Origin of the sequence: Virgibacillus ihumii, assembly GCF_902726655.1 — a bacterium.
Taxonomy (GTDB): domain Bacteria; phylum Bacillota; class Bacilli; order Bacillales; family Amphibacillaceae; genus Lentibacillus; species Lentibacillus ihumii.
Genome location: NZ_CACVAN010000001.1, coordinates 2,536,913 through 2,594,583, shown reverse-complemented (window position 1 = coordinate 2,594,583; position 57,671 = coordinate 2,536,913). Strand labels below are relative to the sequence as shown.

Genomic DNA, 57,671 nt, shown 5'->3' with positions numbered 1-57,671 from the left:
GTTAATCGACGGCGGGACTGCATTAATGCCGCTGGGGGAGTACCCGTTTAACAAGTGGTATGGCTGGGTGCAGGATAAATATGGGCTGACCTGGCAGTTGATGCTCAGAGATGACGGACAAGCCGAACAGAAGATTACGCCGAACCTGCTTTTTTCAAGCGATGCGTGCGGAAAGGCTGAGGAGGCTATCAGGTTTTACGCAGATGTTTTTGCGGATGCGGAAATTGGGTCAATCCACAAATATGAAGCGGATGAGGCACAGACATCAAAGGCAAAAGTGAAATATGCCGATTTCCAGCTTAGCGGTATGCATTTTACCGCAATGGATCATGGTATGGAGGGCGACTTCCATTTCAATGAGGCATTTTCGCTGATGGTAAACTGCAAAGACCAGGAAGAGATTGATTATTTCTGGGATAAGCTATCTGCCGTACCTGAAGCTGAACAATGCGGCTGGGTAAAGGATAAGTTTGGTGTTTCCTGGCAGATCGTACCGGACAATATGGAGGAAGTTTTATTTAAAGGACCAAAGGATGAAGCCCGTAGAGCCGCTGATGCAATGCTGAAGATGAAAAAAATGGATATACGTGCTTTGGAAATGGCCCGTGCAGGAAAGTAATAAATTGTAATTATTATCTGGAATAAGCAGGACTAACAGAAAGCATTGGTATTCGCCAATGCTTTCTGTTAGTCTTTCAAGTAAATAAAAATACGTTTGAACGATGAGGGGGAGTGTTTCACGTGAAAATGGAAGGTTATTTTTCAAGAAATATAAAGGATGCATTAAAGAACGATCCGCCGGGGGAATGGATGCCGGTGCTTCCGGATGATTGTATCCGGTTGAGTTCCGGATTCCCTGCACCGGAGCTTGTGCCTGCAGACGGGTTAAAGAATGCGGTTAACCGTTTGCTTGAGGAAGAGGAGGATTTGCCGCTCCATTATCTGGGAAGTCCCAGGTTTGCAAGATTGAAAGATTATATTCAGCAAAGGCTGCAGGAACGCGGGTTAAAGGACGGGGAGGTTCTGGTCACAGCCGGTGCATGTCAGGGAATTGATCTGCTTGCCCGAATTCTCATCGATGATCAGACATTGGTTGCTGTGGAGTCTCCGACATATATGGAGGCTTTGGAAGTCTTTCAAAACTATACAGAGCATTTTATGAGCATCCCCGTGGATGAATACGGACTGCAAACAGACCGGCTGGAGGAAGTGCTTGCAGACAGAAAAGAAAAGGGACTGCCGCTGCCAAAACTTTTATATACCATTCCGACTTTTCAAAACCCGACTGGAACGACAATGTCAACAGAGCGCCGGAAACATGTAGTGGAGCTCGCTGAAAAATTTGATTTCCTGGTTGTCGAGGACGATGCCTATGGCGAGTTATTTTTCGAGGAACAGGCTGTACCGTTAAAAGCAATGGATCATCATGACCGCGTACTGCATGTTGGTTCATTATCCAAGGTTGTTGCACCGGGAATGCGGATTGGCTGGGTAAATGCCGGTCCGGAAGTGATTACAGCTCTTGCCTGGTTTAAAAAGGATTTGGATCATCCGTTTATTCAGGCAACGATGGCGGCCTTTTTGGAAAATACGGATATGGTGCAGCGGCTCAGCCTATTACGGGAGACATACCGGGAAAAGCGTGACGTGATGATTTCCGAATTGGAGAAATCCATGCCGGAAAGGGCTTCCTGGTACATCCCGGAAGGCGGTTATTTTGTATGGATCAAAGTATCAGGTGCGGATACATCGGAATTGCTGCAGGCTGCACTGGATGAAGGGGTATCATTTATCCCCGGGCAGTATTTCTTCCTGAATCACGAAGATGGGAAGGAATTTCTCAGGCTTTCATTTAGTTATGCCAGTCGTGATGAAATAGTTGACGGGGTGCAAAAATTGGGAAACGCGCTCGCGAAATTGCATGGTTGATGGAACGGGGTGCGTTGGTTGCACCCCGCTGTTAAGTCTTTACGTAGGATAGATAAATCTCCTTCATAATTTCCAACTGCTTTAATGACTCCACATCCGATTCGAAAAAGCTTGCCGTGTTGGTTACGGTCAGCTTCCGTGTGAACAGTCCAAAGCTGTTGATGATGGAAACGATATTCTCTTTTGTATTGATATCGTCGCGGATGGAGCCGTCTTCCTTTCCCTCCTGAATAATCATCGTGAACAATTCCGAAATTTCCCCCCTGGCTGCGTAATATAAATCAATGTCTTCCAGCGGTTCCGCGGAATTGGCAGCATAGCTTTCAAACGAATCAATGAACTTCGCAGCATCTTTCGAAGGGTTCAGAAAGATATGAATCAGGTGGTTAAAAATCAGCTCCAATTTCCCAATCGCGGTTGTATCACGGTTCATCAAGATTTCAAATTGAGTGTACTCTTTTTCCATGATGGAAACAGCCGCTGCCACAATCAGTTTATCTTTTTTTGGAAAGTATCGGAATAACGTTGCGATTCCGATTTCCTCCTGATCCGCAATATCCTGCATTTGTACACGCTCCGGACCGGTTTGAATAAATAAATGTTCCGCGGTCTTGATGATGCTGTTGTAACGTTTATTTTTGTTTTGTTCCCGTAATCCCATTGGTTGTTCACCTTTCGTATCGTTGTTTGTATCCCATTATATCGGAAATCAAATCGTTTGTTATATGGTAAAGAGAGAGGTATGATTAAATTATGATAGTCAAACTATCATAATTTTACCGAATAAAAGAAATATAAGCAAGGGAGGAATAGAAATGGGCAGAATTGATGATAAAGTTGCGATTGTAACAGGTGGTGCACGGGGCATGGGAGAATCTCACGTGCGCACATTTGTACGGGAAGGAGCTAAAGTCGTTCTAACCGATTTGAATGAAGAAAGCGGCAAAGCACTGGCTGATGAATTAGGTGAAAACGTGGCATTTGTGAAACAGGATGTAACGAAGGCTGCAGACTGGGAAAATGTTGTGTCCGAGACGGAGAAGATTTTTGGACCAGTTAATATATTGGTTAACAATGCCGGAATTAGTATGAATAAAAGTCTATTTGATATGACCGAGGAAGATTACCGCAAAATTGTGGATATCAATCAAATTTCCGTATTCCATGGCATGAAGACTGTGGTGCCTTCGATGCAAAAATCCGGAAGCGGTTCAATTGTCAATATTTCATCGATGAACGGCCTGGTTGCAGGGGCGATTGGCTATACTGACACGAAATTTGCTGTACGGGGAATGACAAAAGCAGCTGCTGTTCAATTGGGAGGGCTTGGAATCCGTGTTAATTCTGTTCATCCGGGGGTCATCGAAACACCAATGGTGACAGAAGGTGATGCTGTTGATGAAATAAAAGAATTCGCTAAACAAATCCCGGTTAAACGAATGGCGCAATCTGAAGAAGTTTCCAATCTTGTATTATATCTTGCATCGGATGAATCGAGTTACTCAACCGGGTCCGAATTTGTAATTGATGGCGGATTAACGGCGATGTAAAAAATCAGAAGCGTTGTGATGCCTGCATTTTATTAGGCAAGCATCACAACGCTTTTATTTAGTAACGCAAAGAATGTCCATACTCATATAGCTCCGAATCGTAACAGGCAGCTCTCCCAGTGGACTCACCGGATAACCACCCTTCAATGTTAATCAAAAAAAGATGACGGCTATGCCAATTTACAATTGAAAAACGACACTTATGTCGTTATAATAGTAATAAGCAAAAAGACATCAGTGTCGTTTTAAGAAAGAGGAGATCGGAATGAGAAGCTTAGCGAAGAACAAAGGGTATATGACGTTGATGGGCGCGCAGGCGATCTCAAGTATTGGTGACTGGCTCAGTATTGTGGCAATCATAACACTTGTCGGGTTGAAGTGGAACGCCTCACCAATACAGGTTTCGGCTGTTATTCTTTGTTTGGCCGTTCCAATGGCTCTGCTCGGACCGGTTGCCGGAATTGTTGCAGATCGTTTCAGTCGGAAAACAATTATGATTATTTCTGATGTCGTTCGGGCAGGATTGATTCTTGTCCTTACCATCGCAAGTTCGCTCTGGATGGTTTATGCTACCCTGTTTACGATCGGAATATTTTCGGCTGTGTTCATTCCGGCTAAAAATGGTAAGTTGAAAGAAGTGGTCGGGGAAAATGATATGAAAGGTGCCATGTCGATCACCTCGATGATTGATTCCACAACAAAAATTCTCGGTCCGCTTATCAGCGGGGTTCTTGTTGCGGCTTTCGGTTCCCAGCAGGTATTTATAATTGATTCAGCTACATTTGTTGTTTCAGCCGTTCTGCTGCTTTTTTTACCCAATGCAGTAAATATTGAGCATACGGAGGAATCTGAACAGACACAGGAGTCATTCAAACAAGAGTTTGCCATGGGGCTTTCGTTCATTAAATCAAGTCGCTTTATGATAGTCGGGTTACTGATGATGGGGGTTAGTCTCCTGATCCTTCAATCAGCCGACACGCAGCTCATCGTCTTAATTAGGGAGTTAACCAATCCATCGCCCGATTTGTTCGGATATCTCGTTACAGGATCCGGGGCTGGCATGTTCCTTGCTGGCGTTATGCTGGCTAAAAAGACCGATTACCGGGCATATCCGCTTATGCTGATGGGTGTTTGTGGGATTGGACTGAGCTTTGGCATTATGGGAGCACTGACCTATTACGATCTTAGCTATTCGATTATCTGGGCACCGGCGCTCGGATTTACTGCCGGGTTTTCAGCCAGTTTGATTTTCGTGCCATTTCAGGCGACTGTTCAAGTCGATACACCTGTTAACATGACTGGCCGCGTATTTGGCGTAATCAACAGCGTTATGACAACTGCAACGATTATCGGACCGCTGCTTGGCGGCTGGATGGCGACCGTTCTTGGGGTTATCCCCACATTTATAATCACAGCTGGCATGCTGGTTCTTGTGTCATTGATTGGATATTTTACAAGGCGGAAAGTAGATCGGGGGAATTCACATGGCTCCACGCATGAGCGAAGAACATCTGCAGCAACGACGGGCTGATATTATGCATGCCGCAATTGATGTTTTTATCGAACAGGGCTATGCACATACCACGATGAAACATGTTATGGATGCAACCGGTCTCAGTCGTGGCGGGCTTTATCGGTATTTTTCCAATAAAGAAGACTTATTCGAAGCCATTATTGAAAAGCAGCTTAGTGATGCAGCAGCGAATACAGAGCAATTACTGCGAGCGACTGAATCACACTGGGAACTGCTGATGCAGTTGATGTTCGGAAAAAGCGGAAATCCTGACGCTGAAATGGATCCACTCGCCCCAAGCAAGCTGGAATTTTTTATCACAGGCAGAAATGATGGGCGGCGAAAAGCTTATGCCAAAAAAAGGTATGATTTAGGAGTCCGCATTTATAGGGATGTTATTAAGGCCGGTCAGGATGCCGGTGAATTCAGCAATCGTTATGAAAGTGACCTGCTCGCACGTTCTATCATCACGTTTATCGATGGTCTGGCGCTTGAAGACTCCATTCTGCCGGATGATGATGTGCAGCTGGAAAAGCAGTCCGGCCTGTTCGTTGACTATTTGAAAATGGCTTTGGATGTATAAATGGTGCCTGTTCATTCGTGGATGGAAGGCATCTTTCTTTTTTTGGATATTCACCTCATGCCTGTTAAGTGTTTTTGGGAATGTTTCCGATGTGTCCCTTATAGAATATAGTTAAAGGGGGATATTTCTATGAGTGACTGGCTTACAAGCCTAAAAACGGAAACACCGCAGGAAGGATTTGAGTTGGCCATCACCTTGGCAAGGAAGGGCGTGGAATATACCCAGCCATCAGCAGCTATCAGAAAAAAGCTGCGGCCAAAGTATGCACGGAATGCGGATAGTCTGACAATGGTTTCACAAGTAATTGCCATTCACTATCAAACGGTAGCAGCTGCTAATAACTATTGGAAGTGAGAGTGGTTGCAGGTGAAGTGATTCGAGGTAAATGGTTAAACAATTGCTTCGCCTGTGATGACACGGAATATTTTTGTTAAGGAAGGGGACGGATTTTCTGCTTTCAAAGGTGTGGAGGAAGAAGCCTTATCCGTCCCTATGTTAATGTTACATCCCCTTTTAATACCATTTGTCCGTCTTGAGAATCTACATTGGTTAAGCCCTTTTCTTAGCTATGGGAAGTGACTTTAATGAAATGGCTAATAAATGAGGAGACTAAAAGCTGGCTGAAATGAATTGTTAAAGCTATGGCGAATAACGTGCGAAGTCCCGCTGAAACGTGCGAACTTTCACCAAAACGTGCGAACCCATGCCCCAAACGTGCAAAGTCCGGCCGAAACGTGCGAACTCCCACCCAAAACGTGCAAACACCCGCCCCAATCGCACGAACCCCGAGCACTGCTTCAAACAAAAAAAGCGAACAGCCGTTACAGCCGTTCGCTTTTCAAACAAAAATATTTAAATCCCTTATGCTCAAACAGAAGCCTGATAAATCGACTCTACTGCGTCGGCAAGCTCCTTGTTAAATTCTTCATCAGTCTGATCCGCATTTAAATCCTGGCTCAGTGCTCTGGAGAAGCTGGCGATCAGGCCGTCGTTTTCCTTGAGCTTTGCGTTCGCTTCTTCGGTGGAGTAACCGCCGGAAAGTGCAACAACACGAACCACTTTCGGATGATCAATCAGATCTTTGTACATGTCTGTCTTTGTCGGGATGGATAGTTTCAACATGACAGGCTGATCATCACTAAGGTTATCCAAGTGTTTTTTAATTTCCGCTTTCAGCAGTTCCTCACTTTTTTCTTTTTCCGGACTGTTAATGTCCACTTCCGGTTCGATAATTGGAACAAGTCCTGCGTCAATGATCTTATGTCCAATTTCAAACTGCTGATCGACAACAGCTTTGATGCCTTCCGGGTTAGCTTCTTTGATGACGGAGCGCATTTTGGTACCGAAAATATTCCGCTCATTGGCACGCTTTAATGTGTCATCCAAATTATCAATCGGCTTCATCAGTTGAACGCCGTCTTTTTCTTCAGCAAGCCCTTTGTCCACTTTCAAAAATGGTACAACGCCTTTTACGTCTGCCAGATAATCACCGGTGTACTTGCCTTCAATTTCACGGTCCATTGTTTGTTCAAACAAAATCGCACCTAAAATTTTATCGGAATTAAAAGCAGGTGAGGTGATAATTCGAGTCCGCATTTCATGAACCAAATCGAACATTTCATCCTCGTTGGAATATGCACTTTCCGGAATGCCATACGCTGCCAGTGCTTTAGGTGTACTGCCGCCGCTTTGGTCCAGTGCCGCAATAAAACCTTTTCCGTTTTTGATTTTTTCAAATTGATGCTGATTCATCATTACCACTCCTATACGGTATTCTTAATATGCTTAAGCAACCACATATCTCTGATGTTGTGGATGATTTCCCTAACTTTTACTGCTGGCCTGAACAGTTTGTTTCTATTCCAGACAGTAAACATTTTAATCTATATATAATTATGATACAATATATAAGGTTATAATGGAAATAGAAAATATATATTCCAGCGTTGTGGCGGGTATTTTGCAACGTTATCAGGAATACTTGAATTATTCTCAAATCTTATACTGTAAAGAGGGTAAATTTAATATGGGTAGCAAACAATACAGCGCAGACGTTATCTTAGTCGGTGCCGGAATTATGAGTGCAACCTTGGCGACACTGCTGAAGGAATTGGCACCGGATATGAAGATTATCGTGTATGAGAAACTTAATGAAGCAGGCGAGGAAAGTTCAAACGAATGGAATAACGCGGGTACGGGCCATTCTGCATTGTGTGAACTCAACTATACGAAGGAAAAGCCAGATGGATCGATTGATACCAGCAAAGCAACAACAGTTAACGAACAGTTCCGGGTCACCAAGCAATTTTGGGCGCATCTTGTACAGCAGAAATTGCTCAAAAATCCCGGGAATTTTATTAAGCCTTTGCCGCATATGAGCATGGTACAAGGGGAAGACAGTGTAAACTTTTTAAAGAAACGTTTTGCGGCGTTGTCGGATAATCCGTTATTTGAAGGGATGGAGTTTTCCGAGGATCCGGAAACACTGATGGAGTGGTTTCCACTTATTATGCAGGACCGTACATCGGACGAACCGATTGCCGCAACAAAAATCGACTCCGGAACGGACGTTAATTTTGGTGCGTTAACACGCAAATTGTTTGAACACTTGGAGCAGACCGATGTGGAAGTTAATTACGGGCATACGGTTGATGACATTACCCAAATGGACGATGGCACATGGGAAGTAAAAGTGCACAGTGACGAAAAAATTGAACATCGCACCGCACGATTTGTTTTCATCGGTGCCGGTGGAGGAGTATTGCCGTTACTGCAAAAAACCGGTATCCCTGAGTCGAAACATCTTGGCGGTTTTCCGGTGAGCGGACTGTTTATGGTGTGCAACAATCCGGATGTGATTGAGCAGCATCATGCGAAAGTGTACAGCAAAGCCGCAGTCGGTGCTCCGCCGATGTCCGTACCGCATCTGGACACACGCTTTATCGAAAATAAAAAGTCGCTGCTGTTTGGACCGTTTGCTGGTTTTTCACCGAAATTCCTCAAAACCGGTTCAAATATGGATTTATTTGGCTCAGTCAAGCCGTATAACGTGTTGACGATGCTGGCATCAGGAGCGAAAAATATTCCATTGACGAAATACTTAGTCGAGCAGCTGATGTTATCAAAAGAACAACGCATGGAAGAATTGCGTGCATTTATCCCGAATGCCAAGAGCGCGGATTGGGACTTGGTCGTAGCAGGTCAGCGTGTTCAGGTTATTAAGGATACTGAGGGCGGCGGCAAAGGAACGCTTCAGTTCGGCACAGAGCTTATCAGTTCATCTGACGGCTCAATTGCAGCGCTGCTTGGCGCTTCACCAGGTGCTTCAACTGCAGTTCCGATTATGCTGGAAATACTGGCGAAATGTTTCCCGCAGCAGATGGAGGAATGGGAACCAAAAATTAAAGAAATGATTCCTTCATATGGTAAATCATTAAAAGATAATCCGGAGCTTCTTCAGAAAACCAACGCAATGACTGCAGAAGCACTGGGTTTAAACGAAAATACAGTTCAAAAAGCATAAATTGCCGGAAACGGCATTTTATGCTTTTTCTTTTCGGATGTGCAATGCAGTTATTTTGAGGAGCGGCTGCTTTCCGCTGAATACCGAATATCGGTTTTGCCGATTTTAGAAAGTGACTTTCCTTTGGTTCAATTGTGACTTCTAACACTTACTTTGTGAACTTCTAGTACTTCAATTGTGAACTTCTAACAGTTAAATCGGATATTCGAGCAGTTTCATGAAAACTTCTAGCACTTCACTTTTTTTCTTCAAAAAGAAAGCCCCAGCTAATGACTGGAGCTTTTCGTTTATAATGATGCCTTTATAATCTTCCTGTAATATTGCACCGACAGTATTCCGAAGATGGAGTACAGAATAGCATATAAAACCATCACGGCAATCATTGGCGTCCAAAGTTCCGTTCCAAACAGGAACCAGCCTGATTTTACCGCAAAATAACTGTGTACCAAGCCGACGACCAGCGGGATCCCAAAATTGAGAATCTGCTTGACCCTAATTCCTTTCAGCAAGTCGTCCTGCGTGAAACCGAGCTTTCGCAGAATTGTGTAATTCGGCTTTTCCTCTTCACTCTCGGTCATTTGCTTGAAGTACAGAATACAGCCGGATGTAATCAGAAATGCAAGTGCAAGAAATCCGACGATAAAAATGGTGAATCCCATATTTTGCTTTAAGGAATTGCTTATCTCCAATTGTGAGCTGTGGCCGTACTTTTCTCCAAACTTCTGTTGGAAAAGTTCGTTCGCTTTACTTATATCATGTTGAACATCGAACCCAAAATATGTGGAATACTCACTTTTTATCGATGGATCAATATCATCTTCCAATTTTTGATAGACAGTTTTATCGACGACTGCCGCCGGGAATCCGCCGCCTGCTATTATCGTCGGCAAAACCTGGATGTCTTTCATTCCTTTGTATTTTAGACGGATGGTGTTGTTTTGTCCGGATAAGGTCATCTTTCCATTATCTTTAAAAGACATAGCCTTCTTCAATAATCCGCTTGGATTAACGAATACCGTTTCATCCTTTGAAACATTGACTTCTTCAATCTTCTCATCGCTGACTACCGCCATGTGTGTTATACCGGGATTGAACGTTTGACTTTTCGGTACGGATTCAAGTATATCCGTAATATTTGCCGTGGCTTGGAAAAAGTCAACGTGGCTTATTTCATAATTAATCCCGTGATCATCCAGCATTTGCTGAAACTTCTCCGCATTCTCTTCATTCGCAATGCCAAAATCATTTGGTACCCGTTCCTCAGCTGTTTGTTCCACTGAATAATAGGAAATATAGCTTAATGATGCCAGTCCGATAGCCAGCGCCGATACAGTGGTAATGACCGTCAGCAGCAGGGCATTTGATTTCATCCGGAACATAATCGATGACAGGGACAATACTTCTTTTATCGATAAATAACCGTTTTTCTTTTTTCGGATCAGGTAAAAGATAAAGCTTACGGATCCTTTGTAAAAAAGATATGTTCCTAGGATGACCGAGCCAAGTATGGCAATCATGACAAAAAATAACCCCATCGTTCCTGCAAAACCACCGCTAAACAGTCTAGTGGACAGATAGTATCCAAATATAATCAGAACCAGACCCAATATGCCGATGGCCATTTGAAACCATGACAGCTTTTTAATATTTCCTTCTGATGCTGACTTGACCTGAAAGAGTGCCAGGATACTCTGCCGTTTGATAAATATAAAATTCATCAGCATGATCAGACAGTAAATGGCCGCGAAAACAATTAGTGTCTGGCTGAGCGCCGACCCGGAAAAATGCAGTTGGGCAACCCCCTGAATGCCGGTTAGCTGCATAATAACCATCAGAAACAGTTTGGAAGAAGCGAATCCCAGAAAAATTCCAATCAGCATCGAGCCAAAATACAGAACGAGATTTTCCACCGTCAGGATTTGAAAGATTTTTCCCTTCGTAAATCCGACTAATTGGAACAGCCCGATTTCTTTGCTCCGCCGTTTGATAAACAGGCTGTTTGCATACAGCAGAAAGACACCGACAATCGCAATCAGCAAAACAGAAGCGGCTCTCAGTCCGGCTGCACCTTTAATTGATCCTTTTGCAGTATCCATGGAAGGATCATACTGTAGTGTTACAAATGCAAAATAAAGCGCGACACTGAAAATTAGAGCAAATACATACAGATAGTACGTCTTGAGATTCTTGCGCAGATTGCGGTAGATGAGCTGACTAATTTTCATAGTTTATCCCACCAAGAACGCCTTGTGTTTTGATGATGTCTTTGAAAAAGGACTGCCGTGATTCATCACTTCTATTCAGCTGCGTATAAATTTGTCCGTCTTTAATAAAAATTGCTCGCGATGAATAGCTCGCTGCTGCAGGGTCGTGTGTAACCATAACGATTGTCGCGTTCCGTTTTTCATTTAACTCGCTTAATTTATCAAGAAGATTGGATGCGGATTTTGAATCCAGTGCGCCTGTTGGTTCATCCGCAAAAATAATGCTCGGATCATGAATGAAAGCCCGTGCTGCTGATGTGCGCTGCTTTTGTCCGCCTGAGATCTCATTCGGATACTTAGCCTGAACATCCAAAATACCAAGTTCAGCGGCGATAGCCTGAAACATTTTATCAGCAGCCTTTTTGGAAACTTTTTGGATCGATAAAGGCAGCAATATATTTTCTTTTACCGTTAATGTGTCCAGCAGATTATACTCTTGGAAAATGAATCCGAGGTGACGTTTCCGGAATTCGGCAAGCTGCTTGTTTTTCATGGCTGTCAGCTCGTTGCCGTTAATAACGATGGAACCCTGACTAACTTTGTCAATCGAAGAAAGCACATTCAGTAAGGTTGTTTTGCCTGATCCCGATGCCCCCATAATACTGACAAACTCACCTTTATTGACCTGTAAATCCAGGCCAGTTAATACTTCCTGCCGGTTAAATTTATTACCATAGCTTTTTGAAATTTTGCTTGCGTTCAGTACTGTCAAAATGAACACTCCCTGTTAATTGCTATCTTCATCATAAAACAGATTTAAGTCTGATTCCTTCGATTCCGCTAACAAAACAGGAAAACATGTGACATTATCGTCACATGTCTGTAATGCTGAGAAATTCATTCTTGTTTGGGAAGGTAAGTGTAAATGTTGTGCCTTTTCCCGGTTTAGACTGTACGTCAATATGAATGTGCATGACATCAGCAACTCTTTTGGTTAAGTATAATCCCATCCCTGTTGATGAACTGTTGTCGTGATCGATTGTAGAGGTGAACCCTTTGTCAAAAATCCGCGGCATGTCTTTGGCGTCAATGCCGCGGCCCTGGTCTTTGATTGCCAGCTTGACGAGATCATCCTCTATAAACGACTGAATCGTGATTTCCGATGCCTCACTGTATTTCAGTGCGTTAGTCAACAGCTGCCTGACAATAAAGCTGAGCCATTTAGCATCACTGGTAATGGAAGGAACGTCAATGGATATGTCAAAACCAATGCCTTTTTGGATACACCATGATTGCAAGTCTCTGATTTCACGATGGATCAGTGATTCCAGTTGGACGGTTTCCATGTACAGGTCATTATGTACAAACGGTATTCGCTTTTGATGGAGCTGCCGGTCCAGCAGCAGATGAATCCGGAGCCATTCATACATGAGCTGAGATTTTAACGTTGAGTCTTCTATTCGTTCCAGCTTCAGATGCATCGCGGTTAATGGCGTTTTTACATCATGAATCCAGGACATGAGGTCATCTTTCTCCTGTTCAACACTCTGGCGGTTTTCCGAAATATTCTTTGTGTATTGTTTTGTTTGAAGCGTCATACCTTCTTCAACGATTTTTTCAAATGGACTTTCAGCAGATTCTATGGTCGCCAGGTCATACGTTTTGTCCCAATTGTGAAGGCTTTGATAGAAGCTTGTTTCTTTTCGGTATCGAGTGATGAAAAAGATGGTAAACACAATCAGCGAAATAAACACGATATACAGGCTGGACCTGAACGGGATGGTCGGATCGATCGCTGCAATAAATAACGTAATTCCCTGAAGGATGATAATCAACAAAATCCAGCTGCGCCGTTCTTTCAGGTAGCTTGTAATCATGAAGATTCTCCCTCCAATGCAATATAGCCCTGCCCGACCTTCGTTTCGATATACTTGCCGAGGTGGAGTTCCCCGAGTTTTTTCCGCAGCCGGTTGACATTGACGGTTAATGTATTATCACTTACAAACCGTTCATCATCCCAAAGGTATTGTATTAATTTTTCCCTGCTGACAATTTGATTTTTATGTTCAATCAGGACTTTTAAAATAAACATCTCATTCTTGGTCAGCTCCACTTCACCCGCATCATTTGCAACGGTATTTTTCGCATAGTCAACGCTCGCGCCGCACCATGTTCTGAGTTCGATTGTATTTTCCGTATTGTAGTTATATACCCGGCGCAGGATGGCCTGCACCTTGGCAATTAGCACATCAAAATGGAATGGTTTTTGAATGAAGTCATCCGCTCCCATTTGCATGGACATGACCATATCTGTCGGGTGATCGCGTGATGACAGAAAAATGATCGGCACATTGGAATGGGCACGGATGAGCCGGCACCAATGGAAACCGTCAAATTTGGGCAATGTAATATCGATGATGACCAAGTCAGGTTTGACGGTGGTAAACTCCCTGATGACATTGCCAAAATCCTTAATCCCATGCACCTCAAAGGACCATTGAGATAACCTGTCACGGATCTCCTCAAAAAGCGTCCTGTCATCTTCAATCAGTAGAATTTTAGACATGTTATTTTCACCACACTGTCGGAATACTATTTGTGCCTTTCCGGGCAGATATCTTTATTTAATCAACGGTTGGGTCAGAACATCAACCGCTGGACGAGAACATCAACCGCTAGGCGAGAACATCAACTGTACCAGGGAAACATCAACCGCTGGGCGAGAACATCAACTGTACCAGGAAAACATCAACCGCTGGGCGAGAACATCAACCGTACCAGGGAAACATCAACCGCTGGACGAAAACATCAACCGTCAGATGTCCTGTTCCTGAAAAGAGCAATGTATTTTAACCGTTCACTGTGCTGTATATCCGCCGTCCAAAATTACAGCCTGGCCTGTGATGCCCTTTGCTTTTTCGCTGGCGATAAAGACGGCGTAATCGGCAATTTCCTGGACGTCCAGCAGCCGGTGCTGCGGGACGAGCGGATAAATTACTTCCTCCATGACTTTTTCAACCGGGATGTCCCGTGTATCGGCAATTTCCTGCAGCTGATTTCGGACAAGCGGTGTATCAACATAGCCCGGGCAGAGTGCATTGACTGTGATTCCGTCAGCAGCACCTTCCAATGCCGCTACTTTTGACAGTCCGATCAACCCGTGCTTGGCACTGTTGTAAGCAGCTTTTCCGGCAAAGCCGATGACACCGTTGATTGATGCCATGTTGATAATGCGGCCGTACCCTTGTTTTCGCATAATCGGAAATACTTTTTTGATTGCCATGAATGGTGCGGTAACCATTATTTTCTGCATGAGTTCGAATTTTTCAGTCGGGAAATTTTCGATAGCGGATACATGCTGTAACCCGGCATTATTAACCACAATATCAAGCCGTCCATAGGTTTCAACGGTTTTATCAATGGCTTTTGTCAATTGTTCTTCATTGGTAACATCACAGACAGTGGCGAGTGCTTCGTAGCCTTTTTCGGTCAGCTGGTTGGCAGCTTGTTGTGCCGCTTCATCTTTTAAATCGGAAATAACCACTGTTGCACCCTGTTTGGAAAATTCCTGGGCGATCTCCAGGCCGATTCCGCTGGCAGCACCTGTTATAAACGCAACTTTTTGCTGCAATTCCTGACTCATAAGTATCCCTCCAATTTGTATCATCAACTTCCTATTAGTTTATACCCTTTTGGGTGAAGATGAAATAATTATCTTATCGTTTCAATTCGTCAAATCGGCGGTAATAAAGCCATTGGCAAAAATCACCTTGCAGTAACCAAAACATCTTCCGGGCAAAAATCGTACTCCGGAGAAGCCGCTTTTTAATGTGCCCGATAATGGAATTGTTTTTCTTTCCGTCTGTTCATTCGGCTCACTAATGTTTCAAGTATTATCGCAATTACCGAACCAAAAACGAGACCATTACTCAGAATGGACACCAGTACCGGCGGCATTTCCGCAAATGCCTCAGAAGGAATAAACATCGTGCCAATTCCTGCAAATAAGGATATGCTGATTACCCGGAATAGGACGGTTTTGTTTTCAACTGTTTCAAATTGCCGGAAAGCCAAACTGATGATGCTGGCGAAAACCGGAAAAATGGCTGCATATCCGACAGCTTCAGGGAGTGATGCGACAAATGCTGTAAATGGCGGAAATAAGCTGATAACTACGATAATCAGTGAACCTATGATAAACGGCTTTTTGCTTGTAATGTTGGTCGTTTCAATAAACCCGGCGGAACCGGAAATAGGAACAGCTCCGATTGCTGAAAACAAGCCGCCCAATAATTGGTTGACCCCTGAGATCATTCCGGTCTGCTTTAAACGATTGGTTTCAACTGTAACATGCTGGCGTTCGAGAACTTGTTGAACCACCCTTACTGTAGCAAGCAGGTTTGCCAGCAGCAATAATGTAATAACAATAACCATGATGATCATGGTGGGATCAATTCTTGGTGATCCGAATGCAAAGATTTCTGGCAGTTTGAAATAGCTGTTGACCGTCGTGATAGGCTTGGCAAGGCCGAAAATGGAAAATAACAGCCATCCGAAAATAATACTGAACAGGACAGAGTAATGTCCGATTTTAGGAATTTTCATAATGCAATACGAAAGAATGACAATCACTATGGAAAGCAGCAAAACATTGGATTGAACCGTTTGCTGGCCGCCGGTAAGGCCAAACATTCCATGAAAAAAAGAACTGCTTAACTGTGCAACCAGCAGAATTAAGTAGATCCCGACAATCGTTGGTGTGAACAGCTTTGCCAGTTTTTCCACCAGCCCGAATATACTTAACAGAATAAAGATGACGCCGCTTAACAAAAAGGCATACTGTAAAACGCGCAATGTTTCTATATGTGATCCGTATAAAACGACACCCAATCCGGCGTATAAAGAGAAAACACCCCACCAAAGACCGGCGGGCCCTTCCTGCACCGGCATATGATGTCCGAAAAGGGCTTGCAAAATGCCGGCAAGTCCGAGTACGAATAAAGTCCGCTGTACAAATTCGATTGTTGCAATGTCATGAAGTCCGTAGCTGGAGGCGATGGCAATCGGAACTACAACACTGCTCATTAATATGAATAGTGCCCACTGCAGGGACGAAAAAATAATCTTCAACCTTACCTACACCCATTTCTGAATTTATGATTTTCCGGTTTAGCATGATGTGTTTAAGCCGCTGGTTGTTAGCGAAAATGTGTGAACAGCCGGCAATTTTTATCAGGACATTGTTGCAGGAAAACTATGTTTACTGATCAGCTTGTTCACATTCAAGCAACTGCCCGCTTTCCCGGCATCCGGATGGAAAGAAACAATGTGAATGCACAGAATACAAGATTGATTACGGCAACGATGTGGAAGTGCTGCACATCAATTTGATCATTAAAGAAAATACCGAGCAGTGCCGTCGATAAAATAGCTCCCAGGTACCGGCTTGTTTGAAATAATCCGGCAGCTGCCCCGGTCTTCTCCGGTTCCGCAAATCTGAATAGTGACGTCTGCATGCCAATATTGTTAAATCCATTGCTCATCCCAATTACGGACATCACGACCAGCAGACCGATCAATGGAGTTGTCTGATGGATAAGCAGAAGCAGTGCGGTTCCCAGAGTCAGTGCAATCGCGCCGGTGAGCACTGCTGGTTTTGACCCGCGATGATCAATCCACCTGCCGGCAAGCGGTGCAATAATGACTCCGAACCCAGCCATTGCCAGCATAATCAGTCCTGTGGTGCCTTCGCTGTAGCCCCGTACCTGCAACAGAAAGGTGGGCAGTCCGTAAAAATAGCAATAATAGACGATATTAATGCTGATAAATTGCAGATAGACAAGCATCACATTCGTATTGTTTTTTAAAGCATCCAAGTCAATAAACGGAAACCGCCGTCGTTTTTCATACAGATAGAATAATATGAAAGCAGCGGTAAATATCGGTATTGTCCAGTAGCGGATGTCATCTTTTAACGAAAGCAGGAATAGAATTAAAAATACGATGGACACGGAAAACAGGCTGATTCCGCCGAAATCAATCCGTCCAAGTGCTATTTTACCGCCGCTCTGTTTTGGCAAAATAAGCAGTGCCATCATAAAGGAAATTACAATAAACGGCAGGTTAATAAGAAAAATAGCTTCCCAGTCAAATCCTTCAATAAGAAATCCGCCGATTGTCGGCCCAAATGCTGCTGAAACGGATGAAAAAACTGCTAGAACAGATAATGCTTTTGCCTGGCCGGTAGTTATATAGTTTCGCACCATCGCCATCCCGCTCGGAAACAGGGAGGAGCTGCCTAAAGCCTGCAGTGCACGGCATCCGAGCAGCCACCCGAAATTTGCAATTAACGGTGCCAGCGCAGAGGACAAAGCGACAAGAAGTAACCCGGTCAGAAATAACTTTTTCTGACCGAACATGTCGCCAAGCTTTCCCATTACCGGCTGTCCGACTGCACTTACCAAATAGAAAATGGAGATCAGCCAGGTCGCGCTTGCAAAGGAAAGGTCCAGAATATGCTGCAATCGGGTCAGTGCTACCGAAATCATGGATGAATTCAACGGATTAAGCAATGTACCTAGCCCGATTGTCAGGACGAGCAGCCATGGTTTTTTTATTGTCGTGTTCATATGCAAAATCTCCTGGGTAAAATCACTTCTGTCTTCCATTGTACAGAAAATTTGGCGGGAATTCCTGTTTGAAATCTTGTAATCAGCCTGGTGATGGTTACACATGTTATACTGATAGAAATATAGAAATTCCGGGGTGGAAATATGGATTTGAATTCGATTCAGCAAAAATTGAAAAAACATTCCCCTTCCGTGTTGGGAAGTAAGGCTTTTTCAAAGTATGCGGTTTTGCTGCCGTTAATTCAAAAAACGGATGATATTCATGTTTTATTTGAGGTCCGGTCACATAAAATGCGCCGACAGCCGGGGGAAATCTGTTTTCCGGGAGGACGAATGGACCCGCAGGATAAAACGGATCAGGATACAGCTGTCAGAGAAACAACGGAAGAACTGGGCATCAGTGCGAAGCAAATTACCGATGTATTCCCACTTGATTTTCTGGTCTCCCCTTTTGGCATGATGATTTATCCGCACGCCGGACTGATTCATGATCCTGAATCGGTTCAGCCCAACCCTTCCGAAGTGGATGAAGTGTTTGAAGTTCCCCTGTCCTTTTTCCTGAACAATCCGCCGCAAGTGCATTACGTGCATGCCAGGATGGAACCGGAAACCGGTTTTCCGCATGAACTTCTTCCAGGCGGAAGGAACTACAATTGGCACCCCAGAAAAATAGATGAATTGTTTTATGTTTATGGAGATAAAGTTATTTGGGGACTCACAGCCAAGATATTGACCCATTTTGTGGAATTGATTGGTAAGGAACAGGGATAAAAAATTCTTCCCTGTTTTGTCTGAAGGAAACTTTCTTGAATCGGCATTTTGTGCCGGGCTTTTTCTTTTTTTGTTGTGTGGTTCTTCTACACCAGGCAGGTTAATTAATGAAAAGGAGCCGCACCTGATGTTGGGCGCAGCTCTTTGATGACACTACTGATTGCGATACAAATGGATCAGATCCTGGTTCTGTCCGCGTGCAAAAACGTCGGTGCGGTTCGGTCCCCACGATACCGCTGCTGGTGATGAGGTTAGCGTCCCACCGAGATTTTCCCAATTGGTCCAGCGGGATCCGTTCCAGGTTCGTTTGTATAATCTGTTGCCCGTTCCCCTGACAAAGACATCGAGATGATTGGCTCGGCGGGAGGATACAGCTGGACCGCTTGTTAATGTGCCGCCAAGGCTTTCCCAATCACTCCAGCTGCTGCCGTTCCACCATTTGTGGATTAAATCATTATTTTGACCTCTGGCAAACACATCGATCCGATTTGCATTCCATGAAACGGCTGCTGGTTCTGAGTTCAGGTTGCCTCCCAGATTGATCCAATCCCCCCAGCTGGATCCGTTCCATGATTTCATGTAAAGTCTGTTGCCTGTTCCTCTGACAAAGACATCCAGCCGGTTTGATCTGCGTGAAGAAACAGCGGGGCCGCTCGTTAACGTTCCGCCAAGGTTTTCCCAGTCACTCCAGTTACTGCCGCTCCACCATTTGTGGTAAAGGCTTTGATTGGTTCCCCGTGCAAATACATCGATGCGGTTTGGCCCCCATGACACCGCTGCAGGAGCAGAAGTAAGCGTTCCGCCGAGGTTTTCCCAGTTACTCCAGCTGTTGCCATTCCACCATTTGTGATACAAATTTTGGCCGGTTCCCCTGACAAAGACATCCAGGCGGTTCGGCTGCCACGATGCGACGGCAGGAGCGGATGTAAGTGTTCCGCCAAGACTTTCCCAGCCTATCCAGCCTTGGTCAGGCTGCCCGCCATTGCCACCACCGATGGCATTCAGTACTATTTCAATGATTCTGATGAGGACCCGATCCAACACATTTTCAGGATAAAAATTGAATAGAAACCCGATCCACGGCACCTGAGCGTGAAATTGATTGTAAATTTGATATGCTGGCAAGTTTGTATTTGCCTGATTTAGGGTGTAGCCGACAACAAGTGAGAATAAATAATCAGCAAGCCCCCGGTTCAGCCCGGCCTGCTCCATCTGCGTGTATAAGTTGCTGTGTTCGGTACGGATTGTTTGCATCATCTGCTGCAAACTTGGCCGCTGCCGCATATTCCTCATATGTTCCGGCGGTACAGCGTCACCATATGGCAGATTATGATACGGATAATGATACATAGTTTTACCTCCTTTTTGTACAGAATTATCGTATGCAAAATTGGGCTGATTAGGGAATTGTTATGACAGGAAATACTGATAAAAGTGAGGAAGTGAACTGATAAAAACGTAAAAGTGACCGATAGAAGTGAGGAAGTGACTGATAAAAATATGTAAAATGCACCGTAAAACTGCCGGTTAAACTGGTATCTATCACTGCATTTCAATTTAAAAATTTTTAAAATAGTTGTATCATAGAAAGTGTAAAAATTTTCTCAGAAATGGAGGGTTTACGATGAGCACAATGGATGAAGTTGTGGATGGCTGGCTGAAGCATCGGCTGGTTGTTCATGATTTGCTTGCATCGGTTGATGATCAGGGTATTGACTTTAAACCGTGGGAAGGCGCAAAACCGCTTGGTGAACTGGCTGTACATATTGCGACTTCGATGGATATGTTTGTGAAAACAGTTCTGAATGGCGAGTTCACGATGCCGCAAAAGGAGGACGATTTTAAAACAATTGGGGATGTTCGGGAAATCGTTCATAAGTATACGACTGCAACCACCAGAGATTTAAAATCACTCAGCAAATCACAGTTGACAGAGGAAGTGGAATTTAATAAAGACATTGCTCCGGGAAGTTTCTGGCTGTCCAATGCCATCGATCATGAAATTCATCATAAGGGTCAATTGTTCACATATGTACGAATGACCGGTGTTGAAAACGTACCATTTTTCATGAAACATCCATCTGAATTGAAAAAGTAAACATATATACAAATATAAGAGGCTGACACCACATTGCAGTGGGTCAGCCTCACATTTGTATTATTGATCACTATACGACTCCCTGTGCCGTCATCGCATCAGCCACTTTAAGGAAACCAGCAATGTTTGCACCGATTACCAGATTTCCGGCTGTGCCATATTCTTCAGCCGAGGACATGCTTTTCTGATAAATATCTCTCATAATTTCTTGCAGTTTGACATCCACTTCTTCAAAATCCCAGGAGCTTCTACCGCTGTTTTGGGCCATTTCCAAGGCAGAAACAGCTACACCGCCAGCATTGGCAGCTTTCCCGGGTGCAAACATAATGTCATTCTCGAGGAAGATATCAATTGCTTCCTCTGTCGATGGCATATTTGCTCCTTCGCCAACAGCAATGACTTTGTTCGCAATCAATTTACGTGCCGCTGCTTCATCCAGTTCATTTTGTGTCGCACATGGCAGAGCAATATCACAAGGTATTTCCCAAATCCCCGTACATTCATCATAGTAATGTGCGCTCGGATGCTCTGTTACATACTCACTGATCCGTTCATCACCGGTTTCTTTCAGTTTTTTAACTGTATCGAGTTTGATGCCTTCCGTATCAACGATGAAACCGTCGGAATCACTGCATGCTACAACCTTCGCACCCAGTTGCTGCGCTTTCTCAATGGCATAGATGGAAACATTTCCGGACCCGGATATAACCACCGTTTTACCGTTGAAATCCAGTTCTTTGTCCTGCAGCATTTCCTGCATAAAATAGACAACACCATAACCGGTTGCTTCGGTACGTGTCAGGCTTCCGCCGTATTCAAGCCCTTTTCCGGTTAAGACACCTGCTTCAAATCTGCCCTGCAGTTTTTTATACTGACCGAACATATAACCGATTTCCCTTGCGCCGACACCAATATCACCAGCAGGCACATCTGTATCAGGGCCAATATGCTTGGATAATTCGGTCATGAAACTTTGGGTGAATCGCATTACTTCGAGCTCAGATTTACCTTTAGGGTCAAAATCCGAACCGCCCTTTGCGCCTCCGATTGGCTGTCCGGTCAGTGAATTTTTAAAAATCTGTTCAAAGCCGAGAAATTTAACGATGCTGTTGTTGACTGAAGGGTGAAAACGGATGCCACCTTTATACGGACCGAGTGCATTGTTAAACTGCACGCGGAATCCACGGTTTACTTGGACATTTCCAAGGTCATCCACCCACGGTACACTAAATGAGATAAACCGTTCAGGTTCAACCATCCGTTCCAGTATGCCATAATCCATATATTTCGGATGCTTTTCAAAAACAGGTAAAAGTGAATCAATGATTTCCTTTACTGCTTGTAAAAACTCCGGTTCATGCGGATTTCGTTCTTGAACTTTTTCAAATACTTTGTCTGCGTAAACTTTTGCGGTACTCTTTTCTGTTGCTTGTTTTCCTTGTAATGCTTTCATACAGGTCCTCCTTAAATGAACATAATCTAAAAGTGGTTTATTGTTGCTAAGTAAGGGTAATATTTAATTGTCGGGTCAAAAAATAGTTTTTCCGTAAGCATGGTGATTAATAATACAGGGTAAGATATAATTATACACTAATATTTTAAAAACTTCAAAAAGTGTAAGTAACTTGCAGGTAAAAAGGTATGAAATCGTAAAGCAAATGTATAATTATCAATGTTAAAGCATCAGATATTTTCAATGCATAACAGGTGTTATTTTAAAATAGACTGATAGAGTGTATTTGAAAACTATACCAATTTTCCCTTAATTGCAATTACGGAGAAAATATAGGAAAATGAAAGCATACTTATTTGGGAGGAAGTGGGGAAATGCTCGTCAAAAATGACTATGTAAAGAAACAGGACGTTGTATTTGTGAAAGAGAGCGACAGAATGGATACCGTCCTTAAAACGCTTGAAGATTCGGGATATCGCTGTATTCCGGTATTGGATGACTCAGGAACAAAATTTGTTGGAAATATATACAAAGTACATCTATTAGAATATGAAAAAGAAAATGACTTGATGAAACCCGTTAAAGAACTTACAAAGGATCATGAAGGGTATGTCAAAGAGGATGATGCGTTTTTCCGGGTGTTCTCCGCCATTAAACCTCTGCCGTATCTTGCTTTGGTCAATGATAAGAAAGAATTCCGGGGGATCGTTACCAACGGCAATGTCATTCAGGTGCTGGAAAATGCATGGGGTGCCAATAATGGAAGCTATTCATTGACGATTGGCACCATCGAATATGCCGGAGCGCTGCGAAAGATGCTGAAGATTGTTAATAAATACTGTAATGTACAAAGTGTCATATCGTTGAATAACAATTCCTTATATGTACGTCGTGTTTGCATCGTGCTTCCCGAAGAAGTCAATGAGGAAATGATGCAAAAAATAAATCGGGATCTTGAAAAAAACAACTTTACTGTCACTGACGTGGAAAAGCTGAATTAATACTTGCTAACTATTCGATAGACCTGCCCCGGCGGCAGGTCTTTTTAGCAGTTAAGAAAGTATAAAATCCTTTCTTACTGCATAAGTGCAACTATGGCTGTCACCTAAAGGCTTGGTGACAACCAAGTTTTCTAATATTATGGGTGCTAATATCCTGAATTCCCGATAAAACTGTGGGCCCTGCTGATTAATTCAAAAAACGATAATTATTTTCGGGGTGCATACGGTATCGGTTGTAAAAGAATGCACGGTGCATCTTCGTTAGATTTTCACAAAATTATTACAAAATTTATATAGACTTTTTATATGAAAATGGTAAACTTTTAAGTGAATACTTAAATAGTGAGGGGATTCGTATGAAGGTCTGGATGAGAAAAATAGCTGTAATTTTTGTTGCGATAATGACGCTTGGCATTTATGTCCCGACTATTCACATGCATCCCGAAGCTGATGAGGAAAACAAGGCAGTCAGTACGCCTTCTGATGCGGATTCTATCAATGATAATATTGCCGTAGATGTTCCTGAGCCTGAGCAGGTTTTTCAGTTTGAGGAAACCTATATGAGTCAGATTACCGGCAAGGCCAGGGAACAAGCGATTTCGAAACTTGGCACGCGTATTGGAGATCAGATAGATGATGAATTTGAAAATGATATTTTACCAAAGATGGAAGAATCACTAAGTATGATTTTGGCAGAAGCTGGACAAGATAACCTTCCATACATAGGTATAACAGAGCACCCGTCAAGCGGTGTCGGGGAGAAGATTTTCAACGTTTATGATAACCGGACCGGTAAAGATATAGCCAGATTCCATGTGCGTCGGGACAACCGTCCGCTGGAGGGCTACTGGTTTAATTTTCATTATCATTTACGAAATGATAAATTTGAAACACATCACGAAATCGGTGAAATATACTGGGATAAAAATATCCCGCCGAAATGGATGTCTTAACAAGCAAAAGCCTGGCCGCAAACCAGGCTTTTAGTTTTCTAAAAGGAAGGTAACTGTATGTCGGAAGCGAACATTACGCGAATAGATATGGATGAAAAAGAACTGATACTGATTGGTACGGCACATGTATCAAAGCACAGTGCGGAACAGGTAAAGGACGTAATTGAACAGGAACAGCCCGACTCTGTCTGTATTGAGTTGGATGAACAGCGGTATCAGTCGATGATGGATGGTAACAAGTGGAAGGACATGGATATATTTAAGGTAATTAAGAAAAAAAAATCGACATTACTTTTAATGAACCTGGCTATTTCATCGTTTCAGAAGCGGATGGCGAAACAATTTGGAATCAACGCCGGTCAGGAAATGATGCAGGGAATTAAGTCTGCCAGGGATACAGGTGCCGAACTTGTTTTGGCCGACCGTAATATTCAGATTACCTTTTCTCGTATTTGGCGCAATATCGGCTTGAAGGGAAAAGGGATTCTGCTGATGCAGGTGATCGGCAGTATTTTCAGCAAGGAGACGATTACAGAGGAAGAACTGGAGAAAATGAAGGAACAGGATATGCTCAATTCCATGCTGCAGGAATTTACGGAGCATTTTCCGAAACTGAAAACGCCATTAATTGATGAACGTGACCAATATTTGGCTCAGAAAATAAAGGATGCGCCGGGCGATAAAGTGGTTGCGGTTCTTGGTGCGGCACACGTTCCGGGGATCAAGCAGGAAATAAACCGCGAGCAGGATCTGGACAGGCTGAATCAGGTTCCGCCTAAATCCAAAGTGCCTAAAATAATTGGCTGGATAATACCTGTTGTTATTATTGCGATGATTATTTTTACGTTTCAGGCAAATCCATCCGCCGGACTTCAGCAAACACTGTCGTGGGTATTGTGGAATGGATCATTGTCTGCGATTGGTGTGGCACTCGCGCTGGGACATCCACTGGCGATTTTGACCGCATTTGTTGCGGCACCAATCACATCACTGGATCCAATCACGGCAGCAGGCTGGTTTGCCGGGTTCGTACAGGCATATTTCCGTCGTCCGAATGTAGCAGATTTTGAAATGTTGTCAGAAGACGTTTACAGTGTCAAAGGATTTTGGAATAACAAAGTAACCCGAATACTGCTTGTTGTCGTCCTGGCTAACCTTGGAAGCTCCCTTGGTACCTTTATTGGCGGGGCCGATGTGGTACGGTTATTTTTCCAGAATCTCTAAGCAGCTGTCCGGTCCGGGCTGAAGGATACCGGATTTATTATGAAACCGGAGTGATGAAATGAAACTGATTGCAAAACAGCCGTACATCAAGGTGACGCGGGTGGTCAACAGTATCGAGCAGAAGGACGTTGAGGAAGAGCGTATGTTATATCTGTATGATGAGAAGCTGGTTACCGAGCATCGTCAGTTTCCGATTCAGAACGTATTGGACATCTCGTATCGAACAGTCGGCAGCAATGGCGGTCTTCTGTACTTGCATACGATAAAAGGTGTCTTTTCATATACCGTCAAAACCTCGCCGGAAGCGTTTATCCGGGCATTTAAGGGTACGTGACACAACTTGGTTATTGTCGAATAAAGCCGAATGCGATTCTGCATCCGGCTTTTCTTTTTTCTGATTGACCTTCAAAACAAGGGTGTTTTTATGTATCAGCGTTAAAAAGTTGTCAGCATGTTAAATGAATCACCTGCATAAGCTTTATTAACCGCATCCTAGTTGGAGGGAAGTTAATGGATATACTAAATAAAGTGAGGGGCCACAGAGAAGAAGAAAATCGTTTGAAATGGGAAGGCACCTTTGCGGAATACCTGGAGATTGTGAAGGAACGTCCGGAAGTTGCCCAGACGGCTCATTCGCGGGTTTATAATATGATCAAAAACTCTGGTATTACTGAAAGAGACGGTCAAAAAATGTACGATTTTTTCGGAGAAGGTATTTTTGGACTGGAAGAGTCGATTGAGCGGCTCGTGGAGGAATATTTTCATCCCGCTGCCAAGCGGCTTGATGTGCGAAAGCGGATTTTACTTTTAATGGGGCCTGTCAGTGGTGGGAAATCAACCATTGTCACGATGCTGAAGCGCGGACTCGAGACATATTCCAGAACAGATGAAGGGGCAGTTTATGCGATCAAGGGTTGCCCGATGCATGAGGACCCCCTTCATTTGATCCCAAAACATCTTCGGGAAGATTTTTATGAGGAATATGGTATTCGTATTGAAGGAAGCCTTTCTCCGTTAAATTCCATGAAGCTTGAAAAAGAATATGATGGTCGGATTGAAGATGTTAAAGTTGAGCGAATCTTGCTGTCAGAGGATAAACGGACCGGTATCGGAACATTCAGTCCGTCCGATCCGAAATCACAGGATATTGCTGATTTGACCGGCAGTATTGATTTTTCAACGATTGCGGAATATGGATCCGAGTCAGATCCCCGTGCATACCGCTTCGATGGTGAACTGAATAAAGCAAATCGCGGTATGATGGAGTTTCAGGAGATGCTCAAATGTGATGAGAAGTTTTTGTGGCATCTGTTATCCCTGACCCAGGAAGGAAACTTTAAAGCAGGCAGGTTTGCGCTTATTTCAGCTGATGAATTAATTGTGGCACATACGAACGAGGCAGAATACCGGTCATTCATTTCCAATAAAAAGAATGAAGCGCTTCATTCCCGGATTATCGTGATGCCGATTCCATATAACCTGCGGGTAACCCAGGAAGAGCGGATTTATAACAAAATGATCAATGAAAGCGATATGTCGCACGTCCATATCGCCCCGCATGCACTGCGGGTTGCTGCAATATTCTCTGTACTGACAAGGCTGGAGGATTCCAGTAAGCAGGGTGTTGATGTGGTTAAAAAGATGCGCCTGTATGACGGTGACAGTGTGGAAGGCTATGACCAGCTTGATGTGGATGAACTAAGAAGAGAGTTTCCGGAAGAGGGGATGAATGGAATTGACCCTCGTTACGTGATTAACCGGATTTCTTCCACCATTATTCGCAAGGAAGTTCCGTCGATTAATGCGCTCGATGTGCTCCGTTCCCTGAAAGATGGACTGGATCAGCATCCATCTATTTCCGATGAGGATCGGGAAGACTATATGAACTATATTGCTGTGGCCAGAAAAGAGTATGATGAAATCGCCAAGAAGGAAGTACAGAAGGCGTTTGTCTATTCATATGAAGAGTCAGCAAAAACGCTGATGGATAATTATTTGGATAATGTGGAGGCATTCTGCAATAAAACCAAGCTGCAGGACCCGCTAACAGGTGAAGAAATGAAGCCCGATGAAAAATTAATGCGTTCGATTGAGGAACAGATCGGTATCTCGGAGAATGCCAAAAAAGCATTCCGGGAAGAAATTCTTATTCGAATCTCTGCATATGCCCGCAAAGGTAAGCGTTTTGACTATAATTCACATGAACGGCTAAGGGAAGCGATTCAGAAAAAGTTATTTGCGGATCTGAAGGATGTTGTCAAAATAACAACTACCTCCCAGACGCCGGATGAATCACAACTGAAGAAAATAAATGAAGTGATTGCCAGGCTAATTGATGAATATGGCTATAATTCAACGTCCGCCAACGAACTGCTGCGCTATGTCGGCAGCCTGCTGAACCGCTAAGAATCTCTTCAAAAGCATCAAATAACAAGACTGATGAACCATCCGGTCTTGTTATTTTTTTACACAAGGGTATGCCTGACCATCCGTACAATCGTCAGGCGTTACCCGAATTTTGTCGAATTATAATCAATGTGCTTGTGCGTATATACACGTTTGGTGCCGGCTGCATATGCTATGTATTAAAACAATAGAGGAGGGGAAGACATGCGGGAAGAGAAAGAAAATTTTGTTGTCTCTAAGGAAGATTGGTCCCTCCATCGCAAAGGGTTTCAAGATCAGAAACGTCATATGGATAAAGTAAAGGAAGCCATTCGCGATAATTTGCCTGACTTGGTCAGTGAAGAAAATATTATTATGTCTAATGGACGGGAAATTATTAAAATTCCGATCCGTTCATTGGATGAGTACAAAATCCGCTATAATTACAATAAATCAAAACATGTCGGTCAGGGGGATGGGGACAGTGAAGTAGGCGATGTCATTGCACGTGACCCAAATGGTGATGAGCAGGGAAGCGGATCCGGGAATGGAAAAAAAGCAGGAGATCAGCCGGGCAGCGATTATTATGAGGCAGAGGTTTCGTTGGCTGAATTGGAGGACGTATTGTTCAGGCAAATGGAACTGCCGGATTTACGCGAAAAAGAACAGGATGAAATCACGACAGATGAGGTTGAGTTCAATGATGTCCGAAAAAAAGGGCTGATGGGCAACATTGACAAAAAACGCACGATCCTGACAGCGCTCAAACGGAACGCAACCGAGGGAGACCCTGGAATTACACCTATCCGTAATGATGATTTACGGTTCAAGACATGGAATGAAGTAGTCAAACCGGAGTCCAAGGCAGTGGTGCTGGCAATGATGGACACGAGTGCATCGATGGGGACGTTTGAAAAATATCTTGCCAGGAGTTTCTTCTTCTGGATGACAAAGTTTCTGCGAACGAAATATGAAATGGTGGACATCGCTTATATTGCACACCATACAGAAGCGAAAGTAGTTCCCGAAGAATCATTTTTTTCCAAAGGTGAAAGCGGCGGAACGATGTGTTCATCGGCGTATCGAAAGGCATTGGAACTAATCGACGAAAGCTATCATCCAGTCCGCTATAATATTTATCCTTTTCATTTTTCCGACGGCGAAAATATCACCTCCGACAATCCGCAGTGCATGACGCTTGTAAACGAACTGATGGATCTTTCCAATATGTTCGGATACGCGGAAGTGAATTCATACAATCGCCAATCAACCCTGATGCGTGCCTACAAAGATTTTGACAATCCGAAGTTTCACCATTTTATTCTTAAGGAAAAAGAGGATGTGTATCACGCGCTGAAACATTTTTTTCAGAAAAAAGAGGCAGCCAGCGTGTGATTTAGCCATATTTATTTCACCAATTCAATCTTATACACGCCGCGTGTGGTGCTGATCAAAAAGCGTGTTCCGTCAAATTCATACAGCGAATCGTCTTCAATCGGAATCTCATAGAGGGATGACGGGAGCACCTGGCTGGCACTGGCAGTATCGGTTTGGATATTGCCGGTGCCGTTTAATTGCAGGGCATGCATTGGTTCATAGTCGTCAAGTCTTCTGGTGTTTGCAGCATAGGAAATATGATCAAGAGCGACAATGGTTTCGTCCAAATCGTCCAGTTCCAGTTTGGAAATTTTAATGGTCTGTCCATTCCATTGAGTCAGCAATTCATTAAATTCTTCAATTGATAAAAACGGTTGCATCACAATCAATCCTCCTGGCGTTAGTGTTGCCGGGGAAGAGGCGGGTCATGCTGGTAAAAATTGAAAAGTTCCTGATAGAAAACAGAATGGCATCAATTTGTGATTGGTGGTCAAGTTTCAAGCTGTAAGAACATAAACTATACCATGTTCATCGGAAATTGCCGCGAACAACAGGGAGGGGTTATATTGGCAGATACAAAAGCGCTTGATCGGGCGATTGCTGAGATAACGGAAATTGCCTCAGGGTTTGGACTTGATTTTTACCCGATGCGATACGAAGTTTGTCCAGCCGATATTATATACACTTTCGGGGCGTATGGCATGCCAACAAGATTCAGTCATTGGAGTTTCGGGAAGCAGTTTCATAAAATGAAGCTGCATTATGATCTCGGTTTGAGTCAGATATATGAACTGGTTATCAATTCGAATCCGTGTTATGCATTTTTGCTTGATACAAACAGTCTCATCCAAAACAAACTGATCATAGCGCACGTACTGGCACATTGTGATTTTTTCAAAAATAACGTGAGATTTGGCAACACTCGGCGGGATATGGTGGAGAGCATGACAGCAACCGCTGAACGGATTGCTTATTACGAAATGACGTATGGAAAGGATGAAGTGGAACAATTTCTCGATGCTGTCCTGTCTGTACAGGAGCATATTGACCCTTCACTGGTCAAACCGGAAACTGGTAATGATGAAATGGATGATGATGTGGACGAAGAACCATCACCAGTCAAAACACCGTATGATGATTTATGGAACCTGGATAAGAAACCGGAGAAAAAGAAGAAAGTGAAACGGCTGGCTAATAAGAAGTTCCCACCACAGCCGGAAAAGGATCTGCTTTTATTTATCGAAGAGCACAGCCGGGATTTGGAGGATTGGCAGCGTGATATTTTAACGATGATGCGTGAGGAAATGCTTTATTTCTGGCCGCAGCTCGAAACGAAAATTATGAACGAAGGCTGGGCGTCCTACTGGCATCAGCATATCCTCAGGGAGATGGATTTGACTACAGATGAGGTTGTGGAATTCTCGGCCTTAAATGCAAGTGTTGTGCAACCATCCAGACAGCAGATCAATCCTTATTATCTTGGGGTGAAAATGTTTGAAAACATCGAGGAGCGGTACAACAATCCGACGGAGAGAATGCGGGAGCGGGGAGTCAAACCGGGCACCGGCCAGGAGAAAATTTTTGAAGCAAGGGAAATTGAGTCCGATATTTCATTTATCCGCAATTATTTAACGAAGGAAATGGTTCAGGAAGAGGATATGTACCTATTTGAGAAACAGGGAAGAGATTATCGGATTACCGATAAGGATTATGAAAATGTCCGCGATCAGCTGATTTCGATGCGGCTTAATGGTGGATTTCCGTATATTTATGTGGAAGATGGCGACTATTTGCGGAGCGGCGAACTGTACCTGAAGCATGGCTATGAAGGGATGGAACTTGATTTGCATTACCTGGAGCATGTGCTTCCGTATATTTATCAGCTTTGGGGAAGAAATGTTCATATGGAAACGGTTGTGGAAGACAAACAGATTGTATATACGTATAACGGCAGCAAGGTGACGAGAAGGTATATTTAGAAAAAATGAAGCAGCCCGAGTGAATTCAGGCTGCTTCATTTTTGGATCAAGTATGTTAGGGATCAAATTTTTAACAGTTTTTTTAAAAGCGAAGTAATAAACGTGCATAGTCCTGAAACGTGCGAACTCCGGCTAGAACGTGCGAAGTCCCGTCCAAACGTGCGAACCCCGGCTAAAACGTGCGAAGTCCTCGCCCAAGCGTGCAAACTCCCCATTAAAATGCCCGTAATCACCACAATATACAAATTCGCTCAAGAAACTGGTCAGGAGAAAATTTCGGCTGTAACCAACATCATATAAGAATGGAATAATTTCAGTAATTAATATAGAATTAATAGTAAAGACACTATCGGATCGATTATGAATCCAAGCCTAAACCTAATAAGGGAGGAAACCGACATGACAAAGGAAATGAAAATCGTCTATAAGGAATTGTCATCAGAACAACGTGAAGAATTACTGCAAACATTGAAAAACCGTTTCGAAAAAAACATGAATCGCCATGAAGGTGTTGACTGGGCAAATGTTCAGGCAAAACTGGAAGCAAATGATGAAAAACTGTGGTCCCTCCATCAAATGGAAGAAACCGGGGGAGAACCGGATGTTGTTGGTTATGATCAGGAGAAGGATGAATACATTTTTTATGATTGTTCAGCGGAAAGTCCCAAGGGCCGAAGAAAAGTTTGTTATGATCGTGCAGCCTTGGAGGCAAGAAAAAAGCATAAACCGGAAACCAGTGCGATTGATATGGCAACTGAGATGGGCATCGGAATGTTAACGGAAGAACAATATCGGGAGCTGCAGAAACTGGAAGCATTCGATAAGAAAACGTCAAGCTGGGTAAAAACACCATCAGATATAAGGGAACGCGGTGGTGCCCTTTTTTGTGACTTTCGTTTCGGTCACGTTTTCGTTTACCACAATGGAGCAGACTCCTACTATGGTGGTAGAGGATTCCGTGGCTCATTAAGGGTCTGATATCAGCTAAACTATGGACTTATCGTTCAGCGTTCTTTCACGATTGCGGCGTTTCTGTATTAAGCAGAAACGCTTTTTCTATTAACTTTAGTTTTGGTTCATTGTCCCGTATTCCATATTGTTGCATAAGATAGTACCGTAATCTGCTAAAGGGACGTGAAACCATATGGGATTATTCCTGAATAAAGCGGAACATCCGGAAGTCTTCAGTAGTAGGCAGCCAACCGAGGAGCCTAATCAGAGCTATTTTAAGCTGGACTATTTTGATGAACTGTTAATGGAACAGAAACGAGTGAATAAGACACTGTTTACTTCTTTTCATAACCTTGAAAAGTTGTATGAGCAGCAAAAACATTCGCAGGCTAATCAGTGGAAGGAGATCAACAACCAACTGCATTCATTGATGGAGCGCAGTTTTCAGCATGAGCAATTTGAAACTCAAACAATGGAGTGGTTAACCGTGTTGGACCGGAATAATGCGGAGATGCAGCGGCTGATGGAAAACGAAAATGTATTTAAGGAGGATATTACGGATCGCATAGACAGTCTTCAGCAATCCAATCAGGAGATCGTGAATAAGTTGAATCATTACGGAGCCTCCAATCAGGAATTAGTTGAGGAAATGGGCGAGTTGGTAAATCTTCATAAGCAAATGTCGGCGGAACTTTCCAATCAGGATGATCATCAGCATCAAGTGATGGATAAATTGGAAAATCAGGAGGCATTGATGGAGAAAACGTTGAGACAGATCAGCCAATTCCGTTCCATTCTGTTCGAGCGCACCAATCATATTGCGGAACGCATTGAAAACAGTTATAACCTGACATCTTCCTATGTATATAAACTGATGACCGGTTCTGACCAGCCGTTGACACTTTACCTGGATGAACGAAAAAAAGCTGAAAGTGAGAGCGAATAAACCAATGAAGCTGGGACAAAAGTGTTTTATTAAAAGAAAAGGTGGACACAACCGCTCCGGAAATATACTTCGCTTTCACTTTCGAGCATAAGTGCGACATCAGCTCAAGAAAATCACTTTCGCTGTGTCTACTTTACCGCGGGCGGCTGTTGAGCCCTCCTCGTGCTTACGCACTGCGGGGTCTCATCTAGGCCTGTCCTCCCGCTGGAGTCTACGCATATTTCCTCCGCTAAAGTAGTGTATCGTTAGTCTTTTCTTATACACATATTTGTTTTGTCCCACCCCTATTAGTGTTATAACATGTTTTATAATCATCCAATCATAATCGGAATCTGTAAAATGGTCTTATGCATGTCCCTGGTTGTTTTCGATACCATGTTTTTTCTCCGACTTGTTCACAATTGTTGTTCCGACAAGGTCCCCGGTAACGTTTAACCCGGTACAGCCCATGCCGACCAATACATCGATTGCGGTCAATAAACCGACTGCTTCCATTGGCAGACCCAGCTGCGCAAATACCGTTGCGATCATAATGATACCTGCTCCCGGAACACCTGCTGTGCCTACTGATGCCAGGGTACCGATAATAACTACTTGCAGCATGTCGGTAAAGCTGAGCGGGTCCCCGATAATATTGGCTGCAAATACTGCGGAAACAGCAATACGGATTGCCGCTCCGTCCATGTTGATTGTCGCCCCTAATGGCAGGCTGAAACCATACAGACTGTTTGACAGTTTCATGTTTTTGGCTGCTCGAAGCGTTATAGGCAGTGTCCCCGAACTGCTCTGTGTTACAAATGCTGTAATCATTGGTGTACGGGCTTCACGGAAAAAGCTTTTCAGATTTATTTTAGACAAAAGTAAAAACACAATATAAAATCCTATCTGAACAATTAGTGCTGCATATAAGACCAGCACCATGCTTCCGAGTTCAATCAGTGTACCAGCCCCCTGATTGCCGACAACTTCAGCAACGATGGCAAACACGCCAATTGGAATATAATGAATGATTACTTTCATGATATTCAACGTCGCTTCGTTTAAGCCGCTGACGACATTGTAAACACTTTCTCCAAGCTGTGCATGCTCCTTGGACGAGCGTAATGCCGAAATGGCCATACCGAATACAATGGCAGTGAAAATAATTCCAAGCAAGTTTAGTTCGCTGAATGCGTTAATAATATTTTCCGGGACTATATTTAAAAGTACACTTGTAACCCCCGGATTTTCCGGTGTTTTAAATTCTTCATCCGTATTAAGTGTCATCCCGGTTCCCGGGTCAAAAAGGCTGGCCACGGAAATTCCAACGATGATAGCTAAAGCTGAAGTCAGGAGATAGTAGGCAAAAACTTTCCCGCCCATTCGGCCGAGGCTGCTTAAGTTTGTTTGATTTATGCCGACAATTAATGTGAATAATACAAGCGGGACAATCAGAAACTTCAACAGTCTGATCAGCAAGTCCCCGAAAGGCGCCAATACAGCAGCATCTTTGCCGAAAATTAATCCGACAACTGCTCCGAGAATTAATGCTATTGTAATTTTTAATATTAGTGATGATTCAATATATCCACGCCAGAGTGCCTTCATCTAAATGTTTCCTCCCCTCTTTGGGATTTGTATTCCGATATAGATAATCGGAATTATGTATAACAAACATACAGCACCGTATTATCAACTGTCAAAAACAATGCAACTGGAAAACAGGACATAAAAAAATCTGCCCCAGCAATTGCTGAAGGCAGATTTTTTTATGTTACTTATAAATCAATACTTCACTTACCGTGTTATCTTTACTTTGGCCGATTACACGGAAATTCAGTCCGTATTCAGGAACATTACGTCCTGCATCAATTTGTCCGGAGTTGCTCCAGTCTGCACTGTCACTGAATACTGGTGTGCGTTTGGTGAAGTTATCTTTCAACGTTACACCAAGCAAGTCTGAATAATCCAGGAACATTTTATCTGTTTTATCTAGGGTAAATGCAGCGTCATGTATCTGATAGCTGCTGCCTGCCGCTGTTTTGTCGCTCCAATATAAAGTATGCTGATCTGCATCAACTACCCCAAGGAAACCGTCACCAGGGTGGATACCCGTCCAGTTGTTATCATAGGATTTGTCCACATACCAGACGACAAGACCCGGATCATAGCTCATTAGGCTGTTGCCGCGGCGGATGTGTGCCAGTCCTTCATCCACACCGTTGTGTGTTCTCCACTCAAGCAGGTAGTAGTGTTCTGTATAATACTTACCATCATGTTTCTCGAAACCGTTCAGTTCGAATTTCGGTTCACCTTCTGCACCGTCAGAGAATATTTCATTTCCATCAGCGGTAACCGTTACGTTATCAGCGAAGAATCCGTCCATGTTCGTAGCCCAGTCCGTCATGGAACGGAACTGAATTTTGATCTCCTGACCGGCATATTCACTGATATCAATGGATTCGTGAATCCAGCCGTTACTTGATCCGGTGTAGCCGGGCAGATTTTCTTTAATTGCCGGATAACCATTGGGATCAATGGTTGAACTGGTTCGGTCGGTGGAAAGTGACTCCCATGTTTCCCCGCCATCAGTGGAAACTTGAACCATTGCATAATCCCAATTTTGCTCAATGTTATACCATGCATCAAAATCAAGTGTCGCGTTAGTTGCATTCGTCAAGTCTACCGTTGTTACCATTTTATGGTCCGTTTCGTCACCTTTACCGCCATAGTATTCGTATTGTCCTTCAGCAGGAGTGTTTATGACGTTCAGCTTGTCCGGTAAATTAACACGAACGGCATCATTGTTTGCACCTTTTGTTACCGCTTGGTCAAGTAGAACAGAGACGCCGTCATCATCTACTTCGCTTGCATCAATGGTTGTCCCGCTTAACCAGTTGCCGCCATGCAATGTTTGCAGCATTTCTTTGGCATACGGGCTCATTCCCGGTGGTTCTGTTCCAGGGACCTTACCAGCCCAGCTGCCGCTTGACATCAATGACCAGTAGCCAACAGGTTCACCGGCACCGCTGTAGATGGTGTCATACTCGTCCGGCAGACCAAGGTCATGTCCATATTCATGGGTGAAGACACCTGCTGCACCATCTTCGGGTTCAATCGTGTAATCGTAGGCACCTAATTTTCCGCCGAAACGGTCACTATCGGATTCTGCGCCAGGAATGGCAGTCAGTGCTCCGAGATTCCAGCGGTGTGACCAGATAGCATCTCCGCCAAGTGCACCACCACCGGCTTCCTCACCGACACCGGCATGGATTACCATCAAATGGTCAATGATTCCATCCGGCTCATTTTTAACACCATCACCATCATAGTCATTGCGATCCCAAACATCATACTCGCTTAAATCAATGTCAGGGTCTTGTGCGGCTTTTACCAGTGCTTCATATACAAGCTGACGTGGACGAGCATCACTGCCATCCGGGGCAGGAACATTCTCACCATAGTATGCGGCCGGGTGATCAGCTGTGTACCAGCCTGCAACATGACCGTCAACTGTGTAGCTGCCGCCTGATTGTTTCTCATAATATTGTTTCATGGAAATCAGGTTTTTGCCATGTGGACCTTCATAGCCGTTTTCTCCAAAAATCATATCCTGGAAATGGCTGAGTGGATAATTTTCATACCACATATCAGTTTCTTCTTTCGTAATGGAACTGTGCTGATAATCAGGGTATTCGATTGCAAGAACCAATACTTTGTCTTTACGGACGTCCCCGTTATAATTTTCTTGTGTAACGGAAGAAACTTTATTTTTCTTGGCATGACCCAATTTATTACCTTTACCGTTTGTCAGTGGATTGTTATCCTTGTCAGGTGCTGACTTCATATTTGCGTCTAAACCTTCAGGAAGACTATCCTTTATTTCTTCACTATGTTTAACTTTACTTTTTAAGTATTTTTTCAGAGCATTTTGTGCTTCTTCATGTGTTGCATTTTTCTTAATCGTGCCGTTTTCTTTCAGCATTTCGATTAATTTTTCATCGTTTGCGATACCCACGTCCGTTGGAGACCCTTGTGCCGGCGTTACTTTAGATGATAGATGATTGCTAAGGTCTTGTGACGGGACAGTATCTGCACTCACCGTTCCAAGCCCCAGTGAAAGGACTGCAGCCGTGGAAATGAGTAAGCTTTTCTTCAAAACCATCAAACTCCCCCTCTTTTATTCCCAATTAATAATCTTCGGAATTCTTACTGTAAACCCCCTTTGCAATTCTATTAATCTCACAATATTAATAATATAGTTATGAATGAATATTGTAAATATTTTCAAAGGAATATGACAAAAATAGTGAAATAATACCTAGATGAGTTATAGGTCTATAGTCACTTCGAATAGCAGTTGTTGCATTATATTCCGATCTCAATTGGTCTTGCACACTTTTCTGATCGATAAATAATACATAAAACACAGACATAAAATCAGGTGTATGTGTAAAAATATGTGTATCTGATACACTGTAAATCGGGTGAAACCATGACACTTGTCATATAATCTCCTTGACGTTTATGTCTATAATTACTGATGAAATTTCTCTAAACTAAGCTTGAGATGATCTTTTAGTACGTTTTGGGAGGAAATTATGAGTAAACAAAAACAGGCGCAATTAAAAAAGAGTGTTGCTTCATTTGCAACTCCGGATATGAAAGCCAGTATAAAACAACTAGTGAATACATTATTGCCGTTCTTTTTGCTTTGGTTTCTCGCATATCAAAGTCTATCTGTTTCGATATGGCTGACACTTGCACTTGCCGTTGTGGCATCAGGTTTTGTCATTCGTATCTTTATTATTTTTCACGATTGCACACACCAGTCGTTTTTTAAAAATAAGAAAGCCAACAGGATTGTTGGAACAATAACGGGTATCATCACCCTTTTCGCTTTTGAAAAGTGGAAGCGGAGCCATGCCATTCACCATGCAACAAGCAGTAACCTGGACAAGCGTGGAACCGGTGATGTATGGGTGATGACTGTGGATGAATATGCTGAAGCTTCTTTTTGGGGCAGATTGGCGTACCGGCTGTACCGCAATCCGCTTATCATGTTTGGTTTGGGTCCGCTTTATCTTTTCCTGCTTTCGAATCGTTTTAATCGAAAGGGAGCAAAACCGAAAGAACGCTGGAATACCTATTTGATTAACGCATCGATTGCTGTTATTTATGCAGCACTGATTTGGGTAATTGGCTGGCAGGCTTTCCTGATTATTCAACTGCCGATTCTGTTTATCTCAGGCTCACTGGGTATCTGGTTATTTTATGTCCAGCATCAATTTGAAGACTCCTACTTTGAAAATGAAAGTGAATGGGACTTTGTCAAGGCTGCAGTTGACGGCAGTTCCTATTATAAGCTTCCAAAGGTAATGCAGTGGATGACCGGAAGCATCGGTTTTCATCATGTACACCATTTAAGTCCGAGAGTGCCCAACTATAAACTGGAGGAGGCACATGATTCAACGCCGCCATTACAGAAGGCGACAACCATCACGTTGGCTTCGAGTTTGAAGTCGATTCGGTTTCGTTTATACGATGAGGCAAGCAAATCGTTTGTCAGCTTCAAAGAAGTGAAACAAATTTTGCGTAAGCGAAAGACTGGAATATCAATGGGAACCGGAAGAACTACTGTCCAGGAAAAATAAATAATTTTGTGACCGGCCCTTCTGTATTGTGTAGAAGGGCCATTCGTTTGTTATACTTTAAAGAAGCGGAAAGGAGGCACCAATATGCAAAACTGGTATCATATTATTCCAAAGAACACCGGACTCAGTATTTATGCATGGATTATTTTCTGTGTCCTGCCATTTTATTTCGTGTTCCGGTCATCCTCAACATTTGCGATTATATTTGGTATTTTGATGATCGTGCTTTTTTTTACAGCGTATCGGGTCTCCTTTCTTTCGGAGGGGTGGACGGCATACATTTCGATAAGTATTGAAATGACCATCAGTGTTGTGATGACCGTGCTTCTCGGTTATGTGTACTTCGGTCTGTTTTTGGCTTTTTACATCGGAAATATACATAATAAGGCCGGGTTTATTTCCCTTTATGTCGTTCATCTGGCCACCACATTGGCTGCGGTCACTATCGGTTTTTTTACCCAGAACGATATCTTTATGTCCCAGCTGCCATTTATTATTATCAGTGTAATTGGCGTTATTCTTTTGCCGATAACGATCCGCAGCCGCAATAAGCGTGAGCGGCTGGAAAACCAGCTGAGAGATGCCAATCAACGGTTATCCCAATTAATGGTGCTGGAGGAGCGTCAGCGTATTGCCCGCGATTTGCACGATACGCTGGGTCAAAAGCTTTCCATGATCGGGCTGAAAAGTGACCTGGCAAATAAAGTGATGCATGCAAAACCTGAAAAGGCCAGAAGTGAAATTAATGACATTCACCACACTGCACGTACAGCATTAAAAGAAGTCCGTGAGCTAGTGTCTGATATGAAAGGGGCCAGACTGCAGGATGAAGTAATCCGTGTTCATCAAGTGTTGGACGCTGCACAGATGGATTTTCAACTGAACGGTGATCCGGAATTGAAAAATACGCCGCCATTGGTTGAAAATGTCCTGAGTATGTGTCTGAAAGAAGCTGTTACCAATGTGGTGAAACATAGTCAGGCATCCGTATGTAACGTTACGATAAAGCAATCTCGCGATGAGTTGATGATGACAATAGAGGATAATGGAATTGGTATTTCCGAAAAAGCGGGTTTATTCGGGGAAAACGGGCTGCAAGGGATGCGTGAGCGGTTGGAATTTATGAATGGGGATCTGGAAATAGCGGCAGGAAATGGTACACGAATTATTATACGGGTGCCTAATGTGATTCAACAGACGGAACAGGAGGAGCCCTCGTGATACGAATTGTAATAGCTGAAGATCAGCGCATGCTGTTGGGAGCGCTTGGCTCGCTGCTTGACCTGGAAGAGGATATGGAAGTGGTGGGAACAGCTGGAAACGGGGAGGAAGCGCTGACCCTTGTGAGACGCCATAAACCGGATGTTTGTATTATGGACATTGAAATGCCTCTTAAGTCCGGTCTTGAAGCAGCGGAAGAACTAATGGGTGATCCATGCAACGTAATTGTTTTGACAACGTTTGCGCGGACAGGTTATTTTGCACGGGCCAGAAAAGCCGGGGTCAGTGGTTACTTGCTTAAAGACAGCCCGAGCGAGGAATTGGCAAGCTCTATTCGAACGATTATGAATGGCAGACGGATTTATGCTCCGGAACTCGTTGACATGGCATATGATAATGAAAATCCGCTGACCGGACGTGAAGAACAGGTTTTGAAGCTGATTGCTGCGGGAAAAAATACAAAAGAAATAGCCGGTGAACTGTTTATCACAACCGGAACTGTCCGCAATTATGTTTCCGTTATTTTGGAAAAACTTGAAGTCAGTAATCGAATCGAAGCCATCTCCCGTTTTAAGGAGAAGGGCTGGATGAAGTGAATAATCATTTTTCGATTGTCAAAAGCTATGAGCAAACCTTCAGAAAGGGGTGCAGCATGGCTGAGAAAAATAATCAATTTAAAGAAAACAAGAACCACGGAGAGCACCGAAACGGCCGGAAAAGCCAATTTAAAAACAGTAACTCCCGTGGCGGTGACAAACCGAATCAATTTGTCAGCAGGAAAGAAGAATAACGGCGGTAGATGTGGTGTGATAAGATATAATCACACCGCATTTTTTTGGCAGTTAAGAAAGCATAACTTTCTTACTGCATAGGTGCAACTAAGGTCGTCACCTAAAGGCTTGGTGACAACCAAGTTTTCTAAAGGGGAAAGATTTTATGGACATTGGCAAAACAATCCCGGTACTGGAGACGGAAAATTATGTGCTGCGTGGTGTTACCAAAAACGATGCGAGTGACTTGTTTCCGTTTCTGAGTGACAGGGAGACAATGAAATACATAACACCGCATCCAGTTAAGACGGAGGCCGAGGTCGCGAATGAAATTTTATTGCAGTTGGAGAAGTTTAATCGTCAAAAAGAAATTCCCTGGGTAATTGCAGATAAACACATTGAAACCGTAATTGGGACATTCAGTTTTCATAAGTTACATATGTGGCATAGAAAAGCGGAAATGGCTGCAATCATCTGTCATGACTATCAAAATAGTGGTGTGATGACCGAGGTTCTCGGAAAGACACTATATTATGGATTTGACATACTTGGGCTGAACCGGATTGTCGGGGACATATTCGCTGGTAACACTGGTTCTCGTAAGCTATTGCAGCGTCATGGATTTGTCGAGGAAGGAACAATGAGGCAGACTGATTTTGACGGGCAGATATACCATGATACGGTTGTTTATTCACAGCTTAAATCAGAGTATGATGCCTACAAATGATTTTAAGAGGAGCGTATATGGAATGAAACGTAAAATTATTTTGGATTGCGATCCCGGTCAGGATGACGCAATGGCTTTGATGCTGGCTGCATCGAAAATCAGCAATTTGCAGATTGAAGCAATCACGACGGTGGCGGGAAATGTGGATGTGGAGAAGAACACACGCAATGCTCTCCGTCTTTGTGATTTGCTGGGATTGCAAGATGTTCCAGTCGCAAAAGGGGCTTCGAGGCCGCTTGTCCGTGAGATGCTGTTTGCTGGAGATATTCATGGTGAAAGCGGGTTGGACGGCACTTCCATGCCGGAGTATTCAATTAAACAGCCGGTTGAGGAACATGCTGTTGATTTGATTATTGAAAAACTGCTCGAATCCGATGAACCTGTTACACTTGTGCCTATTGGACCGTTGACAAATATCGCAATGGCAATCAGAAAAGAGCCGGGAATTATTCCGAAAATCAGGGAGATTGTGCTGATGGGCGGCGGTACATATGGCAACAGGACTCCGGCAGCGGAATTTAATATGTATGCTGATGCTGAGGCAGCCAAAGTTGTTTTTGAAAGTGGTGCACCGATCAATATGTTCGGGCTTGATGTGACACACCAGGCACTGGCAAATACTGAAACAATTGAGGAAATCAGGGCAATTGGCAACCCGGTAGCCGAGGCAGTCAGTGATATGCTGACTTTTTACCTGAATGCCTATCAGGGCTTGCTTGGGCGGACAAGTGCGGCTATTCATGATCCGTGTCCTGTGGCGTACCTGATGGATCCGTCAATTTTTCAAATGGAGCCGGTGCACGTTGATGTTGAAACAAAAGGCGAATTCACGTATGGGATGACTTGTGTGCACAAAGGGGTTTCTTCAGATAATGCAAATGCCAGATTCGCTGGCAAACTCGACCCGAAAAAATTCTGGGATCTTTTTTATCGTGCTTTGGAGTCGTACAGCACCTAAGGAGTGGGAATCGAGAAATACAGCCATTACTGTGATTGGCAGAATCAATATGGATCTGATTACGATAACGGATGATTTTCCATAACAAGGGGAAACGGTCATTGGAGAAACATTCCAGACAAAACCTGGCGGGAAAGGGGCAAATCAGGCTGTATCCGCTGCAAGATTTGGTGCGGAGGTCAAGATGATCGGAAAAGTTGGAATGGATGCTTTCGGAATGGAAATGATGACGATGTTTGAGCAGGAAGGTATTCAGACTGATGGGGTGGAGCAAAATCCTGATATCAGTACAGGCATTGCTTCGATTACTATTTCCGAAAACGATAACCGTATTGTTGTTCCGGGTGCCAACCATACGGTGGACTCAGCGTATATTACCAGGTTTAAAGAAACAATTCGTACGAGTGATATGGTGCTTATTCAGTTTGAACTGCCGCTTTAAACGATTAGTAAATGCAATCGATTTGTGTGCAGCGGCGGGGACCCCTCTCATTATAAATCCAGCGCCTGCTGCCAAGCTGCCTGTATCACGCCAAACGAAACCGAGGGAAAGCAATTATTTACAGACACTAGTGCATCCGTTCGTGAGCAATTGCACTCCAAGCTGGTTGTTACGAAAGGTCGGTCTGGTGTTTCGTATCAGGATAAGCTCATCCCGGCCTATACTGTGGAAGTACTTGATACGACTGGTGCAGGGGATGCGTTTAACGGGGCACTCACAGTTGCCCTGGCAGAAGGACAGGACGTTAGTGAGGTTATCCAGTTTGCCATGGAGCGGCTGCACTCGCTGTTCAAAAGGTTGGTGCACAGGAAGGAATGCCAATGCGAAAAGAACTGGACTCTTTTTTGACAGGAATTGACTGACCGTGAACGCGGGAGCGGCCTGTGAATCAGAAATGCCGATAGAAAAACAAAAATCGCCGATAGAACGTCATATTTTGCCGATAGGACAGTAATAATCGCCGTTAGATATGAATTTTCGCCGTTAGAATATAAAAATTCGCCGATAGATTTACTAAAGCAGCATAGCGAAAGCATTGCAGTTGCAGGCTCTAAGTCAATTTAAGCAACTTCAAAAAGCAGGTGTGATCCACACCTGCTTTGTCTGTATAAAACCCCACACTTATCCAATTTCCTTATTCAAAGCGCGGAAAAGCGCGATTACCATTAATATCATGACAAATGAAAACGGCAATGCCGCAATTATGATTGTATTTTGAATGGCAGTCAAACCGCCGACATACAACAGAATCAGTGCAACAGCTGATTGTGCAACTCCCCACACAATTTTAACCATGTTTGGCGGTTCCAGCGAGCCGTTCGTTGACTGCATGCCAAGCACAAATGTTGCCGAGTCGGCCGAAGTGATGAAAAATGATCCAATCAGCAGAATCGCGACAATGGATAAAATTATGGACATAGGCAGCTGATCAAACATATTGAACAAAACAAGCTCTGTCGCGTATTGTGTTAAGTCAATCCCGCTATTTTGCACATTGCCGGCAGTTGTTCCAAAAGCGGCGAACCAAATGGAGACGATCAGTGTCGGCAAAATCAGTACACCGGTAATAAATTGCCGGATGGTCCGTCCGCGGGAAATACGTGCGATGAACATTCCGACAAATGGCGCCCAGGAAATCCACCATGCCCAATAGAAGATGGTCCAGCTGTCGAGCCACGTTCGGTTATCGCCTTCCAGTGGGGCGGTGCGGAAGCTCATCTGGATGATATTTTGAAAATAAAGGCCGAACGTTTCCGTGAACATGTTCAGAATCAGCAATGTTGGCCCGACAACCAGCACGACAATCAATAAGATTACTGCCAGCACCATATTCGCGTTGGATAAGTACTTTATTCCTTTACTTAACCCCGACCAGGCTGATATCAAAAACAAAATGGTCACGATGGCGATAATGAAAAATTGTGATGTAAATCCTACTTCAAAACCAAATAAATGTGACAGTCCGCCATTGATTTGTACGGCGCCAAAACCAAGCGATGTTGCAACACCGAATACAGTCGCAAAAACTGCCAATACATCAATGAGCACACCGAGCGGCCCGTTCATTTTTTCACCGAACAGCGGTTTCAATGTTGCGGAGATAAGCCCGGGTTCATCTTTTCGGAATTGGAAGAAAGCTAATGAAAGTGCCGTAACGCCATACATTGCCCAAACATGCAGCCCCCAGTGGAAATAGGCGTAAGACAGCCCTTGCTTGAATGCCTTATTCGATCCTTCTTCTGCCAGTGGTGCGTTGGACATGTAATGAAAGAGAGGTTCGGCAGCACCATAAAACACCAGGCCAATACCCATTCCTGCAGAGAAAAGCATGGCAACCCATGAACCTGTTGAGAAATCAGGCTTTTCGTGGTCTTTGCCTAATCGGATTCTGCCATATGGACTGATTGCAACAAAAATTGCGATGATAACCAGGGCGGATAGTAACAGCATATAGTACCACCCGAATGATGTTGCGACAAAGGCTTTGATGTTTCCGGTTAATGTTTCAAACTTTTCCGGGAATGCGACCCCAAGCGTAACCGCAATTACTACCAGAAACAGTGTAATGTAAAATACTTTCGAGATGTTTTTCATGATGCCCCCAATAAAAATTTTAGACATAATTACGGTATTTAACATTACCAAATTTCCCATGGCAATGCAATTTTGTTGTGTATTTTTTAGTAAGTGGATTTGGTTTCAAAAAACATTCATGAAATGGAGTATTGTATAATTGAAAATCATTCTCATTTCAACGTATAATATAGATGTACTCATGATTCAGGGGAGATGTTTGTTAATGACAAAAGTTTTAGTTATATATGCAAGTATGACCGGAAGTACCGAGATGATGGCAGAAGCGATGTGTGATCATATCCGTGAACTCGGACATGAAGCAGATCTAAAGTCATTTGATTTTGAACCGCTCGACAGTGTACAGGATATGCTTGCGTATGATGGAATTTTGATTGGTTCTTATACGTGGGACGATGATTTGCCATTTGAAGTGGAAGATTTTTATGATGAGCTGGATAATGTGAACCTGAGCGGAAAATTGATTGGTGTGTTCGGATCGTGTGATTCTTTCTATCCGGTATACGGTGCAGCACTTGAAACCATTGCGAATAAGGTTTCAGAACGCGGTGCGGCATTATATGGTGACAAGCTGAAAATTGAACTTGAGCCGGATAATAAAGATATTGAAACGTGCAAGCAGTTTGCGGAAGGATTGCTGCAGAAAATTTCATAAACAAAAAAAGAGGCTGGGACAAAAAGTGATTTATCAAAAGAAAAAACGAATTAAATGGTGGACTCAGCCGCTCCGGAAATATACTTCGCTTTCCGCGGGCGGCTGTTGAGCCCTCCTCGTGCTTACGCACTGCGGGGTCTCATCTAGGCCTGTCCTCCCGCAGGAGTCTACGTATATTTCCTCCGCTAGGCTCTAATATTGTTCGTTTTTTGTATTACATTTTTTGATTTGTCCCAGCCTCAATGTGTTTTTCCTACTCCGCTTCCCGAAAGCCTGTATTCGCTTTTACCTTTACTTTGGCATAACGTTTTGAGTTTGCTTCTTTGGATAAAACGGTTCCGAGATATCCACCGAGGAATCCCAGCGGTACAGATACCAATGCCGGATTTGACAACGGGAAGAGCGGGTCACCGGTAAATAGTGCTGCGCCTTCAACCGGAGAGAATACGCTCGGGCTGATGGATACAAGGATCAATGCCGAGAATAAACCGGTCAGCATTGCAGTGACAGCGCCAGATGTGTTGAATTTTTTCCAGTACACGGTATACAGAATGACTGGCAGATTGGCGCTTGCTGCGATACAGAAAGCCAGTGATACCAGAAATGCCACATTTAAATATTGTGCGAACAGTGCCAGGATGATTGCCAATACAGATACTGCAAGTGAAGCATATTTTGCTGCCATCATTTGCTCTTTATCTGAAGCCTTGCCTTTTTTTATAATCTGTCCGTACAGATCATGTGCGAAGGCTGATGCGCCGGAAAGTACCAGCCCGGCCACAACTGCCAGTATGGTAGCAAATGCAACCGCCGAAATGAACGCGAACAATATGTCGCCGCCAAGTGCTTGTGCAAGCAGTGGCGCAGCCATGTTACCGCCCGGGTTTGCCGCCAGAATGTTCGCCTCCCCGACAAACGCGGCCGCTCCAAAGCCGAGAAATAATGTAAGTATATAGAAAATACCAATGACCCATGTTGCAGTAATGACGGAACTTCTTGCTGTTTTCGCGTCTTTAACGGTAAAAAAGCGCATCAGGATATGCGGCAAACCGGCAGTTCCGAGTACAAGCGCAATCATCAGCGAAATGGTACCCAATGGATCAGTATATTTTAATCCTGGTTTCAAATAATCAGCACCATTACTTGTAACTGTTTTAACTTCGCTGAACATATATCCGATATTAAAATTGAACTTCATTAATACGAGGAACGAGATAATAACCATTCCGGCCATGAGCAGAACTGCTTTGACAATCTGTACCCAGCTTGTCGCAATCATCCCGCCGAACAGAACATAGATGGTCATCATGACACCAACAATCAGAACAGCAATCCAATATGGTATATCAAATAACAGCTGGATTAGCGCGCCTGCCCCAACAAGCTGAGCAATCATGTAAAAGACAGAAATCGTGATGGTGCTTAATGCGGCAGTTCCGCGAACTTTTTTGGCATCAAACCGAGCCTTCAGCATATCGGCAAGCGTATATTTTCCAAGGTTACGCAATGGTTCGGCAACGAGAAACAACACGACCAGATAGGCGATCAGAAAGCCGATGCTGTAAAAGAATCCGTCAAAGCCGTAAAGTGCAATCGCCCCGGCGATTCCCAGGAAAGATGCTGCAGATAAATAATCGCCCGCTATTGCGACCCCGTTCTGCCAGCCTTTCAGTCCACCACCGGCAGTATAGAAGTCGGTCGTTGTCTGTGTTTGTTTTGCAGCCCAATACGTAATTAAAAGTGTCAGAATAACAATTGCCAAAAACAGGACGACTACTGTTGTATTCATGAAGCACGCCCCTCTCGCTTAAGCTGTTCATCGATAATTTCATCTGCCTGTTTATCAAAAGTTGCTGCTTTTTTTACATAAACGGTGCACAATACCCATGTCATCACAAATTGTGCGACGGCAAACAGCCATACCCAGGAAATGTCACCGATTACCGGTGTGTTCAGGAATGTTGTATAGGACGTTAAAATCGGAAGTAAAAAATAAAAGACGAGAAAAAAGACGGTCATTGGTACGATAAATTTCTTTCTGTCCTGCATGAGCTTTTTGAACTTGTCACTTTGCTCCACCTTTTCAAAATCTATCTGTTCACTCGAGATGACGTTTTGTTTGTAATGCGTTTCTTTACTCAAAAAAATCCCCTCCCTTTTAAAATGAATATGATTTGTTTTCCGGCTGCCCAACAGAAATACTAGGTTGTAGTTCCTTTTTTACATGAATCACCACCAAATGAAAACGCTTTCTATTTAGTATACGTGAATAAAGAAGCTGGCAGTGTGTTTTCGGCTAAACGGTCGCATCTGGTGTTTGAATTGTATAAATTTAAGGATTAATGGTTATGTTTTAAAAATTTCAAGCAAGACCTTTCTGGCAGCCCGACTGACCGGTATCGTTGTGTGGTTATGATCTGTAAGTGTGATGTTGCTCGTGCCGTTAAACCAGGGAGTGATTTCCCGAATATAATCCAGATTGACCAGGTAGCTGCGATGTGTTCGGAAAAAGGATTCCCCCTTAAGCTTATTCTCCAGTTCATTTAATGTCATCCTGCTTTCGATGACATCATCCTTGGTGTGAATTTCAAGCACCCGTTTTGACGGAACAGCATAATAAATGGACTCCGGAGAAATCACAACCATACGCTCACCATCATCGATGAGCAGTTTTCCGCCTGGTGAGGGCTCTTTTTCTGGCATGTCTTGCTCCATCGTTCCGTCCAGTTGAGCTATCATTTTCCGGACACGCTTCATTGTTTTCTGGAAGCGGGATTCATCATATGGCTTTAACAGGTAATCCACTGCCTCGACTTCAAAGGCGTCGACGGCGTACGTATCAAACGCCGTTGTGAAAATAAATAACGGCTTTTGGATATAGGCAAGGTCTGCTATCTTTTTGGCGGCTTCAACCCCGGATATGCCGGGCATTTGTACGTCCAGGAAAATGATATCCGGTTCATGCTTCACGTATAAGTTAATTAACTGTTCGCCTGTTTGGGCACTGGGGCAGACAGTCACGTCCGGTTCTTTGTCCAGTAAATAGGAAAGTTCCTCCCGGGCCAACTGTTCATCTTCTGCTATCATCGCATGCAAATTCTTCATTTTATAATCAACCTTTCCTGACATCCTGATTTGGGATCGTTAATGCAACTTCACTGCCGCCATTTTTCAGATTTCGGATACGGAGTTTTGCCTCTTCACCAAGCAAGCTGATCAGCCGCTGGTTTACATTGTATAAGCCCGCCCCTTTATTTTTCCGGCTCTTCAATGAGGTTTGCCCGCCCAGCAGCAAAATTTCTTCCGGAAAACCAATCCCGTTGTCTCTGACAACTATTTGAAGTGAGTTTTCGGCTTTTTCAATGGACACGGTTACTTTTCCACCCGAAGTGATGTTCCGAAGTCCGTGCTGTACACTGTTTTCAACCAGTGGCTGAATGGTCGATGGCGGAATTTGAACGTGTGAAATGTCTTCTGCCGCTGAAAAGGAAATTTCCATTTGGCTGGAAAACCGTGTCTGGATAATGGCAATATAAGCATTGACATGTTCACACTCCTTCTCCATCGTGACGAGTGATTCTGAAACAAGACCAATGTTGAACCTCATAAATTGGGCCAGCTGAACAGTTATGTGCCGTGCCTTTTCCGGATCCTTTCTGAATAACGCCGCGATCAGATGCAGTGTATTAAACAGGAAGTGCGGGTTAATTTGCGCCTGCAGGTTTCGGAGTTCCGTATCCCGCATATGCGTTCTCAGCTTTTCGGTGGCAATCGTGTTCAACTGGTTGGAGATCAGCTGTCCAAGCCCTTGTGCCAACATGATTTCCACGGGGCGGATATGCTGTGCTTTTTTAAAATAAAATTTAATCAATCCGGTTGCATTGTTTGCATCCATGATCGGAATGATGATTGCAGACTGCAATGGACAGTTATCTGTTTTACAGTCTATCTCCGTGTGTGAATAGGCGATCTGCATCTGTTTGGAGGTAAGGGCCTCATGTGAAAGGGACGTAATCAGACGGTTACCTGGACGATGGTGGTCCGCCCCGAGTCCTTTATGTGCCAATACTTCTTTCTGATCCGTTACCGAAACAGCTGCCAGTTTCAGCCGGCTATAGAGCAATTCAGCAATGCTGTCAGCCATTTCTTGTTGTGAATCTTTCTTTAGAAAAGGAAGTGCTTCCTCGGCAATTGTCAACGCTTGCTTCGTCGCCAGGGCAGCCTCGTTTTCCTGTTCACGCAATGCGATGCCGATCATCGCCGTGAAAATAGCGATCGCAATGGCATTTGAGAGCACAAGCGGCAGCCCGATGGCGTTTACAATCGCAATCATATTTTCCTGATCGGGTTCAAAGATTAACAGCAGCTGCATGTGTAAAACAGGAGGAAAAATACCAATGAACAAGGCTTTCAGTGGCGAAATAACCCGTTCCTGTGAAAAAAATCGTGCCGTCCACCCCGCCAGAAGACCGGTGAGCGGATTGACGAGCGCATTTGCCATCACGCCAATTCCACCGAGATAAAACAGGTGTGCACCCGCAATGATTCCTGCGCCAAGCCCGACAATTGGACCGCCAAGCAGCCCGGCAATGACGATGGCAACAAGACTCAGGCTGACAACCATCTGCCCTTCCTCAATCGACCAGACAAATTCACGAATGACGGTGGAATCACCGATGATTACTACCCCGGTGATTGTGCCGGTGATGCCAAACAGGCCGAATACACAAATGTGCACCAGCGACATCATTTTGCTGTACTCTCTGTATAACAATGAGCGAAAACCTGGAATGCGTGTCAATACAAATGCAATGACGAGCAAAAGGCCGAGCCGTTCAAATAAAACAATTGTCAAGTATGTCATGATGCTTCATCCTTTGTGCTGATTCCGGTTTGCGCTTTGATATAAAACTGTCTGAACTCCCGGTAGCTTTGTTCCGTATTTTTGCTGATTAAAGATCCCAGTACTGCACCGAGAAAACCAATTGGGATGGCAATGATTCCCGGGTTTTGCAATGGAAAAAGCGGTTCATTGGAAATCCATCCACCATCCGGGTTCATGATGTGCGGGCCGAACATAAGCAGCATAAGCGACGCAGTCATTCCGGCAACCATTCCGGCGATCGCTCCGGTCTGATTAAACCGTTTCCAATAAATCGTAAACAGCAGCACCGGCAAATTACTTGATGCCGCCACCGTAAACGTTAACGAGACAAGAAACGTAACGTTGATATTTTTCAATCCAAGCGCAAATAAGGTGGAAACCAGTCCGACGAAAAAAGCCGTCCATTTGGCTGCGCGCACCTGATTTTTTTCGCTTGTCTGCTCTTTTTTAATAATATGGTAGTAAAGGTCATGGGAAAAGGCAGTTGTTGCCGAGATGACCAAACCGGCAACGACAGCAACAATTGTTGTAAACGAAATGGCTGCAATAAATGCCATTAAAAAGTCACCACCAAGTGTTTCCGCCAGCAAAGGTGCTGCCAGATTCCCGGTCGGATCAACTGCAACAAGCTCGTGGTAGCCGATTAATGCAACCGTTCCGAGCCCAAGGATGAGCGTGATCAGATAGAAAGCACCAATAATCCCGCTCGCGGTCAATAACGATTTGCGCACTTCTTTTGTATTCCGGACAGTGAAGAAACGAATTAGAATATGCGGCAATCCCGCGGTCCCAAGAATAAGGGCCAGCTGCAGGGAAATTGCCTCCAACGGATTTTTTAGCAAATTGCCTGGCAGGAAAAAATTCTCTCTGAGAGGTGTGCCTTGTTTGACTGCTTCCGTCAATTGACCGATATCCCAGTCGAATTGGGCAAATACAATTAATGAAAGCAGAAAGGTCCCGGACAAAAGCACTACTGTTTTGACAATCTGTACCCAGGACGTGGCAAACATTCCGCCGAACACAACGTAAACCGTCATCAGGCTCCCGATTACAAGTACTGACGTTGAATATTCAATATCCAGCAGCAGACGAATTAACAATCCGGCTGCTACCAGCTGCGGAATAATATAGAGAATAGAAATAATAAATGTCCCAATCGCCATCATCCACCGCATCCGGTAACTCGGAAAACGCGAGCAAACAACATCTCCAAGCGAATAGTTGCCAAGATGATGGACCGGCTCGGCAATAAAAAATAGAACAATCAAGTAGGAAACGAGAAATCCGGTTGCATAGAGCAAACCATCAAAGCCACTAATCGCAATTGTCCCAACCATTCCCAAAAACGATGCTGCACTAATATAATCACCGGCAATCGCCATCCCGTTTTGAATCCCGGTCAGACTCCCCGCCGCTATATAAAACTGATTCGCAGTATTACTCTGCTTCGCCGCCCAATAGGTAATGATCAGCGTACACACGATAATACACAGGAAAAATAGAAAATATGTAAGATTCATCATCTCACCTTCTTCCGTCGTACTAATCACAATTATGGAAATTTTATTATAATAAATAGTACGCTAAACAGCGCTTTAAGTAAAGATTTGGGGGTGAAAAGAATGGGGATTGGTCTGACAAATTCACAACAGCGGGCAAATTTGTCTGCATAAATATTTTGCTGCACAGTATTTCTATTGTGACATGATCCCGCTGATAAAACGGGCAAAGCCGCTGATAAAAGTGCGGACCCCGCTGATAAAACGGGCAAGGCCGCTGATGAAAGTGCGGAACCCACTGATAAAACTGGCAAAACTGCCGATACAACATGGGATCCGCCGATGCCCTCCTGCATGCCGTCGAGGAAAATGTTCAACGCATCATCTTACATACCCGCTTGACGCGGGTGATGTTGTTTGAAAATTTCACCTTGCCATCCCCGCCTACAGTCACAATAATTCCACTTTCTCACAGAAATATAGTATTATAGTAAAAAACATAGAAAGGTAGTGGTAGTTTTGATATTGAAACCACTGGTAAAATCCCGATATATTTATCAGCTTGAGGCACTGGATAGACGAGTCAGCGAATTGCATCCTCAGAAAGAAAGGATTGGAAACAAACTCAGAAACGAGTTGACTGGTTTCAGGGGGGAGCAGGCATTGACATTTCCACTCGGTCTACTCCCCGAAACGGATTACGGTATCCTCCATAACCCCAGATTGGAAGACTCCAACAGTAATTTCTTTGAAATCGATGTGTTACTCCTCTCGCAATGTTATATCCTGTTACTTGAGTCCAAAAATTGGTACGGTATATTGTTATTTGATGAAGACAAACAGGTAATCCGTATAGGCGATTCCGGGGTGGAAGAAGGACTCCCAAACCCCATACCTCAAGTTAAACTACAAGCCCACCGCTTAAGGAAATGGTTAAATGAGCACGATTTTCCTCAAATTCCAATTCTTTATTTCGTTGTCATCAGTTTTCCTTCCACAATAATCAAGCCGATGTACCCGCACCGTCCCATCCCGGAAACAGTGATACACAGTAACCTCCTTCATTTCAATATCCAAAGATTAAACAGTCAATTTCAAACTCTAGTTGTTGATAAAAGTGGCATAAACAAGTTGAGTTCACTCATCTTAGAGAAGCATACCGATCCTGATATTGATGTATTAAACAAATTTCATGTTGAAAAAGATGAGCTGATACGAGGGGTGATCTGTCCAAACTGCAATGCAGTTCCAATGGTTCTGGATAACGGAAATTGGCATTGTAGCAGCTGCAACTTTTCATCCAGAGATGCACACCTTCTTTCGTTGTCTGATCGGAAGCTGTTGATCGGAGATAGAATCACAAATCGTGAAGCGAGGGAATTTTTAATAGTAAACTCTCAGCATCAAATAAAAAGATTATTGATGAGGGGACAATATCGTTTCATCGGGGATAAAAATAAACGGATATATATTTTATAACCACACCTCTTAAGAACCACCTTACTTTTGCGGTAGAAAACTATAAAAAGATACCGCGCTGTACAAAAGCCCGTATGCGCTGTATAAAAGCCCAATCGCGCTGTATATTGACCCTAAGCCGCTGTATAAAGCCCAAAAGGCGCTGTATCTAAGCCTAACCCCGCTGTATAAGGCCAGACAACCCAGCGTGTGACAATTATTTTTATTAAAATGCAATATATATATTGCAAAATGCCATCGGATGACATATAATAAACCTACGCATCAGGAATGGAGGAACACGATATGGGTTTTTTTCGTAAAAACAACATGAAAGATGAGCGGGTCACCAATCTTCAGAATAAAATTTTCAGGGAGATATATATCCTTGTCATTGCACTATGCATAATATCAGGGGCGATAAAAATATATTTGTATGGATCTGGACCGGATCGGCTTTATACTGAGATGGCAATTATATTCGTTACCAGCATTTATTATGCATTCCGGTCTGCAAGTCTGGGGATCTTTTCCGATGAAGTGGAGATGCACGACCGTAACAGCAAAATGTCTATGGAAAAGAAAATGCCGATAAAAGGCTTGCTTTTTGGTGTTGCCATTGCACTGTTTTTCGGGACGCGCAGTGCCATTTTATATGGTGAAAAAACCGGAACCCCTATTTTCACCTTTTTTCTGGTCATGTTCGTTTCCCTGATCATCTATGTGCCGTTTTTCATTCTGGCACTTGTAATCAGTCATTCGGTCATGAAAAAAAGAAGCGACAAAGCAGTGGAAAAGCAGCTGGATGACATGGATGATGAAGACGGTGGTTCCGATGAAAAATATTAAGTTGAAAATGGCCCGGGCGGAGCATGATTTATCACAGCAGGAACTTGCCGAACGGACAGGAGTTTCCAGGCAGACTATTGGTTTGATTGAGCTGGGAAAATACAACCCGACCCTGAGTCTGTGTCTATCAATCTGTAAAGCTTTGGGTAAAACGCTTGATGACCTGTTTTGGGATGAAAATTAATACGAGGGAGTGTTACACAGTGGAACCGGTTTTATCATTGAAAAATGTCCACAAGAAAATAGGCAGAAATCAAATTATTAATGATGTTTCATTTGACGTATATCCGGGTGAGATTTTTGGTTTTTTGGGACCGAATGGGGCAGGAAAAACAACCACTATCCGCATGATTGTCGGACTGACAAACGTTACGAAAGGTGACATTACTATCAGCGGGAAAAGTATCGTCCATGATTTTAAAAAGGCGATTGGGCATGTTGGCACGATTGTAGAGAATCCGGAAATGTATAAATACCTGACGGCTGAAAAGAATCTGATCCACTTTGGGCGCATGAGCGGCAATGTTACAAAAGAGGACATTGAAAAGCGGCTGGAACTTGTCAGGCTATCCCATGTGAAGAAGCAAAAGGTGCGCAAATTTTCGCTGGGCATGAAGCAGCGGCTGGGAATTGCGCAGGCGATGCTGCATAGTCCGGATGTGCTGATTTTGGATGAGCCGACAAATGGACTTGATCCTGCCGGGGTTAAGGAAATGCGGGATTATCTTCGGAGAGTCGCAAAAGAAGAGAATGTCGCCATTTTAATCTCCAGTCATCTTCTTTCCGAAATTGAATTAATCTGTGACCGCTTTGCCATTATTCAGGATGGCAAAATTGCCAAGGTCGAAAACGTGAAAGGAGATGCATCACAACCTGCCAGTACCAGTTTTTTCACACTGGAGGTTAATGAACGGGACAAGGCACAGGAACTGATTGCTGATAAATTTCCAGCTATTGACGTTCAGTTTTTGGATAAGAAACTTCGTCTGCAGGCAACAAAAGATCAGATGGGGGGAGTCATTACTTATCTGGTCGGAAATGAAATTATCGTCTATCAATCTATTTTGGAAAAACAGTCACTCGAAGATCGCTTTTTTGAAGTGACGAGTGGGGGTGTGTCATAATGTTTTTTAAGTTAATCCGCAATGAATGGATGAAATTGTTCAATAAAACGAGTACGTATGTTATGTGCGGACTGGTAATTCTGGGAATAGCTGCTACGGCAATATTTACGTTTTATAATCAGCAGAATGAAAAACTGCCTGGTGAGGAGCAGTGGCGGTCTGAACTGCAACAGGAAAATAAGGAGTTGGCTAAACAGGAAAAAGAAACAAACAATCACTACCTGGAAAGCCATGCGATAAATCAGCAGGCGATTAACGACTACCGGCTTGAACATGGGATTTCTCCGTATGAAGAGGAGAACGCCTGGACGTATATGGACACCAATATGAATCTGGTACAGCTGATTGGAGCATTTGTCATTATCGTTGGGGCATCGATTATTTCGCATGAATTTAAAAATGGTACGATTAAATTGCTGCTTGTCCGGTCAGCATCAAGAATTCAAATACTTGCCGCAAAATTTGTTACAGCGATTTTATTCGGGCTGTTTTTGCTGCTGTTGCTCTTTGTTTGTTCATTTGCAGTCGGGGGACTTTTATTCGGCTTTGATGGAGCGGCAACCCATCTGTCGGCAAGTGGCGGTGAAGTGTATGAATGGTCACGCACCCTGTACCTGGGAGTAAGCTATCTATCCAGCAGTGTAACATTGCTGATGCTTACAGCGCTTGCCTTTATGATCTCCAGTATTTTCAGAAGTGAGGCCATTGCTATCGCGGTTTCTATCGTGCTGTTGTTTATCGGATCAATGGCAACGAACATTCTTGCAATAGTCACTGACTTGGCAAAATATTCTCTGTTTGCCAATACGAATCTGAATTTGTATTTTGAAGGCGGGCCGATGGTTGAAGGAATGACATTACAATTCTCAATAATTATGCTGGTTATCTATCTGGCTTTGTTTTTGTCCTTGTCATTTATTATCTTTAAAAAGCGTGATGTCAGTATTTGAGGTGAATCTGCTTGAGTACTGTGATGAAAACGGCTAGTTTCATGACACGGACTGTGATATTAAAGACGGGGCCATTTTCCGTTCCAAAAAAATTGATCCAAGAAATCAGGGCGGTGCTTTCAGGGTTCCATCCTTGATTTTGGATGCGGTTAGACGGTAATGTATGGATAAAACTGGTGCATCCCCGGAAAAAATTAAGGACCAAATCAAAAGCTGGATTTCAACATAAACCGGCTGCAGGAGGGATACATATGAAGCTTGTCTTGTTGTTTGGCCCGCAGGCAGTTGGTAAGATGACAGTGGGACAGGAATTGGAAAAAATAACAGGCCTCAAACTGTTGCATAACCATATGACCATTGACTTGCTCGAACCGTTTTTCGGATTCAGCGAGGAGATGTGGCGCTTGTCAAACATGTTTCGCACGGAAATCTTTAAGACGGTTGCCAAAAGTGATTTGGAGGGCCTGATCTTCACCTTCGTCTGGGCATTAAACAGGCAAGAGGATTGGGATAGTGTTAAGGAGATGTGCGATATTTTTTCCGGTGCTGGCGCAGCGATTTACTTTGTTGAACTTGAGGCAGATGTTGATGAGCGGGTCAAACGAAATAATACCCCGAACAGATTGGAACACAAGCCGACAAAACGAAATGTGGCGTTTTCCGAAAAAGAACTGCTCCAATCGATGAAAAAAGAGCGATTTAATTCATTTGATGCTGAAATTGATTTTGAACATTACCTTCGAATGAACAATACCAATTTGAGCGCCAAGGAAACGGCGAGCATGATACTAGCAGAATTTAATTTGTAGTACCATTAATTTTGAAAGCAAGTATTGAGGAATTATTTCGTGAATTGGATGACAATATACATGGAATGAAAAGAAAACAGATAGGAAAGGAACATCAACATGACTCTGGAAGGAAATAATTCAGCACTGATCATTTATATAATTTTTATTGTTCTAGCATTGGCTGCCAGTTATTTTTCCGGATACAAAATGATTAAAATGACCGGTTATTTCGGCTCCCAGGTATTTCTGGCGTGTGTTATAAATTTATTCCTTGTAGCTTGCGCTGTTTTTGGCTGGTTCCTTGGTGTTTGGGGCAGCAGCGAAGCATTGTTCTACGGGGGGCTTGTACTTGGCGGCTGTTTGTTCATTGTCAGTGAAGCGGCTCTCATTACAACGATGTATTTAAGACGTGATCAATTACAAGGAACTGAAGAGCGAGCGGAAGAAGGATAGTGTGATATTGCTGACGATTAAAATCCGTGTGTT

General features: G+C 43.6%; 55 protein-coding genes and 1 pseudogene (1 of these 56 cut by a window edge). 36 read left to right on the top strand and 20 right to left on the bottom strand.

Features of this window, described 5'->3' with window-relative positions; genetic code table 11:
- Both HUX68_RS12490 and HUX68_RS12485 read left to right on the top strand, forming a co-directional pair.
- Nucleotides 1–619: the 3' portion of a VOC family protein gene (locus tag HUX68_RS12490; protein ID WP_174615147.1), read on the top strand. It extends 266 nt beyond the left edge of the window; the window shows 619 of its 885 coding nt (coding positions 267–885); its start codon lies off the left edge, out of view; its stop codon occupies nt 617–619.
- Nucleotides 620–741: 122 nt separating this feature from the next.
- The gene (locus HUX68_RS12485; RefSeq protein ID WP_174615146.1) at nt 742–1,929 is read left to right on the top strand and encodes an aminotransferase-like domain-containing protein; all 1,188 of its coding nucleotides are present in this window, start codon (nt 742–744) and stop codon (nt 1,927–1,929) included.
- A 31-nt stretch (nt 1,930–1,960) separates the two neighbouring features.
- Here the strand turns inward: HUX68_RS12485 and HUX68_RS12480 are convergent, their stop codons facing one another.
- Entirely contained in the window at nt 1,961–2,590 is a 630-nt protein-coding gene (locus tag HUX68_RS12480) for a TetR/AcrR family transcriptional regulator (RefSeq protein WP_174615145.1), read from the bottom strand.
- 154 nt (nt 2,591–2,744) lie between these two features.
- On the opposite strand from HUX68_RS12480, the gene HUX68_RS12475 reads away from it, so the two are divergent.
- The 4 genes from HUX68_RS12475 to HUX68_RS12460 all read left to right on the top strand — a co-directional run bounded on the left by HUX68_RS12475 (nt 2,745) and on the right by HUX68_RS12460 (nt 5,929).
- Nucleotides 2,745–3,479, top strand: a complete 735-nt coding sequence (locus HUX68_RS12475) for a glucose 1-dehydrogenase (protein WP_174615144.1) — start codon at nt 2,745–2,747, stop codon at nt 3,477–3,479.
- A gap of 265 nt (nt 3,480–3,744) precedes the next feature.
- The gene (locus tag HUX68_RS12470; protein ID WP_246206675.1) at nt 3,745–5,010 is read left to right on the top strand and encodes an MFS transporter; all 1,266 of its coding nucleotides are present in this window, start codon (nt 3,745–3,747) and stop codon (nt 5,008–5,010) included.
- On the top strand, nt 4,964–5,575 hold the full coding sequence (locus tag HUX68_RS12465; protein ID WP_174615143.1) for a TetR/AcrR family transcriptional regulator: 612 nt from the start codon (nt 4,964–4,966) through the stop codon (nt 5,573–5,575). Before HUX68_RS12470 ends, HUX68_RS12465 begins: the two co-directional genes overlap by 47 nt.
- Nucleotides 5,576–5,704: 129 nt before the next feature.
- Nucleotides 5,705–5,929 (top strand): hexameric tyrosine-coordinated heme protein, encoded by a 225-nt coding sequence (locus tag HUX68_RS12460; RefSeq protein ID WP_174615142.1) that lies wholly within the window; start codon nt 5,705–5,707, stop codon nt 5,927–5,929.
- Between the two features lie 513 nt (nt 5,930–6,442).
- On the opposite strand, the gene HUX68_RS12455 is transcribed toward HUX68_RS12460, so the two are convergent.
- Nucleotides 6,443–7,327 (bottom strand): fructose bisphosphate aldolase, encoded by an 885-nt coding sequence (locus HUX68_RS12455; RefSeq protein ID WP_174615141.1) that lies wholly within the window; start codon nt 7,325–7,327, stop codon nt 6,443–6,445.
- Between the two features lie 274 nt (nt 7,328–7,601).
- Here HUX68_RS12455 and mqo point away from each other — a divergent pair, with 274 nt between their 5' ends.
- Nucleotides 7,602–9,098: a malate dehydrogenase (quinone) gene (gene mqo / locus HUX68_RS12450; RefSeq protein WP_174615140.1), complete on the top strand. Its 1,497-nt coding sequence runs from the start codon at nt 7,602–7,604 to the stop codon at nt 9,096–9,098.
- Between the two features lie 287 nt (nt 9,099–9,385).
- Here mqo and HUX68_RS12445 read toward each other — a convergent pair whose 3' ends face one another.
- From HUX68_RS12445 to HUX68_RS12430, 4 genes are all read right to left on the bottom strand, one after another.
- Nucleotides 9,386–11,323, bottom strand: coding sequence for an FtsX-like permease family protein (locus HUX68_RS12445; RefSeq protein WP_174615139.1), 1,938 nt, complete (start codon nt 11,321–11,323; stop codon nt 9,386–9,388).
- Nucleotides 11,313–12,074 (bottom strand): ABC transporter ATP-binding protein, encoded by a 762-nt coding sequence (locus tag HUX68_RS12440; RefSeq protein WP_174615138.1) that lies wholly within the window; start codon nt 12,072–12,074, stop codon nt 11,313–11,315. Before HUX68_RS12440 ends, HUX68_RS12445 begins: the two co-directional genes overlap by 11 nt.
- A 100-nt stretch (nt 12,075–12,174) precedes the next feature.
- Nucleotides 12,175–13,179 carry a sensor histidine kinase gene (locus tag HUX68_RS12435; protein WP_174615137.1) on the bottom strand — a complete coding sequence of 335 codons (1,005 nt, stop codon included), beginning with the start codon at nt 13,177–13,179 and terminating at the stop codon, nt 12,175–12,177.
- Nucleotides 13,176–13,868 carry a response regulator transcription factor gene (locus HUX68_RS12430; RefSeq protein ID WP_174615136.1) on the bottom strand — a complete coding sequence of 231 codons (693 nt, stop codon included), beginning with the start codon at nt 13,866–13,868 and terminating at the stop codon, nt 13,176–13,178. The genes HUX68_RS12435 and HUX68_RS12430 overlap by 4 nt, the downstream gene beginning before the upstream one ends.
- Here HUX68_RS12430 and HUX68_RS12425 point away from each other — a divergent pair.
- Complete coding sequence (locus tag HUX68_RS12425) at nt 13,867–14,136, top strand: hypothetical protein (RefSeq protein ID WP_174615135.1); 270 nt, start codon at nt 13,867–13,869, stop codon at nt 14,134–14,136. The genes HUX68_RS12430 and HUX68_RS12425 overlap by 2 nt on opposite strands.
- 23 nt (nt 14,137–14,159) lie before the next feature.
- Here HUX68_RS12425 and HUX68_RS12420 read toward each other — a convergent pair whose 3' ends face one another.
- From HUX68_RS12420 to HUX68_RS12410, 3 genes are all read right to left on the bottom strand, one after another.
- Nucleotides 14,160–14,945 (bottom strand): 3-hydroxybutyrate dehydrogenase, encoded by a 786-nt coding sequence (locus HUX68_RS12420; RefSeq protein ID WP_174615134.1) that lies wholly within the window; start codon nt 14,943–14,945, stop codon nt 14,160–14,162.
- 182 nt (nt 14,946–15,127) lie between these two features.
- Nucleotides 15,128–16,432: a purine/pyrimidine permease gene (locus tag HUX68_RS12415; RefSeq protein ID WP_174615133.1), complete on the bottom strand. Its 1,305-nt coding sequence runs from the start codon at nt 16,430–16,432 to the stop codon at nt 15,128–15,130.
- Between the two features lie 152 nt (nt 16,433–16,584).
- On the bottom strand, nt 16,585–17,931 hold the full coding sequence (locus HUX68_RS12410) for an MFS transporter (protein WP_174615132.1): 1,347 nt from the start codon (nt 17,929–17,931) through the stop codon (nt 16,585–16,587).
- Nucleotides 17,932–18,075: 144 nt separating this feature from the next.
- Between HUX68_RS12410 and HUX68_RS12405 the strand changes: the two genes are divergently transcribed.
- A complete protein-coding gene (locus tag HUX68_RS12405) occupies nt 18,076–18,702 on the top strand; it encodes an NUDIX hydrolase (protein ID WP_174615131.1) in 627 nt (208 codons plus the stop codon).
- Nucleotides 18,703–18,855: 153 nt separating this feature from the next.
- On the opposite strand, the gene HUX68_RS12400 is transcribed toward HUX68_RS12405, so the two are convergent.
- Nucleotides 18,856–20,052 (bottom strand): PLL family lectin, encoded by a 1,197-nt coding sequence (locus HUX68_RS12400; RefSeq protein ID WP_217424805.1) that lies wholly within the window; start codon nt 20,050–20,052, stop codon nt 18,856–18,858.
- Nucleotides 20,053–20,326: 274 nt separating this feature from the next.
- On the opposite strand from HUX68_RS12400, the gene HUX68_RS12395 reads away from it, so the two are divergent.
- Entirely contained in the window at nt 20,327–20,800 is a 474-nt protein-coding gene (locus tag HUX68_RS12395; protein WP_174615130.1) for a DinB family protein, read from the top strand.
- Nucleotides 20,801–20,870: 70 nt separating this feature from the next.
- On the opposite strand, the gene gdhA is transcribed toward HUX68_RS12395, so the two are convergent.
- On the bottom strand, nt 20,871–22,253 hold the full coding sequence (gdhA, locus tag HUX68_RS12390) for an NADP-specific glutamate dehydrogenase (RefSeq protein WP_174615129.1): 1,383 nt from the start codon (nt 22,251–22,253) through the stop codon (nt 20,871–20,873).
- Nucleotides 22,254–22,627: 374 nt separating this feature from the next.
- Between gdhA and cbpA the strand changes: the two genes are divergently transcribed.
- From cbpA to yhbH, 6 genes are all read left to right on the top strand, one after another.
- Nucleotides 22,628–23,254 (top strand): cyclic di-AMP binding protein CbpA, encoded by a 627-nt coding sequence (gene cbpA / locus HUX68_RS12385; RefSeq protein WP_174615128.1) that lies wholly within the window; start codon nt 22,628–22,630, stop codon nt 23,252–23,254.
- Between the two features lie 356 nt (nt 23,255–23,610).
- On the top strand, nt 23,611–24,207 hold the full coding sequence (locus HUX68_RS12380) for a YpjP family protein (protein ID WP_174615127.1): 597 nt from the start codon (nt 23,611–23,613) through the stop codon (nt 24,205–24,207).
- 57 nt (nt 24,208–24,264) lie between these two features.
- Complete coding sequence (locus HUX68_RS12375) at nt 24,265–25,431, top strand: TraB/GumN family protein (protein ID WP_174615126.1); 1,167 nt, start codon at nt 24,265–24,267, stop codon at nt 25,429–25,431.
- Nucleotides 25,432–25,489: 58 nt separating this feature from the next.
- Entirely contained in the window at nt 25,490–25,765 is a 276-nt protein-coding gene (locus tag HUX68_RS12370; RefSeq protein WP_174615125.1) for a hypothetical protein, read from the top strand.
- A 176-nt stretch (nt 25,766–25,941) separates the two neighbouring features.
- Nucleotides 25,942–27,837, top strand: a complete 1,896-nt coding sequence (locus tag HUX68_RS12365) for a PrkA family serine protein kinase (protein ID WP_174615124.1) — start codon at nt 25,942–25,944, stop codon at nt 27,835–27,837.
- A gap of 204 nt (nt 27,838–28,041) precedes the next feature.
- A complete protein-coding gene (gene yhbH, locus HUX68_RS12360; RefSeq protein ID WP_174615123.1) occupies nt 28,042–29,211 on the top strand; it encodes a sporulation protein YhbH in 1,170 nt (389 codons plus the stop codon).
- Nucleotides 29,212–29,222: 11 nt separating this feature from the next.
- Here the strand turns inward: yhbH and ymzB are convergent, their stop codons facing one another.
- Nucleotides 29,223–29,573, bottom strand: a complete 351-nt coding sequence (gene ymzB / locus HUX68_RS12355) for a protein YmzB (RefSeq protein ID WP_246206770.1) — start codon at nt 29,571–29,573, stop codon at nt 29,223–29,225.
- A 144-nt stretch (nt 29,574–29,717) separates the two neighbouring features.
- Between ymzB and HUX68_RS12350 the strand changes: the two genes are divergently transcribed.
- The 3 genes from HUX68_RS12350 (at nt 29,718) to HUX68_RS12340 (ending at nt 33,069) form a co-directional block, all read left to right on the top strand.
- Nucleotides 29,718–31,172: a SpoVR family protein gene (locus HUX68_RS12350; protein WP_174616450.1), complete on the top strand. Its 1,455-nt coding sequence runs from the start codon at nt 29,718–29,720 to the stop codon at nt 31,170–31,172.
- A 399-nt stretch (nt 31,173–31,571) separates the two neighbouring features.
- Nucleotides 31,572–32,150, top strand: a complete 579-nt coding sequence (locus HUX68_RS12345) for a DUF4256 domain-containing protein (protein ID WP_174615121.1) — start codon at nt 31,572–31,574, stop codon at nt 32,148–32,150.
- A gap of 166 nt (nt 32,151–32,316) precedes the next feature.
- A complete protein-coding gene (locus HUX68_RS12340; protein ID WP_174615120.1) occupies nt 32,317–33,069 on the top strand; it encodes a hypothetical protein in 753 nt (250 codons plus the stop codon).
- Between the two features lie 345 nt (nt 33,070–33,414).
- Here the strand turns inward: HUX68_RS12340 and HUX68_RS12335 are convergent, their stop codons facing one another.
- Both HUX68_RS12335 and HUX68_RS12330 read right to left on the bottom strand, forming a co-directional pair.
- The gene (locus tag HUX68_RS12335) at nt 33,415–34,656 is read right to left on the bottom strand and encodes a dicarboxylate/amino acid:cation symporter (protein WP_174615119.1); all 1,242 of its coding nucleotides are present in this window, start codon (nt 34,654–34,656) and stop codon (nt 33,415–33,417) included.
- A gap of 166 nt (nt 34,657–34,822) precedes the next feature.
- Nucleotides 34,823–37,207, bottom strand: a complete 2,385-nt coding sequence (locus HUX68_RS12330) for an immune inhibitor A domain-containing protein (RefSeq protein WP_425509541.1) — start codon at nt 37,205–37,207, stop codon at nt 34,823–34,825.
- Nucleotides 37,208–37,649: 442 nt separating this feature from the next.
- On the opposite strand from HUX68_RS12330, the gene desA reads away from it, so the two are divergent.
- From desA to HUX68_RS19530, 8 genes are all read left to right on the top strand, one after another.
- Entirely contained in the window at nt 37,650–38,702 is a 1,053-nt protein-coding gene (gene desA, locus HUX68_RS12325) for a Delta(5) desaturase DesA (RefSeq protein ID WP_174615117.1), read from the top strand.
- An 84-nt stretch (nt 38,703–38,786) separates the two neighbouring features.
- The gene (locus HUX68_RS12320; RefSeq protein WP_174615116.1) at nt 38,787–39,923 is read left to right on the top strand and encodes a sensor histidine kinase; all 1,137 of its coding nucleotides are present in this window, start codon (nt 38,787–38,789) and stop codon (nt 39,921–39,923) included.
- Nucleotides 39,920–40,519: a response regulator transcription factor gene (locus HUX68_RS12315; RefSeq protein ID WP_174615115.1), complete on the top strand. Its 600-nt coding sequence runs from the start codon at nt 39,920–39,922 to the stop codon at nt 40,517–40,519. The genes HUX68_RS12320 and HUX68_RS12315 overlap by 4 nt, the downstream gene beginning before the upstream one ends.
- Before the next feature lie 56 nt (nt 40,520–40,575).
- Complete coding sequence (locus HUX68_RS12310; protein WP_174615114.1) at nt 40,576–40,713, top strand: hypothetical protein; 138 nt, start codon at nt 40,576–40,578, stop codon at nt 40,711–40,713.
- Nucleotides 40,714–40,859: 146 nt separating this feature from the next.
- Nucleotides 40,860–41,420, top strand: a complete 561-nt coding sequence (locus tag HUX68_RS12305) for a GNAT family N-acetyltransferase (RefSeq protein ID WP_174615113.1) — start codon at nt 40,860–40,862, stop codon at nt 41,418–41,420.
- A 22-nt stretch (nt 41,421–41,442) separates the two neighbouring features.
- On the top strand, nt 41,443–42,378 hold the full coding sequence (locus HUX68_RS12300; RefSeq protein ID WP_174615112.1) for a nucleoside hydrolase: 936 nt from the start codon (nt 41,443–41,445) through the stop codon (nt 42,376–42,378).
- Nucleotides 42,379–42,478: 100 nt separating this feature from the next.
- Complete coding sequence (locus HUX68_RS19535) at nt 42,479–42,820, top strand: PfkB family carbohydrate kinase (protein WP_343033703.1); 342 nt, start codon at nt 42,479–42,481, stop codon at nt 42,818–42,820.
- A gap of 24 nt (nt 42,821–42,844) precedes the next feature.
- Nucleotides 42,845–43,228, top strand: coding sequence for a PfkB family carbohydrate kinase (locus tag HUX68_RS19530; protein ID WP_343033647.1), 384 nt, complete (start codon nt 42,845–42,847; stop codon nt 43,226–43,228).
- A gap of 273 nt (nt 43,229–43,501) precedes the next feature.
- Here the strand turns inward: HUX68_RS19530 and HUX68_RS12290 are convergent, their stop codons facing one another.
- Entirely contained in the window at nt 43,502–44,974 is a 1,473-nt protein-coding gene (locus HUX68_RS12290) for a glycine betaine uptake BCCT transporter (RefSeq protein WP_174615111.1), read from the bottom strand.
- A 205-nt stretch (nt 44,975–45,179) separates the two neighbouring features.
- Between HUX68_RS12290 and HUX68_RS12285 the strand changes: the two genes are divergently transcribed.
- Complete coding sequence (locus HUX68_RS12285; RefSeq protein ID WP_174615110.1) at nt 45,180–45,629, top strand: flavodoxin domain-containing protein; 450 nt, start codon at nt 45,180–45,182, stop codon at nt 45,627–45,629.
- 253 nt (nt 45,630–45,882) lie between these two features.
- Here HUX68_RS12285 and HUX68_RS12280 read toward each other — a convergent pair whose 3' ends face one another.
- From HUX68_RS12280 to HUX68_RS12260, 5 genes are all read right to left on the bottom strand, one after another.
- The gene (locus HUX68_RS12280; RefSeq protein WP_174615109.1) at nt 45,883–47,418 is read right to left on the bottom strand and encodes a solute symporter family protein; all 1,536 of its coding nucleotides are present in this window, start codon (nt 47,416–47,418) and stop codon (nt 45,883–45,885) included.
- Nucleotides 47,415–47,771 carry a DUF485 domain-containing protein gene (locus HUX68_RS12275; protein ID WP_246206674.1) on the bottom strand — a complete coding sequence of 119 codons (357 nt, stop codon included), beginning with the start codon at nt 47,769–47,771 and terminating at the stop codon, nt 47,415–47,417. The genes HUX68_RS12280 and HUX68_RS12275 overlap by 4 nt, the downstream gene beginning before the upstream one ends.
- Nucleotides 47,772–47,975: 204 nt before the next feature.
- Nucleotides 47,976–48,734: a LytR/AlgR family response regulator transcription factor gene (locus tag HUX68_RS12270; protein ID WP_174615108.1), complete on the bottom strand. Its 759-nt coding sequence runs from the start codon at nt 48,732–48,734 to the stop codon at nt 47,976–47,978.
- Between the two features lie 7 nt (nt 48,735–48,741).
- Nucleotides 48,742–50,493, bottom strand: coding sequence for a LytS/YhcK type 5TM receptor domain-containing protein (locus HUX68_RS12265; protein WP_174615107.1), 1,752 nt, complete (start codon nt 50,491–50,493; stop codon nt 48,742–48,744).
- Nucleotides 50,490–52,034: a solute symporter family protein gene (locus HUX68_RS12260; RefSeq protein ID WP_217424816.1), complete on the bottom strand. Its 1,545-nt coding sequence runs from the start codon at nt 52,032–52,034 to the stop codon at nt 50,490–50,492. Before HUX68_RS12260 ends, HUX68_RS12265 begins: the two co-directional genes overlap by 4 nt.
- A 504-nt stretch (nt 52,035–52,538) precedes the next feature.
- Here HUX68_RS12260 and HUX68_RS12255 point away from each other — a divergent pair.
- The 8 genes and pseudogenes from HUX68_RS12255 (at nt 52,539) to HUX68_RS12225 (ending at nt 57,638) form a co-directional block, all read left to right on the top strand.
- Nucleotides 52,539–53,492: a nuclease-related domain-containing protein gene (locus HUX68_RS12255; RefSeq protein WP_174615105.1), complete on the top strand. Its 954-nt coding sequence runs from the start codon at nt 52,539–52,541 to the stop codon at nt 53,490–53,492.
- A gap of 285 nt (nt 53,493–53,777) precedes the next feature.
- The gene (locus HUX68_RS12250; protein ID WP_174615104.1) at nt 53,778–54,320 is read left to right on the top strand and encodes a DUF6773 family protein; all 543 of its coding nucleotides are present in this window, start codon (nt 53,778–53,780) and stop codon (nt 54,318–54,320) included.
- A complete protein-coding gene (locus HUX68_RS12245; RefSeq protein WP_174615103.1) occupies nt 54,307–54,504 on the top strand; it encodes a helix-turn-helix transcriptional regulator in 198 nt (65 codons plus the stop codon). Before HUX68_RS12250 ends, HUX68_RS12245 begins: the two co-directional genes overlap by 14 nt.
- Nucleotides 54,505–54,523: 19 nt before the next feature.
- Nucleotides 54,524–55,444, top strand: coding sequence for an ABC transporter ATP-binding protein (locus HUX68_RS12240; protein WP_174615102.1), 921 nt, complete (start codon nt 54,524–54,526; stop codon nt 55,442–55,444).
- Complete coding sequence (locus tag HUX68_RS12235; RefSeq protein WP_174615101.1) at nt 55,444–56,394, top strand: ABC transporter permease; 951 nt, start codon at nt 55,444–55,446, stop codon at nt 56,392–56,394. The genes HUX68_RS12240 and HUX68_RS12235 overlap by 1 nt, the downstream gene beginning before the upstream one ends.
- Nucleotides 56,390–56,554 (top strand): annotated as a pseudogene (locus tag HUX68_RS19610) (class I SAM-dependent methyltransferase); the annotation flags it as partial. The gene HUX68_RS12235 and the pseudogene HUX68_RS19610, both read left to right, overlap by 5 nt.
- A gap of 91 nt (nt 56,555–56,645) precedes the next feature.
- Nucleotides 56,646–57,203, top strand: a complete 558-nt coding sequence (locus tag HUX68_RS12230; RefSeq protein WP_174615100.1) for a DEAD/DEAH box helicase family protein — start codon at nt 56,646–56,648, stop codon at nt 57,201–57,203.
- Nucleotides 57,204–57,302: 99 nt separating this feature from the next.
- Entirely contained in the window at nt 57,303–57,638 is a 336-nt protein-coding gene (locus HUX68_RS12225; protein WP_174615099.1) for a hypothetical protein, read from the top strand.
- Nucleotides 57,639–57,671: the final 33 nt, after the last annotated feature.

Coding starts and splice junctions, on each gene's coding strand:
- HUX68_RS12460 (WP_174615142.1), top strand. CDS start 5,705: ATGAGTGACTGGCTTACAAGCCTAAAAACGGAAACACCGCAGGAAGGA.
- HUX68_RS12380 (WP_174615127.1), top strand. CDS start 23,611: ATGAAGGTCTGGATGAGAAAAATAGCTGTAATTTTTGTTGCGATAATG.
- HUX68_RS12420 (WP_174615134.1), bottom strand. CDS start 14,945: ATGAGTCAGGAATTGCAGCAAAAAGTTGCGTTTATAACAGGTGCTGCC.
- cbpA (WP_174615128.1), top strand. CDS start 22,628: ATGCTCGTCAAAAATGACTATGTAAAGAAACAGGACGTTGTATTTGTG.
- HUX68_RS12350 (WP_174616450.1), top strand. CDS start 29,718: ATGTTCATCGGAAATTGCCGCGAACAACAGGGAGGGGTTATATTGGCA.
- HUX68_RS12425 (WP_174615135.1), top strand. CDS start 13,867: ATGTTATTTTCACCACACTGTCGGAATACTATTTGTGCCTTTCCGGGC.
- HUX68_RS12245 (WP_174615103.1), top strand. CDS start 54,307: ATGAAAAATATTAAGTTGAAAATGGCCCGGGCGGAGCATGATTTATCA.
- HUX68_RS12480 (WP_174615145.1), bottom strand. CDS start 2,590: ATGGGATTACGGGAACAAAACAAAAATAAACGTTACAACAGCATCATC.
- mqo (WP_174615140.1), top strand. CDS start 7,602: ATGGGTAGCAAACAATACAGCGCAGACGTTATCTTAGTCGGTGCCGGA.
- HUX68_RS12445 (WP_174615139.1), bottom strand. CDS start 11,323: ATGAAAATTAGTCAGCTCATCTACCGCAATCTGCGCAAGAATCTCAAG.
- HUX68_RS12405 (WP_174615131.1), top strand. CDS start 18,076: ATGGATTTGAATTCGATTCAGCAAAAATTGAAAAAACATTCCCCTTCC.
- HUX68_RS12230 (WP_174615100.1), top strand. CDS start 56,646: ATGAAGCTTGTCTTGTTGTTTGGCCCGCAGGCAGTTGGTAAGATGACA.
- HUX68_RS12395 (WP_174615130.1), top strand. CDS start 20,327: ATGAGCACAATGGATGAAGTTGTGGATGGCTGGCTGAAGCATCGGCTG.
- HUX68_RS12225 (WP_174615099.1), top strand. CDS start 57,303: ATGACTCTGGAAGGAAATAATTCAGCACTGATCATTTATATAATTTTT.
- HUX68_RS12375 (WP_174615126.1), top strand. CDS start 24,265: ATGTCGGAAGCGAACATTACGCGAATAGATATGGATGAAAAAGAACTG.
- HUX68_RS12265 (WP_174615107.1), bottom strand. CDS start 50,493: ATGACATACTTGACAATTGTTTTATTTGAACGGCTCGGCCTTTTGCTC.
- ymzB (WP_246206770.1), bottom strand. CDS start 29,573: ATGCAACCGTTTTTATCAATTGAAGAATTTAATGAATTGCTGACTCAA.
- HUX68_RS12365 (WP_174615124.1), top strand. CDS start 25,942: ATGGATATACTAAATAAAGTGAGGGGCCACAGAGAAGAAGAAAATCGT.
- HUX68_RS12470 (WP_246206675.1), top strand. CDS start 3,745: ATGAGAAGCTTAGCGAAGAACAAAGGGTATATGACGTTGATGGGCGCG.
- HUX68_RS12260 (WP_217424816.1), bottom strand. CDS start 52,034: ATGAATCTTACATATTTTCTATTTTTCCTGTGTATTATCGTGTGTACG.
- HUX68_RS12335 (WP_174615119.1), bottom strand. CDS start 34,656: ATGAAGGCACTCTGGCGTGGATATATTGAATCATCACTAATATTAAAA.
- HUX68_RS12455 (WP_174615141.1), bottom strand. CDS start 7,327: ATGAATCAGCATCAATTTGAAAAAATCAAAAACGGAAAAGGTTTTATT.
- gdhA (WP_174615129.1), bottom strand. CDS start 22,253: ATGAAAGCATTACAAGGAAAACAAGCAACAGAAAAGAGTACCGCAAAA.
- HUX68_RS12410 (WP_174615132.1), bottom strand. CDS start 17,931: ATGAACACGACAATAAAAAAACCATGGCTGCTCGTCCTGACAATCGGG.
- HUX68_RS12465 (WP_174615143.1), top strand. CDS start 4,964: ATGGCTCCACGCATGAGCGAAGAACATCTGCAGCAACGACGGGCTGAT.
- HUX68_RS12235 (WP_174615101.1), top strand. CDS start 55,444: ATGTTTTTTAAGTTAATCCGCAATGAATGGATGAAATTGTTCAATAAA.
- HUX68_RS12285 (WP_174615110.1), top strand. CDS start 45,180: ATGACAAAAGTTTTAGTTATATATGCAAGTATGACCGGAAGTACCGAG.
- HUX68_RS12340 (WP_174615120.1), top strand. CDS start 32,317: ATGGGATTATTCCTGAATAAAGCGGAACATCCGGAAGTCTTCAGTAGT.
- yhbH (WP_174615123.1), top strand. CDS start 28,042: ATGCGGGAAGAGAAAGAAAATTTTGTTGTCTCTAAGGAAGATTGGTCC.
- HUX68_RS12475 (WP_174615144.1), top strand. CDS start 2,745: ATGGGCAGAATTGATGATAAAGTTGCGATTGTAACAGGTGGTGCACGG.
- HUX68_RS12280 (WP_174615109.1), bottom strand. CDS start 47,418: ATGAATACAACAGTAGTCGTCCTGTTTTTGGCAATTGTTATTCTGACA.
- HUX68_RS12430 (WP_174615136.1), bottom strand. CDS start 13,868: ATGTCTAAAATTCTACTGATTGAAGATGACAGGACGCTTTTTGAGGAG.
- desA (WP_174615117.1), top strand. CDS start 37,650: ATGAGTAAACAAAAACAGGCGCAATTAAAAAAGAGTGTTGCTTCATTT.
- HUX68_RS12250 (WP_174615104.1), top strand. CDS start 53,778: ATGGGTTTTTTTCGTAAAAACAACATGAAAGATGAGCGGGTCACCAAT.
- HUX68_RS12320 (WP_174615116.1), top strand. CDS start 38,787: ATGCAAAACTGGTATCATATTATTCCAAAGAACACCGGACTCAGTATT.
- HUX68_RS12435 (WP_174615137.1), bottom strand. CDS start 13,179: ATGATTACAAGCTACCTGAAAGAACGGCGCAGCTGGATTTTGTTGATT.
- HUX68_RS12290 (WP_174615111.1), bottom strand. CDS start 44,974: ATGAAAAACATCTCGAAAGTATTTTACATTACACTGTTTCTGGTAGTA.
- HUX68_RS12305 (WP_174615113.1), top strand. CDS start 40,860: ATGGACATTGGCAAAACAATCCCGGTACTGGAGACGGAAAATTATGTG.
- HUX68_RS12270 (WP_174615108.1), bottom strand. CDS start 48,734: ATGAAGAATTTGCATGCGATGATAGCAGAAGATGAACAGTTGGCCCGG.
- HUX68_RS12400 (WP_217424805.1), bottom strand. CDS start 20,052: ATGTATCATTATCCGTATCATAATCTGCCATATGGTGACGCTGTACCG.
- HUX68_RS12370 (WP_174615125.1), top strand. CDS start 25,490: ATGAAACTGATTGCAAAACAGCCGTACATCAAGGTGACGCGGGTGGTC.
- HUX68_RS12300 (WP_174615112.1), top strand. CDS start 41,443: ATGAAACGTAAAATTATTTTGGATTGCGATCCCGGTCAGGATGACGCA.
- HUX68_RS12310 (WP_174615114.1), top strand. CDS start 40,576: ATGGCTGAGAAAAATAATCAATTTAAAGAAAACAAGAACCACGGAGAG.
- HUX68_RS12345 (WP_174615121.1), top strand. CDS start 31,572: ATGACAAAGGAAATGAAAATCGTCTATAAGGAATTGTCATCAGAACAA.